The 56519-nt window shown below is 63.5% G+C and carries 57 protein-coding genes and 1 pseudogene (1 of these 58 running past the window's edge); 47 read left to right on the forward strand and 11 right to left on the reverse strand.

Features of this window, described 5'->3' with window-relative positions:
- Positions 1-239: pseudogene (locus tag B5F88_RS04275) on the reverse strand (RluA family pseudouridine synthase); the annotation flags it as partial.
- A 130-nt stretch (positions 240-369) separates the two neighbouring features.
- Between B5F88_RS04275 and hemW the strand changes: the two are divergent.
- The 14 genes from hemW (at position 370) to B5F88_RS04345 (ending at position 19713) form a co-directional block, all read left to right on the forward strand.
- Complete coding sequence (gene hemW / locus B5F88_RS04280) at positions 370-1575, forward strand: radical SAM family heme chaperone HemW (RefSeq protein WP_087342008.1); 1206 nt, start codon at positions 370-372, stop codon at positions 1573-1575.
- 128 nt (positions 1576-1703) lie between these two features.
- Positions 1704-4715 carry a phosphodiester glycosidase family protein gene (locus B5F88_RS04285; RefSeq protein ID WP_087342010.1) on the forward strand — a complete coding sequence of 1004 codons (3012 nt, stop codon included), beginning with the start codon at positions 1704-1706 and terminating at the stop codon, positions 4713-4715.
- Between the two features lie 24 nt (positions 4716-4739).
- Complete coding sequence (locus B5F88_RS04290) at positions 4740-5090, forward strand: arsenate reductase family protein (RefSeq protein WP_087342012.1); 351 nt, start codon at positions 4740-4742, stop codon at positions 5088-5090.
- A 6-nt stretch (positions 5091-5096) separates the two neighbouring features.
- Entirely contained in the window at positions 5097-6083 is a 987-nt protein-coding gene (locus B5F88_RS04295; RefSeq protein ID WP_087342015.1) for a lipoate--protein ligase, read from the forward strand.
- A 300-nt stretch (positions 6084-6383) separates the two neighbouring features.
- Positions 6384-7676 carry a UDP-N-acetylglucosamine 1-carboxyvinyltransferase gene (locus B5F88_RS04300; protein ID WP_087342018.1) on the forward strand — a complete coding sequence of 431 codons (1293 nt, stop codon included), beginning with the start codon at positions 6384-6386 and terminating at the stop codon, positions 7674-7676.
- Between the two features lie 67 nt (positions 7677-7743).
- On the forward strand, positions 7744-8532 hold the full coding sequence (locus B5F88_RS04305; protein WP_087342181.1) for an MBL fold metallo-hydrolase: 789 nt from the start codon (positions 7744-7746) through the stop codon (positions 8530-8532).
- Positions 8529-9017 (forward strand): 23S rRNA (pseudouridine(1915)-N(3))-methyltransferase RlmH, encoded by a 489-nt coding sequence (gene rlmH / locus B5F88_RS04310; protein ID WP_087342021.1) that lies wholly within the window; start codon positions 8529-8531, stop codon positions 9015-9017. Before B5F88_RS04305 ends, rlmH begins: the two co-directional genes overlap by 4 nt.
- Positions 9018-9149: 132 nt before the next feature.
- A complete protein-coding gene (locus B5F88_RS04315; protein ID WP_087342024.1) occupies positions 9150-10877 on the forward strand; it encodes a phospho-sugar mutase in 1728 nt (575 codons plus the stop codon).
- 244 nt (positions 10878-11121) lie between these two features.
- On the forward strand, positions 11122-13089 hold the full coding sequence (locus tag B5F88_RS04320) for an HlyD family efflux transporter periplasmic adaptor subunit (RefSeq protein WP_087342027.1): 1968 nt from the start codon (positions 11122-11124) through the stop codon (positions 13087-13089).
- Between the two features lie 12 nt (positions 13090-13101).
- Positions 13102-13797, forward strand: a complete 696-nt coding sequence (locus tag B5F88_RS04325) for an ABC transporter ATP-binding protein (protein WP_087342029.1) — start codon at positions 13102-13104, stop codon at positions 13795-13797.
- Positions 13794-14996 carry an ABC transporter permease gene (locus B5F88_RS04330; RefSeq protein WP_087342031.1) on the forward strand — a complete coding sequence of 401 codons (1203 nt, stop codon included), beginning with the start codon at positions 13794-13796 and terminating at the stop codon, positions 14994-14996. Before B5F88_RS04325 ends, B5F88_RS04330 begins: the two co-directional genes overlap by 4 nt.
- Before the next feature lie 12 nt (positions 14997-15008).
- A complete protein-coding gene (locus B5F88_RS04335) occupies positions 15009-17396 on the forward strand; it encodes an S-layer homology domain-containing protein (RefSeq protein ID WP_087342036.1) in 2388 nt (795 codons plus the stop codon).
- 176 nt (positions 17397-17572) lie between these two features.
- Positions 17573-18385 carry a histidinol-phosphatase HisJ family protein gene (locus B5F88_RS04340; protein WP_087342039.1) on the forward strand — a complete coding sequence of 271 codons (813 nt, stop codon included), beginning with the start codon at positions 17573-17575 and terminating at the stop codon, positions 18383-18385.
- A gap of 116 nt (positions 18386-18501) precedes the next feature.
- Positions 18502-19713, forward strand: a complete 1212-nt coding sequence (locus B5F88_RS04345) for a phosphotransferase (protein WP_162612108.1) — start codon at positions 18502-18504, stop codon at positions 19711-19713.
- Between the two features lie 51 nt (positions 19714-19764).
- Here the strand turns inward: B5F88_RS04345 and B5F88_RS04350 are convergent, their stop codons facing one another.
- Positions 19765-20583 carry an NlpC/P60 family protein gene (locus tag B5F88_RS04350; RefSeq protein ID WP_087342045.1) on the reverse strand — a complete coding sequence of 273 codons (819 nt, stop codon included), beginning with the start codon at positions 20581-20583 and terminating at the stop codon, positions 19765-19767.
- Positions 20584-20687: 104 nt separating this feature from the next.
- On the opposite strand from B5F88_RS04350, the gene B5F88_RS04355 reads away from it, so the two are divergent.
- A complete protein-coding gene (locus tag B5F88_RS04355; RefSeq protein ID WP_087342048.1) occupies positions 20688-21677 on the forward strand; it encodes a WYL domain-containing protein in 990 nt (329 codons plus the stop codon).
- A gap of 47 nt (positions 21678-21724) precedes the next feature.
- On the opposite strand, the gene B5F88_RS04360 is transcribed toward B5F88_RS04355, so the two are convergent.
- Complete coding sequence (locus B5F88_RS04360; protein ID WP_087342051.1) at positions 21725-22057, reverse strand: arsenate reductase family protein; 333 nt, start codon at positions 22055-22057, stop codon at positions 21725-21727.
- A 337-nt stretch (positions 22058-22394) separates the two neighbouring features.
- Here B5F88_RS04360 and B5F88_RS04365 point away from each other — a divergent pair, with 337 nt between their 5' ends.
- From B5F88_RS04365 to B5F88_RS04465, 21 genes are all read left to right on the forward strand, one after another.
- On the forward strand, positions 22395-24053 hold the full coding sequence (locus B5F88_RS04365; protein WP_087342054.1) for a ribonuclease J: 1659 nt from the start codon (positions 22395-22397) through the stop codon (positions 24051-24053).
- 115 nt (positions 24054-24168) lie between these two features.
- Positions 24169-24474 carry an XRE family transcriptional regulator gene (locus B5F88_RS04370; protein WP_087342057.1) on the forward strand — a complete coding sequence of 102 codons (306 nt, stop codon included), beginning with the start codon at positions 24169-24171 and terminating at the stop codon, positions 24472-24474.
- Positions 24471-25724, forward strand: coding sequence for a PBSX family phage terminase large subunit (locus B5F88_RS04375; protein ID WP_087342060.1), 1254 nt, complete (start codon positions 24471-24473; stop codon positions 25722-25724). The genes B5F88_RS04370 and B5F88_RS04375 overlap by 4 nt, the downstream gene beginning before the upstream one ends.
- A 21-nt stretch (positions 25725-25745) precedes the next feature.
- Positions 25746-26918, forward strand: coding sequence for a phage portal protein (locus tag B5F88_RS04380; RefSeq protein ID WP_087342062.1), 1173 nt, complete (start codon positions 25746-25748; stop codon positions 26916-26918).
- Positions 26915-27799: a hypothetical protein gene (locus tag B5F88_RS04385; protein ID WP_087342065.1), complete on the forward strand. Its 885-nt coding sequence runs from the start codon at positions 26915-26917 to the stop codon at positions 27797-27799. Before B5F88_RS04380 ends, B5F88_RS04385 begins: the two co-directional genes overlap by 4 nt.
- 34 nt (positions 27800-27833) lie before the next feature.
- Positions 27834-28175, forward strand: coding sequence for a hypothetical protein (locus B5F88_RS04390; protein ID WP_087342068.1), 342 nt, complete (start codon positions 27834-27836; stop codon positions 28173-28175).
- Between the two features lie 18 nt (positions 28176-28193).
- Positions 28194-29228, forward strand: coding sequence for a hypothetical protein (locus B5F88_RS04395; RefSeq protein ID WP_087342071.1), 1035 nt, complete (start codon positions 28194-28196; stop codon positions 29226-29228).
- Between the two features lie 17 nt (positions 29229-29245).
- The gene (locus tag B5F88_RS04400) at positions 29246-29587 is read left to right on the forward strand and encodes a hypothetical protein (protein ID WP_242959630.1); all 342 of its coding nucleotides are present in this window, start codon (positions 29246-29248) and stop codon (positions 29585-29587) included.
- Positions 29584-29922, forward strand: coding sequence for a hypothetical protein (locus tag B5F88_RS04405; protein ID WP_087342076.1), 339 nt, complete (start codon positions 29584-29586; stop codon positions 29920-29922). Before B5F88_RS04400 ends, B5F88_RS04405 begins: the two co-directional genes overlap by 4 nt.
- A gap of 18 nt (positions 29923-29940) precedes the next feature.
- Entirely contained in the window at positions 29941-30438 is a 498-nt protein-coding gene (locus tag B5F88_RS04410; protein WP_087342079.1) for a hypothetical protein, read from the forward strand.
- The gene (locus B5F88_RS04415) at positions 30435-31463 is read left to right on the forward strand and encodes a phage tail sheath C-terminal domain-containing protein (protein ID WP_087342081.1); all 1029 of its coding nucleotides are present in this window, start codon (positions 30435-30437) and stop codon (positions 31461-31463) included. The genes B5F88_RS04410 and B5F88_RS04415 overlap by 4 nt, the downstream gene beginning before the upstream one ends.
- A 12-nt stretch (positions 31464-31475) precedes the next feature.
- On the forward strand, positions 31476-31865 hold the full coding sequence (locus tag B5F88_RS04420) for a hypothetical protein (protein WP_087342084.1): 390 nt from the start codon (positions 31476-31478) through the stop codon (positions 31863-31865).
- Between the two features lie 14 nt (positions 31866-31879).
- Positions 31880-32299, forward strand: coding sequence for a hypothetical protein (locus tag B5F88_RS04425; RefSeq protein ID WP_207754458.1), 420 nt, complete (start codon positions 31880-31882; stop codon positions 32297-32299).
- Positions 32296-32505, forward strand: coding sequence for a molybdopterin oxidoreductase (locus B5F88_RS04430; RefSeq protein ID WP_087342086.1), 210 nt, complete (start codon positions 32296-32298; stop codon positions 32503-32505). Before B5F88_RS04425 ends, B5F88_RS04430 begins: the two co-directional genes overlap by 4 nt.
- Complete coding sequence (locus B5F88_RS04435) at positions 32502-33299, forward strand: hypothetical protein (protein WP_087342089.1); 798 nt, start codon at positions 32502-32504, stop codon at positions 33297-33299. The genes B5F88_RS04430 and B5F88_RS04435 overlap by 4 nt, the downstream gene beginning before the upstream one ends.
- Entirely contained in the window at positions 33296-33880 is a 585-nt protein-coding gene (locus tag B5F88_RS04440; RefSeq protein WP_242959631.1) for a LysM peptidoglycan-binding domain-containing protein, read from the forward strand. Before B5F88_RS04435 ends, B5F88_RS04440 begins: the two co-directional genes overlap by 4 nt.
- 1 nt (position 33881) lies before the next feature.
- Positions 33882-34832, forward strand: coding sequence for a hypothetical protein (locus B5F88_RS04445; protein WP_087342095.1), 951 nt, complete (start codon positions 33882-33884; stop codon positions 34830-34832).
- A gap of 13 nt (positions 34833-34845) precedes the next feature.
- On the forward strand, positions 34846-35217 hold the full coding sequence (locus B5F88_RS04450) for a hypothetical protein (protein WP_087342098.1): 372 nt from the start codon (positions 34846-34848) through the stop codon (positions 35215-35217).
- Positions 35218-35221: 4 nt separating this feature from the next.
- Positions 35222-35563 (forward strand): hypothetical protein, encoded by a 342-nt coding sequence (locus B5F88_RS04455; RefSeq protein ID WP_087342100.1) that lies wholly within the window; start codon positions 35222-35224, stop codon positions 35561-35563.
- A gap of 7 nt (positions 35564-35570) precedes the next feature.
- Positions 35571-36632, forward strand: coding sequence for a baseplate J/gp47 family protein (locus tag B5F88_RS04460; protein WP_087342103.1), 1062 nt, complete (start codon positions 35571-35573; stop codon positions 36630-36632).
- The gene (locus tag B5F88_RS04465) at positions 36629-37198 is read left to right on the forward strand and encodes a DUF2313 domain-containing protein (protein WP_087342187.1); all 570 of its coding nucleotides are present in this window, start codon (positions 36629-36631) and stop codon (positions 37196-37198) included. Before B5F88_RS04460 ends, B5F88_RS04465 begins: the two co-directional genes overlap by 4 nt.
- A 38-nt stretch (positions 37199-37236) precedes the next feature.
- On the opposite strand, the gene B5F88_RS04470 is transcribed toward B5F88_RS04465, so the two are convergent.
- The 6 genes from B5F88_RS04470 to B5F88_RS04495 form a co-directional block, all read right to left on the reverse strand.
- Positions 37237-37731 carry an S-layer homology domain-containing protein gene (locus B5F88_RS04470; RefSeq protein WP_087342106.1) on the reverse strand — a complete coding sequence of 165 codons (495 nt, stop codon included), beginning with the start codon at positions 37729-37731 and terminating at the stop codon, positions 37237-37239.
- 61 nt (positions 37732-37792) lie between these two features.
- A complete protein-coding gene (locus B5F88_RS04475) occupies positions 37793-38509 on the reverse strand; it encodes a hypothetical protein (RefSeq protein WP_087342108.1) in 717 nt (238 codons plus the stop codon).
- Positions 38506-39360, reverse strand: coding sequence for a permease prefix domain 1-containing protein (locus tag B5F88_RS04480; RefSeq protein WP_162612109.1), 855 nt, complete (start codon positions 39358-39360; stop codon positions 38506-38508). The genes B5F88_RS04475 and B5F88_RS04480 overlap by 4 nt, the downstream gene beginning before the upstream one ends.
- On the reverse strand, positions 39297-39641 hold the full coding sequence (locus B5F88_RS04485) for a PadR family transcriptional regulator (protein WP_087342113.1): 345 nt from the start codon (positions 39639-39641) through the stop codon (positions 39297-39299). Before B5F88_RS04485 ends, B5F88_RS04480 begins: the two co-directional genes overlap by 64 nt.
- An 80-nt stretch (positions 39642-39721) precedes the next feature.
- Entirely contained in the window at positions 39722-40678 is a 957-nt protein-coding gene (locus tag B5F88_RS04490; protein ID WP_087342116.1) for a D-2-hydroxyacid dehydrogenase, read from the reverse strand.
- Between the two features lie 57 nt (positions 40679-40735).
- Positions 40736-44164, reverse strand: a complete 3429-nt coding sequence (locus tag B5F88_RS04495; RefSeq protein WP_087342119.1) for a pyruvate carboxylase — start codon at positions 44162-44164, stop codon at positions 40736-40738.
- 382 nt (positions 44165-44546) lie between these two features.
- Here B5F88_RS04495 and B5F88_RS04500 point away from each other — a divergent pair, with 382 nt between their 5' ends.
- The 3 genes from B5F88_RS04500 to B5F88_RS04510 are packed head-to-tail and all read left to right on the forward strand — an operon-like array spanning position 44547 to position 48388.
- Positions 44547-45869, forward strand: coding sequence for an MATE family efflux transporter (locus tag B5F88_RS04500; RefSeq protein WP_242959632.1), 1323 nt, complete (start codon positions 44547-44549; stop codon positions 45867-45869).
- A gap of 36 nt (positions 45870-45905) precedes the next feature.
- Positions 45906-47978 carry an ATP-dependent DNA helicase RecG gene (recG, locus tag B5F88_RS04505; RefSeq protein WP_087342121.1) on the forward strand — a complete coding sequence of 691 codons (2073 nt, stop codon included), beginning with the start codon at positions 45906-45908 and terminating at the stop codon, positions 47976-47978.
- Positions 47979-47998: 20 nt separating this feature from the next.
- Positions 47999-48388, forward strand: coding sequence for a C-GCAxxG-C-C family protein (locus tag B5F88_RS04510; protein WP_087342124.1), 390 nt, complete (start codon positions 47999-48001; stop codon positions 48386-48388).
- Between the two features lie 51 nt (positions 48389-48439).
- Here B5F88_RS04510 and B5F88_RS04515 read toward each other — a convergent pair whose 3' ends face one another.
- Positions 48440-49840, reverse strand: coding sequence for a D-alanyl-D-alanine carboxypeptidase family protein (locus B5F88_RS04515; protein ID WP_087342126.1), 1401 nt, complete (start codon positions 49838-49840; stop codon positions 48440-48442).
- 94 nt (positions 49841-49934) lie between these two features.
- Here B5F88_RS04515 and B5F88_RS04520 point away from each other — a divergent pair, with 94 nt between their 5' ends.
- The 8 genes from B5F88_RS04520 to B5F88_RS04555 all read left to right on the forward strand — a co-directional run bounded on the left by B5F88_RS04520 (position 49935) and on the right by B5F88_RS04555 (position 56286).
- Positions 49935-50375 carry a ComEA family DNA-binding protein gene (locus B5F88_RS04520; protein ID WP_087342128.1) on the forward strand — a complete coding sequence of 147 codons (441 nt, stop codon included), beginning with the start codon at positions 49935-49937 and terminating at the stop codon, positions 50373-50375.
- The gene (locus tag B5F88_RS04525) at positions 50372-51058 is read left to right on the forward strand and encodes a response regulator transcription factor (protein WP_087342129.1); all 687 of its coding nucleotides are present in this window, start codon (positions 50372-50374) and stop codon (positions 51056-51058) included. Before B5F88_RS04520 ends, B5F88_RS04525 begins: the two co-directional genes overlap by 4 nt.
- The gene (locus B5F88_RS04530) at positions 51051-52511 is read left to right on the forward strand and encodes a HAMP domain-containing sensor histidine kinase (RefSeq protein ID WP_087342132.1); all 1461 of its coding nucleotides are present in this window, start codon (positions 51051-51053) and stop codon (positions 52509-52511) included. The genes B5F88_RS04525 and B5F88_RS04530 overlap by 8 nt, the downstream gene beginning before the upstream one ends.
- Positions 52508-53008 carry a GerMN domain-containing protein gene (locus B5F88_RS04535; RefSeq protein ID WP_087342135.1) on the forward strand — a complete coding sequence of 167 codons (501 nt, stop codon included), beginning with the start codon at positions 52508-52510 and terminating at the stop codon, positions 53006-53008. Before B5F88_RS04530 ends, B5F88_RS04535 begins: the two co-directional genes overlap by 4 nt.
- Positions 53009-53092: 84 nt before the next feature.
- Entirely contained in the window at positions 53093-54376 is a 1284-nt protein-coding gene (locus B5F88_RS04540) for an O-acetylhomoserine aminocarboxypropyltransferase/cysteine synthase family protein (RefSeq protein ID WP_087342136.1), read from the forward strand.
- A 3-nt stretch (positions 54377-54379) separates the two neighbouring features.
- Positions 54380-54943 (forward strand): prolyl-tRNA synthetase associated domain-containing protein, encoded by a 564-nt coding sequence (locus tag B5F88_RS04545; RefSeq protein ID WP_087342139.1) that lies wholly within the window; start codon positions 54380-54382, stop codon positions 54941-54943.
- 463 nt (positions 54944-55406) lie between these two features.
- Positions 55407-55871, forward strand: coding sequence for a chemotaxis protein CheX (locus B5F88_RS04550; RefSeq protein ID WP_162612110.1), 465 nt, complete (start codon positions 55407-55409; stop codon positions 55869-55871).
- Positions 55872-55920: 49 nt separating this feature from the next.
- Positions 55921-56286 (forward strand): response regulator, encoded by a 366-nt coding sequence (locus tag B5F88_RS04555; protein ID WP_087342145.1) that lies wholly within the window; start codon positions 55921-55923, stop codon positions 56284-56286.
- Between the two features lie 87 nt (positions 56287-56373).
- Here B5F88_RS04555 and csrA read toward each other — a convergent pair whose 3' ends face one another.
- Positions 56374-56519, reverse strand: partial view of a carbon storage regulator CsrA gene (gene csrA / locus B5F88_RS21730; protein ID WP_087342147.1) — the 3' portion only. Its footprint extends 109 nt past the window's final position; only the last 146 of its 255 coding nucleotides appear in the window; its start codon lies off the right edge, out of view; the stop codon is at positions 56374-56376.

A 56519-nucleotide genomic window follows, 5' to 3' on the forward strand; every position in this document is an offset into this window, starting at 1 on the left:
ACCATGTCCCCGGCGGGGTGGGGGTCGGACACCAGCACCGACAGCTCCTGTCCCTCCGCCACCCGCTGGCCGGTGATGGCCCGCACCCCGTCCAGCAGGATGCCGTCCTCCAGCCACTTGACCCGGCGGATCACCGTGCCAGACAGGTGGAGCTCCCTCCGGAGGAGGGTGTCGATCTTTTCCCCGGCCTGGGCCTGCGTCACCCGGAGCGACAGCCGCCGGGGCTCTTGTATGGCCATTGCTATCCCTTCTTTCCTTTTTTCCAGTATAGCATGGCCCGCAACGCTTTTCAAACGGCGGTTTTTGTAGTATAATATCCCTTACACATGGGGGTATCAGACCCCGTCCCTTCAAAAGCGAGGTGCTCCAATGGCGGAAAAACTGGGTATTTACGTCCACATCCCCTTTTGCCGCAGCAAGTGCGACTACTGCGACTTCTACTCCCTGGCGGGACAGGAGAGCCGGATGGACGACTACCAAAAGGCCCTGATTGCCCATATCAAGGAGACCGGGCCGCTGACCCGGGGCTGCCAGGTGGATACGGTGTATTTTGGGGGAGGCACCCCCAGCTATTTCGGAGAAAAACGGCTGCGGGAGCTGCTGCGTACCATCGCCAAGCGATTTGACCTGTCCAAGGACGCGGAGGTCACCGTGGAGTGCAACCCGGACAGCGTGGATCTGAAGATGCTCCAGAGCCTGCGGCGGGCGGGCGTCAACCGGCTCTCTCTGGGGGTCCAGTCCGCCAACCCCTGTGAGCTGAGCAGCCTCCACCGGCCCCACGATTTTGAGCAGGTGAAGGCGGCGGTGCAGGCCGCCCGGAAGGCCAAGTTCAAAAACCTGAGCCTGGACCTGATCTACGGCCTGCCCGGCCAGGATCTGGCCGGCTGGAAGGACACGGTGGAGCAGGTCCTGGCCCTGGAGCCGGAGCATCTGAGCTGCTACGGCCTGAAGGTGGAGCCGGGCACCCTCCTGGACTACCGGGTGAGCCGGGGGGAAAAGCTGCCCGACGACGACGCCCAGGCCGACATGTACCTGTGGATGGTGGAGCGGCTGGGGGAGGCCGGCTACCGGCAGTATGAGATCTCCAACTTCGCCCGGGCCGGATTCCAGTCCAGGCACAACCTGAAATACTGGATGGGCCGGTCCTATGTGGGCTTCGGCCCCGGGGCCCACTCCGATTTCGGCGGGCGGCGGTACTCCTTTGTCCGGGACCTGGAAAAATATATCTCCGGCGTGCTGGGCGGCGGCATGGTCATTGACGAGTCCGAGCTCATCCCCCAGCGGGAGCGGGGCAGCGAATACCTGATGCTCCGGCTGCGCACCACCCGGGGCATTGAGGAGTGGGAGTACCGGCGGGAGTTCTTCATGAACTTCGACCCCCTGGAGCAGAAGCTGGAGGAGTACGAGCGCCAGGGCTGGGCCGAGCGCCACGACCGGCGGTGGAATCTGACCCCCAAAGGCTTTCTGGTATCCAACCAGCTCATCGGCGAGCTGCTGAGCATCCAGGAGGAGGCCACCCTGGAAAAAACCCTGCGCCTCAAGGAGGGCGGACCGGAGCAAAATGGGGAAAATTGACCTGTTTTGTCTGAAATTCCGTATTCCTGACAATTCTGTAAAGCTGGCCCCCGCTTGTTTACAAGCGGGGGCTTTTGTGTTAACATAATGCCCATAGCGACTTTGGATCACGGCATAGGAGGAACATAATGAACAAAACGATTCGGCGGGGCGTGGCGCTGGGGCTGGCCCTGGCAGTCACGGTGACGGCGGCTTCCGCCTCCAACGCCCTGGGCTGGGACCTACATAAGAGCAGCGTGCCCATCTCCCAGGGTACCGCTCTGGGAACAAACATCTTCTGGAGCGACACCTATTCCGACCTGCGTACGGAATATTTTGTCAGCTACACCCCCAACACCAATGTGGTGCCTACGGTGGCCTATGGCGACAAGGTGCTCTCCAAGGCCACCCTGTCCGGCATGGCCCAGTCCCTGGAGAGCCAGGGCAAGCGGGTGGTGTCCGGCCTCAACGGCGACTGGTACGTGATGGCCACCGGCGCCACCACCGGCCTGGTGGTTACCAACGGGGGCGTGCGGGCCACCTCTTACTATAACGACTCCTGGGCCATCGGCTTCAACGCCGACGGCACCGCCTTCATCGGCCAGCCCGGACTGACCACCACGGTGTCCTTCGGGGGGCAGAGCTACCCCCTTACCGGCGCCATCAACAAGATCCGGCAGGCCTATAAAAACGGGGTGGGCGGGATCACCCTCATGACCTCCGACTTCTCCGCCACCACCCAGAACACCAAGCCGGGTGTGGACGTGGTGCTCACCCCCGTGGACGACGGCACCGGGACCAGCCCCCTGCAGCCCACCATCGGCAAGACGGTGCGCTACACCGTGGATCAGGTGCTGGAGTCCACCGGCGCCATCCCCATCCCCGAGGGGAAGGCGGTGCTCACCCTGAACGGGGAGGAGGACGCCAATCTGCTGGCCGCCCTGCGGGCCCTCCAGCCCGGCAGCGAGGTCACCCTCTCCATCACCGCCGCCGACGCCCGGTGGAACAACGTCACCGAGGCCCTGGGCGGCGTGAGTAAAATCGTCACCAACGGCCAGGTGGCCTCCGGCCTGGACCCCTCCCGCACCGCCTGCTCCGCCGTGGGCATCAAGGCCGACGGAACGGTGGTCTTTTACGCCATAGACGGAAAACAGTCCGGCCACAGCGTGGGAGCCACCATCTCTCAGGTGGCCCAGCGGCTGGTGGAGCTGGGCTGCGTGGACGCCATCAGCATGGACGGCGGCGGCTCCACCACCATCGGCGTCACCTACCCGGACCAGAACGGCATGCAGGTGGTGAACAAGCCCTCCGACGGGGCCCAGCGGTCCAACAGCACCGCCATCTTCCTCACCACCACCCTCCAGCCCACCGGCCAGCTGGCCGCCTACTATGTGACCCCCAGCGACAAGATGCTGCTGGCCGGGGCCCAGGTCCAGCTGTCCGCCGCCGGGCTGGACAGCTCCTATTACCTCACCCAGGGCAATCCGGTGGGCTGGTCGGTGACCAGCGGCGGCGGCACCGTCAGCGAGACCGGGCTGTACACCGCCGGAACGGAGAGCGGCTTCTCCCAGGTCACCGCCAGCGACGGCCTGTATACCGGCACCGCCTATCTCACCACCGTAAAGACCCCAGACTCCATCAGCGTCTCCAATGAGTCCACCGGCGCGGCGGTGACCAGCCTCAATCTGGACCCCGGCCAGCAGGTGGACCTGAAGGCCTCCGCCGTCTACCGCAAGCTGGCCCTCACCGCCCAGGACACCTGCTTTACCTGGTCGGTCAGCGGCGGCGTGGGTACGGTGGATCAGAACGGCCTGTTCACCGCCGGAGAGAAGAGCGGCACCGGCACCCTCACCGTCTCGGCGGGAGGAAAAACCACCACCATTCAGGTGAGCGTGGCCGGACACATCAAGACCCTGGAGAACTGTGAGGGAGATTTGAGCACCTTTATCTCCACGCCCTCCCTTACCGCCGCGCCGGAGACCGGGCTGGACTACGTCCACAACGGCAAGCAGAGCGTGAAGCTGGCCTATCAGGCCGGAGCGACCGGCGTGGCCAGCCTGAGCACCAGCCTGAGCATCCCCGCCGGGGAGAGCTGGCTGGGCATGTGGGTCTACGGCGACGGCTCGGGCAACACCCTGATGGCCACCGCCAACGGGCAGGGCGGCCAGCAGTTCCTCCTCACCGCCCTGGACTTTACCGGCTGGCGGTACGTGATGGTGGAGCTGCCCCAGGGTACCGCCTCTATCACCGAGCTGTCGGTGGTCTACGGCGGCGGCGAGGGCAAGCAGAACGGCACCATCTGGCTGGATCAGCTGGTGACCGCCAATGAACAGCTCACCGACACCACCGCCCCCACCATCACCATCCAGGCCAGCGGCACCCAGCTCACCGCCACCGTCAGCGACAACATGGACAAGACCATTCCCCAGGGGAACCTGACCCTGACCTATGACGGCGCGCCCCTGCAGTTTACCTGGAACGAGAGTTCCGGTACCCTGTCCGCTACCCTGCCCGCCGCCGACAACGGCTACCACCGGGTTACCCTGGTGGCCGGGGACGCCAGCGGCAACCTGGCCCGGGCCTCTGCGGATATCTCCCCCGCCACCCAGCGCACCTCCCCCTTCGGCGATATGGCGGGACACTGGGCCGAGCCCTACGCCACCTTCCTCTACGACCAGGGGATCTCCCAGGGGACCGGCGGCGACGTGCCCCAGTATCAGCCCAACCGGAACATCACCCGGGCGGAGTTCTTCGCCATGGTGGCCCACTGGATGGACCTGGACCCCGCCCTGTACAGCGGGGTGGAGCTCCCCTTCGCTGACAAGGACCAGATCCCCGACTGGGCCATCAATGAGGTGAAGGCCATGTACAGCCTGGGCCTCCTCCAGGGGGCGGAGACCGCAGGGGGCGTGATGTGCAACCCCACCGCCACCATTACCCGGGCCGAGGCCATCACCTTGCTGGGCCGCATCCAGGCCAAGGGCTATACCCAGGCTGACCTGAGCGCCTTCACCGACGCCGCGCAGGTGCCCGCCTGGGCCGCGGAGTACACCGGAATCCTGGTGGCCCAGGGCGTGGTGGCCGGCACCAACGACCAGATCCGCCCCAACGGCCTGCTGACCCGGGGCGAGGTGGCCAAGCTGCTCTACGCCATGCTGTAACCAAAAAAGAGGAGGTTTTTACCCATGCTCTTTGTCTGTTACCCCAAGTGCACCACCTGCCAGAAGGCCCTGAAGTGGCTGGAGGCCAGAGGTGTGCAGGTGGAAGTGCGGGACATCAAGACCCAGCGGCCCAATGAGGAGGAGCTGCGGACCTGGTTCCAGGCCAGCGGCCTGCCCCTGAAGAAGTTTTTCAACACCAGCGGCCTGCAGTACAAGGCCCTGGGCCTGAAGGACAAGCTCCCGGGTATGAGCGAGGAGGAACAGATTGCCCTGCTGGCCACTGACGGGATGCTGGTCAAGCGGCCGATCCTGGTGGGAGACGGCTTCGTCCTGGTGGGCTTCAAAGTGGCCCAGTGGGCGGAACAGCTGGGGTAGACCGCCGTGCGCTATCTGGAGAGCGGCAGCACCGACCCCTATTACAACCTGGCCCTGGAGCAGGTGGTCTTTGACGGGCCAGGGCAGGATACGGCCTGCTGTATGCTGTGGCAGAACGACAACACCATCGTGGTGGGCAAACACCAGAACACCCTCCAGGAGGTCAACATGGCCTACGTGCGGGAGCACAATGTCCGGGTGGCCCGGCGGCTCTCCGGCGGCGGGGCGGTGTACCACGACCTGGGCAACGTGAACTTTACCTTCATCGCCCCCCATGAGGGCGGGGGAATGGACTTTTCCGCCTTCTGCCGGCCGGTGGCCGCCGCCCTGGCTGAGCTGGGCGTGACCGCCGAGCTCAGCGGCCGCAACGACATGACCATTGACGGGAAAAAATTCTCTGGCAACTCCCAGTACGTCAAGCGGGGCCGGGTGATGCACCACGGCACCATTCTCTACGACTCCGACCTGAGCGTGGTGGGCCAGGCCCTGCGGGTGCCGGAGGACAAGTTTACCTCCAAGGGACTGACCTCGGTGCGCAGCCGGGTGACCAACGTGCGGCCCTATGTGAAGGAGGACCTGCCCACCGGGCAGTTTCTGGTCCGGCTGCGGCAGGCCCTGATGAACGCTTACGACATGGAGCCGCTGGTCCTCACGGAGGAGCAGCTGGATGAGGTACAGCGGCTGCGGGACACGCTGTACAGCACCTGGGACTGGAATTTCGGCGCTTCGCCCCCCTGCCAGATTGTGAAAAAGCGGCGGGTGGAGGGCTGTGGCCAGCTGGAGCTGCACATGGATGTGGAGCAGGGGAGACTGAATACTCTCCACATTTACGGAGACTTTTTCAGCCTGGACGAGCCGGAGGAGCTGGCCCGGCTGCTGCTGGGCTGTCCGCTGGAGGAGGGCGCCCTGCGGGAGTGGCTCTCCGGCGTGGATCCCGGCCGGTACTGCAGGGGCATGGACCTGGACGCCCTCTGCCGCGCCCTGCTGCAATAGACCGGACAAACACAAAACAAAACGAGCGCGGAGCTCTGCCGGCAGGCGGAGCTCCGCGCTCTGCGGTTATGTATAAAACATGCAGAAAACGGAAAAGCTGTGGTCAAACGGAAACGGAAAAAGGAGCGTGAAATTTTCTTTGATTTTGGCGAGATATATGCTATAATGTATGCGTGAAGGAGCGCACTGAGTTTTCAGATGCCGCCTGTTTTTGTGTTTAACGGGCCGCGGATACGCCGGCCCTTGGATACCCCGGAAGGCGCAAAGCCCTTCCGGCGGAAGGAATAGAGGGTTGTTGCTTTGACGAAATATGTGATTCACGGCGGGAAACCGCTGTTTGGAGAAATTGACATCAGCGGCGCGAAGAACGCCGCTGTCGCTATCATTCCCGCCGCCCTGCTGGTGGACGGCAGCTGCCGCATTGAAAACATTCCCCAGATCAGCGATGTGACCTTGATTCTGAATATCCTCCAGGAGCTGGGCGCCGACGTGCGCACCGTCAACCGCACCACGGTGGACGTGGACTGCTCCCATATCCGCAACGCCAGGGTGCCCGAGGAGCTGGCCCGGAAGATCCGGGCCTCTTACTACCTCATTGGCGCCCTGCTGGGCCGGTTCGGCTCCGCCGAGGTGCCCCCGCCGGGAGGCTGCGACTTCGGCGGCCGGCCCATCGACCAGCACATCAAGGGCTTTGTGGCCATGGGCGCCGAGGTGGACGTGCGGGGCGGCTTTATCCACGCCCGGGCCGAAAAGGGCCGGATGCAGGGCACCCACGTCTATCTGGACATCGTATCCGTGGGGGCCACCATGAACATCATGCTGGCCGCCGTGCTGGCCCAGGGGATGACGGTGATTGAAAACGCCGCCAAGGAGCCCCACATCGTGGACCTGGCCAACTTCCTCAACTCCATGGGCGCCGACATCATGGGCGCCGGTACCGACGTCATCAAGATCCGGGGGGTGGACCGCCTCTCCGGCGGCACCTACTCCATCATTCCCGACCAGATCGAGGCGGGCACCTATATGACCGCCGTGGCCGCCACCGGAGGCGAGGTGCTCATCAAGAACGTTATCCCCAAGCATCTGGAGTGCATCACCGCCAAGCTGCTGGAGATGGGGGTGGAGGTGGAGGAGCGGGACGACGCCGTTCTGGTCCGCCGTACCGGCAAGCTCACCCGCACCAACGTCAAGACCCTGCCCTATCCCGGCTTCCCCACCGACATGCAGCCCCAGATTGCCGCCGTCCTCTGCCTGGCGGAGGGCACCAGCGTGCTCACCGAGGGGGTGTGGGACAACCGCTACCGCTACGTGGACGAGTTCCGCCGCATGGGCGCTCAGATCCAGGTGGACGGCAAGATCGCCGTCATCGAGGGCGTGGACAAGCTCACCGGCGCCCGCATCCAGGCCTGCGACCTGCGGGCCGGCGCCGCCATGGTCATCGCCGGACTGGCCGCCCAGGGCACCACCGAGATCGGCTGCATCCACCACATCGAGCGGGGCTATGAGGACATCGTCCGCAAGCTCTCCGGTGTGGGTGCCGACATCCGGGTGGTGGTTACCCCCGACGAGGACAAGCAGAGCCAGGTGGGCTGACAACTGATATTCCGTCATGCAGGCGGGGGAGGTTCCCCGCCTGTTTTTTGCGAGAAGGAGCGATTTTGTGCTGGAACTTTGTACCCTGGCCAGCGGCTCCAGCGGCAACTGCCTGCTGGTGAGCAGCGGAGACACCCATATTCTGGTGGACGCCGGCATCTCCTGCCGCCGGATCACCACCGCCCTCAAGGCCATGGGGCTGGACCCCAAGGCCCTGTCCGCCGTGCTGGTCACCCATGAGCACTCCGACCACATCGCCGGACTGGCTACCATGACCAAGCAGCTGGCGGTGCCGGTATACGCCAGCCGGGGCACCGGTATGCAGCTGTGCTACCGCATCCCCTTCCTGGAGGAGGTGCTCCATACCTTTACCCCGGGTGAGCGGTTCTCCCTGGGCGGGGTGGACGTGGAGAGCTTCGCCACCCCCCACGACGCCGCCCAGAGCACCGGCTACGCCCTGTCCGCCGGAGGGAAAAAAGCGGCGGTGGTCACCGACCTGGGCCACGTCACCGACGAGGTGGCGGAGGGGATCCGGGGCGCCGAACTCTTGGTGGCCGAGGCCAACCACGACGTGGAATGGCTCCAGTCCGGGCCTTACCCCTATTCCCTCAAAAGCCGGATCCTGGGCGACCGGGGCCACCTGTCCAACGAGGCGGGGGCCCAGCTGGTGTGCCGGGCGGTGGAGGGGGGCGCCCGCACGGTGGTGCTGGCCCACCTGTCCAGAGAAAACAACACCCCCCAGCGGGCCTACGACGTGGTGCGCTCCGCCCTGGAACACAGAGGGGTCCGGGTGGGCCAGGACGTGCGGCTGGAGGTGGCCCCCAGAGACCAGACCGGGGAGAGGTACCGGATATGAAGGGTATCAGCGTTTCTGTCATCTGCGTGGGCAAGCTGAAGGAGAAGTTTTACATAGAGGGGGCGGCGGAGTACGCCAAGCGGCTGGGAGCCTACTGCAAATTCCAGCTCACCGAGCTGCCCGAGGAGCGGCTGCCCGCCAATCCCTCCCAGGCCCAGATCGACGCCGCCCTGGAAAAAGAGGCCCAGGCGGTGAAGAGCAGGCTGCCCAAGGGCGCGGCGGTGGTGGCCCTGTGCGTGGAGGGCGAGCTCCTATCCAGCGAAAAGCTGGCCGCCCGGCTGGAACAGTGGCCGGCGGCGGGCAAGAGCACCCTGGTGTTCCTCATCGGCTCCTCCTACGGGATGCATCCCTCCCTGAAGGAGCTGGCCCAGCTGAGACTGTCCATGTCCCCCATGACCTTCCCCCACCACCTGGCCCGGGTTATGCTGCTGGAACAGCTCTACCGCTGCTTCAAAATCCAGGAGGGCTCGGGGTATCACAAATAGTGACAGGAAAAAATTTGCATTTTATCCTGCGAAATGCCGGAATTCAGGGTAGCGATACCAGAGCGTTTGTGCTATAATAACAAAAGCACAGAGGTGCTGCCATGGAATTTAAAGGTATAGGAGGTTATTCCCATGTCCTATCGTGAGGTATATGAAAAGTGGCTCAACAGCCCCGCCCTCAGCGATGCCGAAAAGGCGGAGCTGCAGTCCATCGCCGGCGACGACAAGGAGATCGAGAGCCGGTTCTTCGCCCCCCTGGAGTTCGGCACCGCCGGCCTGCGGGGTACCATGTGCGTGGGCCTGCACCAGATGAACATTCACGTGATCCGTCACGCCACCCAGGCCTTTGCCGAGGTCATCAAGGCCGAGGGGGCCGAGGCCATGGAGCGGGGCGTGGCGGTGTGCTACGACTGCCGCAACAACTCCGACGCCTTTGCCAGAGAGACCGCCTGCGTCATGGCGGGCAACGGCATCCGGGTGCGGCTCTTTGACGCCATGCGGCCCACCCCCGAGGTGTCCTTCGCCGTGCGGGAGTACCACTGCATTGCCGGCGTCAACGTCACCGCCAGCCACAACCCCAAGGAGTACAACGGCTACAAGGTTTACTGGCAGGATGGCGCCCAGCTGCCCCCCCACCACGCCGCCGCCATCGCCAAGAAGATGGAGGAGCTGGACCTGTTCGACTCCATCCGGCGGATGGACTATGACCAGGCCCTCAAGAGCGGCATGATCACCCTCATGGGGAAGGAGACCGACGAGAAATTCCTGGAAAACGTCATGGGGCAGGTCAACGACAAGGCCGCGGTGGAGCAGGTGGCCGACACCTTCAAGATGGTGTACACCCCCTTCCACGGCACCGGCTACCAGCTCATCCCCGAGGCCCTGCGCCGGCTGGGCATGAAGCACGTCATCTGCGTGCCTGAGCAGATGGTCATTGACGGCAACTTCCCCACCGTGGTCTCCCCCAACCCGGAGAACCCCGAGGGGTTCTACCTGGCGGTGGAGCTGGCCAAGAAGGAGGGCGCCGACTTCATTCTGGGCTCCGACCCTGACGCCGACCGGGTGGGCATCATGGTGCGCGACAACCAGGGCGAATACATTACCATCTCCGGCAACCAGACCGGCGTACTGCTGCTGGACTACCTCATCGGCGCCAAAAAGCGCACCGGCAAGATGCCGGACAAGCCGGTGGCCCTCAAGACCATCGTTACCACCGAGATGGCCCGGAAGGTGGCCGAGACCAACGGCCTGGCCTGCTACGACACCTTTACCGGCTTCAAGTTCCTGGCCGAAAAGAAGGACAAGCTGGAAAACGCCGGGGAGGGCAAGGTGATCTTTGCCTACGAGGAGAGTTACGGCTACATGCTGGGCGACTATGTCCGGGATAAGGACGCCGTCACCGCCGCCCTGGCCCTCACCGAGATGGCCGCCTGGTACGCCGGGCAGGGCATGACCCTGTACGACGCCCTGCAAAAGTGCTATGAGAAGTACGGCTTCTATGGAGAAAAGACCCTGAACCTGGTGATGCCCGGCCTGGACGGGCTGAAGAAGATGGCCGACCTGATGGCCGGGCTGCGCGCCAAGCCCCCGGTGGAGATCGCCGGCGTGGGCGTGCTCCAGCAGAAGGACTACAAGGACGGCTCCGTGGTCACCGTGGCCGACGGCAGCAAGTCCGCCATGGAGCTCTCCGGCTCCAACGTGCTGCGCTACGAGATGGCCGACGGCACCAGCCTCATCGTCCGGCCCTCCGGCACCGAACCCAAGGTCAAGGTCTATATCCTGGCCAACGACCAGACCAAGGCCCAGTGTGAGGAGAAGGTGTCCAAGTACACCGCCTGGGCGGAGTCCCTCAAGGGCTGACAAAGGAATACAACCGCAGCGTTCAGCACCCTGCCCCCGCCGGATCGGCCGGGGCGGGGTGCTGTCTGATTTTGGAGAAAATTTTCCATAAAAAGTTGGAAACCTTTTACTTCCGGCATCGTCTAATGAATGGGACATAAAATTTAAGGTTTCCTTAAGAACTTGTCATTGCTTTGTAATTTCAAGCCAGTCCCGCTGTGGTAGAATTTGTGTGGAAGCAACTGCAAACAAGGAGGATGTCAACATGACGGATCAACAGACGCCCGTGATGGAACAGGCCGTCCAGACCGGCAGCCCGGCGCCGGCCACTCCCAAAGGGCCCAAGAAGAAAAAACGGCGGGGCAAAGGAAAGCTCATCGCGGGAATTGTGGTGGCCGCCGCGGTGGTGGTGGCCGTGGCCGTGATCCTGTGGTACTTTGTGTTCCGGGAGACCGACCAACAGGGTGAAGTCATGACCGGCACCGTGGAATATGGCTCCATCCAGTCGACGGTGGAGGGTTCCGGTACCACCAAAGCCCGCAACTCCGCCAGCGTCACCCCGGGCACGGGCACCATTCTGGAGCTCTATGTCCAGGAGGGCGATCAGGTGGAGGCAGGCCAGCAGCTCTACAAGATGGACGATACCGCCGCCCGGGAGGCAGTTACCGCCGCCCAGGAGAGCGTGGACAACGCCCAGAAGGATCTGCAGGCGGTGTATGACAAGATCGCCGAGCTCACCGTCAAGGCCCCCCACAGCGGCAACCTGCGGGAGGTGGCCGACCTGAAGGTGGGAGACACCGTCAATGAGGGCGACACCATCGCCACCATTGTCAACGACACCAAGCTGCGGCTGTCCCTCTATTACAGCTACGCCTACGAGGACCAGATCAAGGTGGGTCAGACCGCCCAGGTCTCCATTCCCGCCATCATGGACTCCCGCACCGGTACGGTGGAGAAGATCAACAAAGTGCGCTTCGTCTCCCCCGAGGGAGCCACCCACTTCGAGGTGGTGTTCGTGCTGGACAATCCCGGCACCCTTACCGAAGGGATGGAGGCCTCCGCCGGCCTGACGGCCAGCGACGGCACCCCCATCTACCCCTATCAGAACGGCAAGCTGGAGTTCTACGAGACTACCGTGGTGAAGGCCAAGGCCTCCGGCCCGGTGGAGCAGTTCAACCTGATGAACTACGGCGATGTGAAGGCCGGTCAGACGATGGTCCAGCTGGGCGCCAAGAACACCGACGAGGAGATCGCCTCCAAGGAGGAAGCCCTGAAGGCCGCCCAGGAGAAGCTGAAAACCGCCAATGACGAGCTGGCCAAGTACAACGCAACCTCCCCCATCGCAGGCACCGTCCTGTCCTGCAGCCTGCAGGAGGGCGCGGAGGTCCAGAGCGGTCAGGGCATCAGCATTGCCGACACCACCCAGATGGTGGTGGAGATTACCGTGGATGAGCGCAACGCCCGGTATGTCAAGGCCGGTATGATGGTCAACATCGACCAGTACGGCACTCCCTATATGGGCATTGTGGAGAGCGTGTCCATGACCGCTTCCGGAGAGAACGGCGTGGCCTCCGTCCCCGCGGTGGTGACGGTGGACAACTTTGACGGCTCTATGATCCCCGGTACTTATGTCAGCTACTCCTTTGTGGCCAGTGAATCGGACAACTGTCTGGTGGTGCCGATCCAGGCGGTCAAGTACGTCAGCTTTGACAACGTGACCCTGCCCGATACCCTGGATGCCGCCCCCTCCGAAGGCGGAGATATGGGCGGTATGATCGACGGCGAGATGCTGCCTGAGGACGGCATGACGGACGGCGAGATGCTGCCCGAGGACGGCATGATCGAGGGCGAAATGCTGCCCGCAGATGACGGTACCGTCATAAGCGACGGTAGCATGGCGGTGCCCCAGCGCTACAGCGGCGGCGCCTTTGCCAAGCCCCTGATGTCGGTAGCCATACCCGGCGGCGGCGTGGTCGTGGGCGGCGGCTCTATGGACGGGTCCATGGGCGGCACGGGCAGCACGGACAACGCCATTGTCTGGGTCCAGTCCGATGAGCCGCCGGTCAACGCCATTCTGGAGCCCGATCCCTCCTGGGAGCAGCCCAAGGGCTTCTGGGCGGTGCCGGTGACGGTGGGCCTCAACGACAACTCCCAGGTGGAGATCGTCCGGGGCCTGTCCCAGGGACAGGTGATCTTCCTGGGCTATCAGAATCCCGAACAGATGTATTATTAAGAGGGCTATACCATGCTCATTGATGTAAAAAACCTCTTTAAGATCTACCATGAGGGAGAGGAAAGCGAGGTGCGGGCCCTGGACGGGGTCTCCCTGGCCATCGACCGGCGGGAATTTGTGGCCATCATCGGCCAGTCCGGCTCCGGCAAGTCCACCCTGATGAACATTCTGGGCTGCCTGGACATCCCCACCTATGGGGATTACCACCTGGACGGAGTGGACGTCACCGAGCTCAGCGACCGGCAGCTGGCCCACATCCGCAACAAGCAGATCGGCTTCATCTTTCAGGGGTTTAACCTGATCCCCGCCCTCAACGCCTGGGAGAACGTGGAGCTCCCCCTGATCTATCAGGGGGTGCCCGCCTCCAAGCGTACCGACCGGGTAGAGGCCGCCCTGGAGCGGGTGGGCCTGGCCGACCGGGCGGGGCACAGGCCCAGCGAGATGTCCGGCGGCCAGCAGCAGCGGGTGGCCATCGCCCGGGCCATCGCCACCCAGCCCCCCATCATCATGGCCGACGAGCCCACCGGCGCCCTGGACTCCAAGACGGGCAAGCACGTGCTGGAGATCCTCCACAGCCTCCATGAGGAGGGCACCACCATCATCCTCATCACCCACGACAACGGCATCGCCGCCACCGCCGAGCGGGTCATCCGGATCTCCGACGGACACATCCTCTACGACGGGGACAGAGAGGGGGCCTTTTCATGAATCTGACACAGGCCTTCAAAATCGCCATCAAATCCATCGCGGCCAAAAAGGCCCGCTCCGCCCTCACCATGCTGGGCGTGATCATCGGCCTGGCGGCCGTCATCATCCTGGTGTCCTACGCCGAAGGCCAGAACCAGCAGATGCGGGCCTATTACGAGAGCCTGGGCAGCAACGTCATCAACATCAACGCCTATAGCTGGGACAGCAAGGGGATTGCCGACGATCTGTACGACTATTGCATGGAGCTGGATGAGTACATTGTGGGCTTCACTCCGGTGGTGCAGATGTACAACCAGACGGTGATCAAGTATGGCGCCAAGACCCTGGACAATCACAACAGCTCCTGGGAGGAGAGTCCCCAGGTGGTGATGGGCAATCAGGACTTCGCCCTGTGCAACAACTTTACCATTGCCAAGGGCAGGGACATCGCCTATCTGGATGTGGAACGGTACAACCAGGTGTGCGTGCTGGGTTCCAAGATCGCCGAGCTGCTGTTCAACTACATCGATCCGGTGGGCAGGGACATCACCATCAACGGCGTGCCCTTTGAGGTGATCGGGGTCTACGAGGAGAAGGACCCGGACAATATGACAGGTATGGACCGCTACGTGGTTCTGCCCTACACCGCAAACCGGGTGCTGAACAAATCCAACCAGATGGATACCTTCGTGGCCAAGGCCAAAGACGCCCAGTCCACCAAAATGGGCGTGGCCCTGCTCCAGGGATACCTGGACAGCCTGCTGGGACAGGGTACCGGCTACGTGGGCACCCCCAACCAGTGGCAGGAGCAGGGCGACGAGCAGATCAAGCTGCAGCAGCGCTTCCTGGGTGGCATCGCCGCCATCTCCCTGGCGGTGGGCGGCATCGGCATTATGAACATCATGCTGGTCACCGTCACCGAGCGTACCCGGGAAATCGGCATCCGCAAGGCCATCGGCGCCGAGCGCAAGAGCATCATTGCCCAGTTCCTCATTGAGGCCTGCATGATCTGCGGCATCGGCGGCCTCTTCGGCATTGCCGTGGGGTACATCGGAACGCTGATTGTGGGAAAGGCATCCTTCGACCTGATTCTGCTGCCAAGCCCGGGCATCACCGTGGGAGCCTTCCTCATCTCGGTGGCCCTGGGCATCGGCTTCGGCCTGTACCCCGCCATCAAAGCATCCGGCCTCCAGCCGGTGGACGCCCTGCGGGCGGAATAAAGGAGAGAGACTATGAGCGTGAAACGATTGATTTCCGGGCTACTGGCCGCCGCCTTGCTGGCGGGGCTGGTCACCCTCGCCCCCGCCTCCGCCGCGGGGAGCGCCGCCTTTACCGACATTCCCGACTCCACCACCGCCAACGCCGCGGAAACCCTGTGGGCGCTGGGTGTGGTGGACGGTACCGGCGGGACCGCCTACAACCCCAACGGCAAGCTGACCCGGGCGGAATTCTGCAAAATGGCGGTGGAGATCCTGGGCCGGGGCAGCGAGGAGCCCGCCCAGCGCAACCGTACCATCTTTACCGATGTGGGCCCGGACCACTGGGCCAGAGGTTATGTGAACCTGGCCTCCTCCATCCCCGCCAACGGCAGTTCCGGCGGCAGCACCGGCGGAACGGACGGTGAGGGCACCACCGCCAGCACCCGGCTCATTATGGGCGTGGGCGACGGCAGTTTCCAGCCCGACCGGGCCATCACCTACGGCGAGGCCGTGACCATGCTTATGCGGGTACTGGGTTACGGCGACCAGGATGTGGCCACCGGCATCAACTGGTACGACGGCTATGTGGGCCTGGCCACCTCCTCCAGCCTGGCCGACGGCCTGGACATTTCCGGTTCCTCCACCCTCACCAGAGGACAGGCGGCTATCCTGTTCTATAATCTGCTCTTTACCAGCCCCAAGAACAGCACGGATATTTACCTCTCCAGTCTGGGCGGCAGCCTGGAGGACAATGTGATCGTCCTGTCCACCGACGCCACCGCCGAGGATGGCACCGGCGGGTCCGTGCTCACCACCTCCGGTACCTACAAGACCGACCGGGCCGCCTTCGGCAGCGAGCTGTGCGGTACCAGAGGTCAGATCGTGCTGGACAAGAACAAAAAGCTGCTGGCCATCCTTCCCGAGGAGGGCGCCACTTTCCGGGCTGTCACCGTAATGGGCAGCCCCGAGGCCAACGCCATCCCCATTGTGGGAGACGAGAAGATCAAGGTGACGCTGGACACCAAGGTCTATCAAAGCGATACCCAGGAGCCCACCACCTATGAGAAGATCTGGACCAGCCTGCGCACCGGCACCTCCCTGAAGCTCTGCTTCAACGGTTCCGGCAAGCTGGAGTACATCTATCAGACCTCCGCCTCCACCGCGGCGAGCGAGGGCAACGTAATGGTGGCCAAAAACAAGCCCACCGGCAACAGCAATCCCTTCACCATGCTCACCGGCGGCAAGACCCCCCAGATCTACAAAAACGGCGTGCCCGCCCAGGTCAGCGACATCCGGCAGTACGACGTGGGCACCTATGACAAGAACTCCAACACCCTGTTTGTCTCCGACCTGCGGCTGTGCGGCCTGTATGAGGACGCCTCCCCCAACGCCGCCGCCCCCTCCACCATAACGGTCATGGGGGCCACCCTGGAGGTGCTTCCCAGCGCGGTGGCGGATCTGTCCGCCTTTAAAGTGGGCGACAAGGTCACCTTCCTGCTGAGCTCCAGCGGACAGGTGGCGGGAGCGGTTTCCCCCAGCGTGGCCCAGTCCAACGCCATCGGCGTGGCCAAGGTGGATGGCAGCAGCGCCACCGTCCAGCTGCTGGATGGGCAGATCACCCTCACCGGCAAGACCAGCATGAGCGCGGAGGTGGCCCGGCAGTTCAGCGGCTGGCTGGTGAATGTCTCTTCTTACTCCAGAGGGTATCTCTCTCTGAGCAAGGTCAACGGCAGCGGCGCCACCAGAGAACTGGACCTGGTGGCCGGCAAGCTGGGCGACAAGACCCTCTCCCCCGGCGTGCGCTTCTTTGAGCAGGCGGGCAACGGCGCCTTGGCCGAGATCCAGAGGGACGATATCACCATCGACAAGGTGCCCGCCAACAAGGTCACCTATGTGGGCTACGACTGGGCCGGACGGGTGGATAAGCTGGTGCTCAATGACGTCACCGGCGACCGCTATATCTACGGCATGATCTACTACATCCCCAGTGATCAGGAGGATGAAAACGCCACAATCTATGACCATGTGACCGTGGAAAACAGCGGCGGCAGCCAGAGCTTTACGGTGTTCTACCTGGATGGCGTCAAGGGCGGCCAGCTGGGCGGCATTGCCCCCGGCCTGAGTCAGCTGGGCGACGGCACGGAGGCGGTGGGCTATATGTCCCTGCGGACCCTCAACGGCGTGCAGCGCAACCAGTTCGACGTGGACAATATGATGCTGACCACCAATGAGATGGTGATTCCCGTCTCCGACCAGGTGGAGTGCTACAACAAGGCCACCGGCCAGTGGTACAAGGCCGAGGGCGAGGATGGACACCAGGAGGCTTTGAAGCAGATCCTGGCCTTCTCCAACAGCCTGACGGTGTACTATGACCGCGCTCCCGAGCAGGGCGGCAAGGTACGCATTGTGGTGGCCGAGTAAACGGTCAGAAACAAACAGCGGCCCCCGGCACCATGTGCCGGGGGCCGCTGCCTGTTATAAAAGTTTTGCCTGGCTTTTTGAAGAAAAAGTTGTATAATAAATGGGGTCAAATTTCCTTGTTATTGCGCTTACCAGTTCCGGATTCTATGGAACGATGAGAAAGAAGAGGAGTCGTTATGCTGCGTTACCTTTCTGACTACCATACGCACACCTATCTCTCGGGAGACAGCCAATCCACCTTGCTGCAGAATATCAGAGCGGCACACCGGGCGGGTTTGCACGAGCTATGTGCCACAGAGCATTGGAATCTCCTGGATCAGCAGGGCAACCGGCTGCCTGCTGCCTATGATTTTGGGCCGCTGCTGCAGCAATGGCGGCGCCTGCGTAACCGGTGGGCCGGTAAAGTTGAGGTGCGGGTGGGCATTGAGCTGGGCAACAGTACCGTGGATACCCCTGCAGTGGAACAGGGGCTTCAGATTCCTCAGTTGGATTTTGTAATCGGTTCCCTCCACTCTGCCAGCCTGGAACGGGGCGGGATCGGCATTTACACCGCGGCAAAAAAATGCCGCTGCCGCCAGGATGCTGTAGAGCTGTTGGAGGACTATGTGCTCCAGATGGAGGAACTGGTGCAGGCGGGCACCTTTGACGTGCTGGGGCATATCATCTACCCGCTCCGCTATTTGCCCCCGGACTATGAGCTGACTCTGGAACCGTGGGAAGAGCGGCTGACCGCTCTGATGCGCCAAATTGTCCAGGCGGGCAAGGGGATCGAACTGAATACCACCCAGGGTACCACCCTGACCCAGTGGACATGGGTATTGGAACGGTACCGCCAGGCGGGCGGAGAAATTATCACACTGGGGTCTGACGCCCACCAGCCGGGTTACATCGGAGCCGGGTTTCAGCAAGCGCTGGAACTGCTGGAATACCATGGATTTCGTTGGCTGTGTACCTATCGCCGCCGGATCCCCTGTTTCCATCGGCTTTGAATGGAAGCAAAAAAATACGCCAAAGCATCAAATTTCTTTCTTTCCTTTTTGCGCTGTCTCCGTTACACTATAAAGTATCAGTCTGAATGCGGGCCGTTTTTAAAGGGGGCGGAGCAATGCTGATTCTGACCAAACATAATTTACTGTCCTACCTGAAAGACAAGTACCCCCAATTTGATCAGCGCTTGCCGGTGGAGATCCATGCCATTGGAGAACAGGAAGAGGACCCTGCCGGGTTGATCAATTTTATTTTTCGGGTACGCAGCGGCAATGCCTCCATTATTGTCAAGCAGGGCCAGGAGAACATTCGAAGCGCACAGGGGTTTGAGTACCTGCTGCCGCCCTCCCGCAACCATCTGGAGGCCATTTCCCTCCGCCTGCGCAAGGCCATTGTACCGCAGTATGTGCCGGAGCTCTATTTGCTGGATCAGGAAAACAACGTCTTTATTATGGAAGACGTGTCCTATCTTCGGCCATGCCGCCAGGCCCTGGTGCAGGGGGAACAGTTCCCCGGCCTTGGGAGCCGGTGCGGAGAATTTATGGCCGCCACCGCCTTCTACACGTCGGAATTCTACCTGCCCCGTACCACCTTCCGCGCCCTGGCCCAGTGCTTTACCAACAGCGGCATGCGGCGGGTGATGGAGGAGTGGGTCTTTCTCCACCGTTCCCCCTTCCCGCCGCTCCCTGAGACCATGCCTCTGCGGGCGGGGCTGGAGGATCCGGAGCTTTTGGCTCAAACCTATCAGCTGCGCCACCGTTATATGAGTTCTCAGGAAGCCCTGATCCACTCCGACCTTCACACGGGAAACATCTTTGTCAAAGGACAGCAGATGAAGGTCATTGATATGGAGTATACCTTTGCCGGGCCCTGTGCTTACGACCTGGGGTATTTCCTGAACAGTATACTCAGTCTCTACTGCGCCTCCCTGTTCCGCACTATGCCAGGCGGCGGTGAATCGTACCGGCGGTATCTGCTGGAAGTTTTGGCCGAGCTGTTCATCCAGTACCGGCGCACCTTTACGGAGCTGTGGAGCAGAGACGCCAAACCGGATTACCGCGCCTGTATGTCCTACTGCGACGCATTTTTGGATGACCTCCTCCCGGATGCGGTCGGCTATGGTGCGCTGGCAGCCATAACCCTCAGCCTTTCGGGCCCGGATGTACTGGATTTTCAGGCTATTGAGGATAAGGAGAAGCAAATTCAAGCGATCCAGCTGTATTATACCATGGCAAGAACCCTCCTTCTGCTCCGGAGCTCTATAAAGTCGGTTTCTGATTTTTTAAACGTGGTCGTGACCTGCTCCAATCACTATGTAAAGCGGAAATAGCCAGAATAAAGCAGAGGCCCCCGGCACATGGTGCCGGGGGCCTCTGCCGTTTCAGAGAGGAAAGACGCTGCCCGCCGCCAGCAGACCCTCCGCCAGGTCGGGGCGATAATCCGGCGCGGCGGGGTCCAGGTTGTTGCACACCACCCCGTCGCTGCCCGCCTTGGCGGTGGAGTGGATATATCGGCCCTCCCCCAGGTAGAGGGCGATATGGCCGGGGAAATAGAGCAGGTCGGCGGGAGCCAGCCGCTCCACAGGGATGGGATGGGCGGGATAGCCGGAAACCAGCCTGGCGTCCCGGTAAAGGCAGACCCCGCTGAAAAACCAGGACATGAAGGTGAGGCCCGAGCAGTCGATGCCCTGGGGGGACTTGCCCCCCCAGCGGTAGGGTACCCCCAGGTAGGAGCGTGCCGCGGCGGTGACCCGGGCGCGCAGCTCCTCCTCCGGCACAGGCGGCGGGCTCTGGAGCCAGGGGGTCAGCAGACCGGCCTTGAGCCAGCCCCGGAGACCGTCGGGCAGCGCCACCTGCTGCCACCCGTCCCGGGGAGCGTCCAGGGGAGCGGTCAGAGCCCCACGGGGCAGGGTGGCCAGCACCGGCGCTTCCACCTGGGGGGCTGCGGTCACATCGGCAAAGAAGCCCCGGACCACCTGAAGGGGGCGGGAGCGCCAATCGCCCCCGGTGGTCAGCTGGGAGCGGAGGACAAAGCCCTCATAGCCGTAGTGGGTGCGGACCCGGCACCAGAGGTCGGGGCCATCCTCTAGCAAAATGAGGGGCCAGCCGCAGAACACCTCGTCCACCCGCTGGGCATCAGGCCGGGGCTCCTCGTACAGGGGACAGAGCGGAGCGGAGACAATCAGGGTTTCACCGTCCATAGAAAAACCTCGCATTTCCAACAAATTTATGCTATGCTGAAGAAAAGTCCTGTTTATGGTACATTGGAAAGATTATCCTAGTCATAGGAAAGGGGGAATGAGCTGTGCCCAGAAGCACCAATCAGAAGCTCAAGCTGCTCTGCCTGTGCAGGCTGCTGTGGGAGCGTACCGACGAGGACCACCCCATGACGGTGCCTGAGCTGATCCAGGGGCTGGAGGAGTGGGACATCAAGGCCGAGCGCAAGAGCATCTATGACGACATGGAGGCCCTGCGGGTGTTCGGCCTGGACGTGCAGAACCGCAAGGGAAAGGACCCGGGGTGGTTTCTGGGAGAGCGGCCCTTCCAGCTGGCCGAGCTCAAGCTGCTGGTGGACGCGGTGCAGTCCTCCCGGTTTATCTCCCAGCGGAAAAGCGGGGACCTGATCGAAAAGCTGGAGTCCCTGGCCAGCCACCACCAGGCCCGCCAGCTCCAGCGGCAGGTCTACGTGGACCGCCGGGCCAAGACCATGAACGAGAGCGTCTATTACACCATCGACAAGCTCCACTCCGCCATTGCCAACCACAGAAGCGTCAGCTTCAAGTATTTTGAGTACAACGTGCAGAAGGAGCGGGTGTTCCGCCGGGAGGGGAAGCGGTACGACGTGTCCCCGGCGGGGCTCATCTGGGACAACGAAAATTATTATCTGGCGGGATACGACCACCGCCACCGGGAAATGCGCCACTACCGGGTGGACAAGATGGCCGAGCTGGCGGTGACCTGCCTGCCCGTGGAGGGCGTGGCAGCGGACTTCGACATCGCATCCTATGCCCAAAAGCACTTCGGTATGTTCTCCGGCAAGGAGGGGCTGGTGAGCCTGCGGTGCGACAACCGCTTGGTGGGGGTGGTGCTGGACCGGTTCGGCCGGGAGGTGATCCTGGTCCCCGACGGGGAGGCGCACTTCACCGTCACCGTCCAGGCGGTGGTCAGTCCTCAGTTTCTGGGCTGGGTGTTCGGCCTGGGCGCGGGGGTGGAAATCAAAGCCCCCAACTGGGCCAGAGAGATGCTCCGCCGGCAGCTGGAGGCGGTGGCGGAGCACTACAAGGAAAAGACCTAGACCAAAGAGGCGGAGCCAACCGGCGGCTCCGCCTCTTTGCCGTCCGGTCAGCTCCAGCTGTCCCACACCTCCGGAGCGTAGCCCACGGTGGCCTGCTTGCCGTTGCGGACGATGGGGGTCCTGATCAGTTTGGGGTTGTCCAGCAGCTTTTCCACCTTATCGGCGTCATAGGCCAGGTAGTTCAGCAGCGCCGCGTCGGGGTGCTTCTGGTCTACCAGGGCCTCCAGCCCCACGGCGTTCAGCACGCTTTTCAGCTCCCCCGGACTGATGCCGTATTTCACCAGGTCGATGGACTGGAACTTGATCCGGCGCTCCTTGAACCAGCGCTCGGCCTTCTTGGTGTCAAAGCATTTGCTCTTGCCAAAAATCTGGATATTCATGGGCAATCCTCCTGAAAGGAACGTTTTTTCCATTATACCATCGGCGGCGGAGCGACGCAATCGGAGAAGGCCCTTAGAAAATTAAGGTATACTTTTTCCCCCGGTTGTGGTATACTAATACCATTGATTTGGCTTTATGCGCCCACGTGCGCTTGAATAAGGCAGGACATAGCGAGGATAACAGGGTACCGGGCGATGGATGGCCGCCCCCTTTTTCCGGCGAGGCAGGGCCGGAAAGAGCGGAGGCCCACCGCCTTTCTTTTGCGTGCCCACAGAAGGCTCATGTCCGTATATAAACTTACATGTTTCAATGAAAAAGGAGTGTAGCAGTACTTTTATGGCTGAAAAATTGAAAATCATTTCCCTGGGCGGACTCAACGAGATCGGGAAAAACCTGACGGTGTATGAGTATGGCGGCGACATGATCCTGGTGGATGTGGGTATGGGCTTCCCCGATGACGATATGTACGGCATCGACGTGGTGATCCCCGACTTTACCTACCTCATCAAAAACAAGGACCGCATCCGGGGCATCTTCCTTACCCATGGGCACGAGGACCACATCGGGTCCCTTCCCTACCTCCTGCGGGATGTGAACACCCCCATCTACGCCACCCGCATGACCGCCGGACTGGTGAAGCTCAAGCTGGAGGAGCACCGGCTGGTGAACAAGACCAAGCTCATCACCTGCGAGGCGGGGGAGACCGTGAAGGCAGGCAAGTTCTCCGTGGAGTTCATCCACGTGAACCACTCCATCGCCGACGCCTGCGGCTTCGCCATCAAGTGCGCTGTGGGCACCGTGGTCCACACCGGCGACTTCAAGATCGACCCCACCCCCATCCAGGGCGGGATGATCGACCTGGGCCGGCTGGGACAGCTGGGCAAAGAGGGCGTGCTGGCCCTGCTGGCCGACTCCACCAACGTGGAGCGCCCCGGCTTTACCAAGAGCGAGCGCAGCGTGGGCGACTCCTTCGATGCCCTCTTCCGGGGCTGCGAGCAGCGCATTATCGTCACCACCTTCGCCTCCAACGTGGACCGCATCCAGCAGATCATCGACGTGGCCGCCCGGTATGGGCGCAAGGTGGCCGTTACCGGCCGGTCCATGGAGAACGCCATGAAGGTGTCCACCGAGCTGGGGTATATGAACATCCCCGACGGCGTGCTGGTGGACCTGGCCCACATCAAGAGCCTCCCCAAAAACAAGGTGTGCATCATCACCACCGGCAGCCAGGGAGAGACCATGTCCGCCCTCACCCGGATGGCCTTCAACACCCACCGGCAGGTGGACATCCAGGCCGGAGACCGGGTGATCATCTCCGCCTCCGCCATCCCCGGCAACGAGAACTCCATCGGCAACGTCATCAATGAGCTCTACCGCAAGGACGCCGAGGTGGTCAACGAGCGGCTGGGCTCCCTCCACGTGTCGGGCCACGCCTGCCAGGAGGAGCTGAAGATCATCCACGCCCTGGTGAAGCCCAAGTTCTTCATCCCCGTCCACGGCGAGCAGCGGATGCTGAAAACCCACGCCAAGCTGGCCCAGCACATGGGGATGAATCCCAAGAACATCATCATCAGCGACATCGGCAAGGTCATCGAGCTCACCCCCAACTCCGCCAAGATCAACGGCACCGTGCCCGCCGGCCGGGTGTTCGTGGACGGCTACGGCGTGGGCGACGTGGGCAGCGTGGTGCTCCGGGATCGCAAGCACCTGGCCGAGGACGGCATGATCGTGGTGGTGGTGTCCATGTCCGGCGAGGACGGCGCGGTGGTGTCCGGGCCCGACATCATCACCCGGGGCTTCGTATACGTCAAGGAGTCCGAGGGCCTGATGGAGGAGCTGCGGAAGGTGGCGGTCAACGCCCTGGAAAACTGCCAGCGGGATAACATGAACGACTGGGCCGCCATCAAGTCCGAAATCAAAAACGCCATTTCCGGTTTCCTCTACAAAAAGACAAAACGCAATCCCATGATCCTGCCTGTCATCATGGAAGTATAATAGGACCCCGTTTCATCGCCCCCGGCGCAAGCTGCGCCGGGGGCGATTTTTTTGTTTGGTGTACCAAAACGGTCAACCTTTTGGGCAGGGACGCCGGGGGTGAGGAGTGAGGGAATTGAAAAATGAACGGGCACGGCTGCTCAGGCAGATGGAAAAGCTGGCCCAGTGCAAGGTGAACGACGCGGTAAAGCTGGCCTTTTTGGAGAGCGGACATCTGGAGCAGCTGGATGGGCTGGACCTGACCCCCCTGACCGAGTTCAAGCGGAACGACAAAGGGGGGTGCGAGGTCAAGCTGGTGGACCGGGTGGCGGTGCTCAAGCTGCTGGTGGAGCTCTCCGCCGGTCAGGAGGAGCAGCGGGCGGCGGAGTTCTTCCGGGCCTGGGAGGGAAAAGCGGAGGAGCGTGAGCAGGAGGGGACATGAGATTTCGCAGGTTTTCCCCCAGGCAAAAGCAGGTCCTCACCTGGTGGTGCGCCCCCAGGACCAGAGGACGGGAGGCCGTCATCTGCGACGGGGCGGTGCGTAGCGGCAAGACCCTGTGCATGGGCCTGTCCTTCTTCTGCTGGGCCATGCGGACCTACCGGGGGCAGTCCTTCGGGCTGTGCGGCAAGACCGTCACCGCCCTGCGGCGCAATCTGATGGCCTCCCTGCTGCCGGTTTTGAAAGAGCTGGGATTCCAGTGGGAGGAGAAGGTCTCCCAGAACCGGCTCACCGTCCGCTTCGGCGGGTGGGAGAACACCTTCTACCTCTTCGGCGGCAAGGACGAGGGGAGCGCCGCCCTGATCCAGGGCATCACCCTGGCGGGGGTGCTGCTGGATGAGGTGGCCCTCATGCCCCGCTCCTTTGTGGAGCAGGCCTGCGCCCGGTGCTCCGTGGAGGGGAGCCGGCTGTGGTTCTCCTGCAACCCGGAGGGGCCGGAGCATTGGTTCTACAAGGAGTGGATCCAGAAGCAGGAGGAGCGCAACGCCCTCTACCTCCACTTCACCATGGAGGACAACCCCGCCCTCTCCCCCAGAGTCATCCGGCGGTACGCCCGCAGCTTCAGCGGCACCTTCTACCGGCGGTTTGTGCTGGGAGAGTGGGTGGCCGCCGAGGGGCGGGTATACGACTTCTTCGACGAGAGCTACCTCCGCCCTCCACCGGAGGGGGAGATGGAGCTGTGGCGCATCTCCTGCGATTACGGTACCGTAAATCCCGCCTCCTTCGGCCTGTGGGGGAAGCGGGACGGGGTGTGGTACCGGGTAAAGGAGTACTACTACGACTCCAAGGCGCAGCAGCGGCAGAAAACCGACGGCGAGTACGCCGACGACCTGGAACGGCTGGCGGGGGGACGGGACATTCAGAAGATCCTGGTGGACCCCTCCGCCGCCAGCTTCATCGAGCTGCTTCGCCGGAGAGGGTGGACGGTGGAAAAGGCGGACAATGATGTGCTGGCCGGTATCCGCACCACTGCCGAGCTGCTGCGGAAGGGGGAGCTGGTAATCTGCACCCCCTGCGCCGACGCCATCCGGGAATTCTCCCTCTACTGCTGGGACGAAAAGGCGGTGGGAGACCGGGTGAAAAAGGTACACGACCACGCCATGGACGACATCCGCTACTTCGCCGCCTCGGTGGCGGCGGAGGGTGACAGCGGCTTCTTCGGCGGGCTGTGGGTGGAGCGGGGCAAATTCTAACCTACCAAAAGGAGCGTGGATATGGGACTGTTTCAGAAAAAAGAGCCGGGAGGCGGCGGCCTGGCCGTTCAGCTCCGGGAGGGGGGCAGGCATCCCTTCGGAGCGCTGGACGGCTACGTCCCCCTGCGGCACGGGGAAATCGCCATTTACCGGGCCATTCGGGAGGCGGTGCCCATTGTGGACGCCGCCATCTGGAAGCTCATCCGGCTGACCGGCGGGGTGACGGTGACCTGCCGGGAGAAAAATGCCCAGGATGGGCTGGACTGGTTCCTCCAGCATGTGAACACCGGCCGGGGACAGCGGGGGCTCCAGTCCTTCCTGGACTGCTATTTGGACTCCATGCTCACCTGCGGCCGGGCGGTGGGGGAGATCGTCCCTGACCGGCGGCGCACCGATATCGCCGCCCTGCTGTGCGGCAATGTGGCCGACATTGAGATCAAAGAGGGAGACTCCCCCCTGGAGTTTGCCATCTGGGGGAGAGACCTGGGGGGCATGATGCGGCGGCTGCCCCGGCAGGAGCTGCTCCTCTTCACCCCCTTCCAGCCGGAGACCGACAGCCCCTATGGGGTGAGTTTGCTCCGGTCCATGCCCTTTCTCACCGAGATTCTGCTGAAAATCTACCAGGCCACCGGTATGAACTGGGAGCGGATGGGAAATCTCCGGTTCGCCGTGGTGTACAAGCCAGGGGACACCCCCATGGACCAGGCCCTGGTCCAGGAGCGCAGCCGGCAGATCGCCCGGGAGTGGTCCGCCGCCATGCAGGCGGGCAAGGACGGCTCGGTGCGGGACTTCGTGGCGGTGGGAGATGTGGACATCAAGGTTATCGGGGCGGACAACCAGGTGCTGGACAGTGAAGTGCCCGTGCGGCAGATCCTGGAGCAGCTGGTGGCCCGCACCGGTATCCCGCCCTTTTTGCTGGGCCTGACCTGGTCCTCCACCGAGCGGATGAGCACCCAGCAGGCCGACATGATGACCAGCGAGATCACCGCCATCCGCCGCGCCCTGGAGCCGGTGGTGGAAAGAATCTGCGAGCTGTGGCTCAGACTCCACGGATACGACAGCCGGGTGGAGGTGGACTGGCTGGACATCAACCTCCAGGACCTGGTGGAGGAGGCCAGGGCCCAGCTCTACTGGGAGCAGGCCAGAAGTCTGGAGATGGACAACGACGCACGGGAGAAGGGGGAATCCGTATGAACGTAAACAAACAGGCGGGGGTGGACCAGGGGCTGGTCCTGGACGAGGCGGAGGTGGCGGCCATCAACGCCATGAGCCGGAAAACGCTGGAGCCGGAGGAGGTGTACGCTTTCGCGGTGCGGCTGTGCGACAATCAGGTGGACCGGGATGGGGAGCGCTTCCCCCCCGAAACCCTGGAGGAGCTGGCCCCCCTCTTTGTGGGCAAGAGCGGCATCTTTGACCACCAGTGGAGCGCCATGGGGCAGACTGCCCGGATCTACCGCACCGAGGTGGTGCGGGACCAGAGTGTGCTGACGGCGGCGGGGGACCCCCTGTGCTATCTGAAGGGGTACGCCTACATGGTGCGCACCGGGCGCAATCAGGACCTGATCGCCGAGATCGAGGGGGGAATCAAGAAGGAGGTCAGCGTGGGCTGCGCCGTGGCGGAGGCCCGGTGCTCCATCTGCGGGGAGAACATCCGGGACCAGAGCCGCTGCCCCCACGAGAAGGGCAGGGAGTACGACGGCAAGCTGTGCTGGGCCGATCTGGTGGGGGCCACCGACGCCTACGAGTGGTCCTTCGTGGCGGTGCCGGCCCAAAGAGAGGCGGGGGTGATGAAGAGCATGAGACAGAACATGGAGCAGCTGGAGCGGGAGGCCGCCCTGGGGCGGAAGTATCTCCAGCGGCTGCAGGACGAGGTGGTGCGCCTGGGCGGCCTGGCCGAGCTGGGGGTGGAGCGGGAGACCCTGCAGGCCATCGCCAAGCGGCTGGACGAGCCCCAGCTGGAGGAGCTGCGGATGGCCTTCCAGCGGCAGGCAGACAAGACATGGGGCCTGGAGCCCCAGCTGAAAGGCCTGGAGGAGCGGGACTTCGGCCAGCGGGACGGGGCCTTTTTGATCTGAGCACAGCGTGGGGGAAAAAGAAAGGAGCGGGAATATGAGCAAGATTTCGTTTGAGGGGATTGGCGAGACGGTGGCCACCTTCGCCTGCGGCGAGAGCGTGGCGGCCGGCCAGGTGGTCAAGGTATCCGACGGTGGTAAGGTGGATGTCTGCTCCGCCGGAGAGCGGCCCTGCGGCGTGGCCCTGTCCGCGGAGGACGGGTACGCCGCCGTGCAGCTGGGCGGTCTGGCAAGTGTGCCCATCAGCGGCGAGGGCGTGACCGCCGGCTGGTGCAAGCTCTCCGCCGACGGCACCGGCGGAATGAAGCAGGACGCCTCCGGCGGCACCGACTACCTGGTGGTGCAGGTGGAGACCAGCAGCGCCGTGATTTGCCTGTAAGAAAGGGAGGATGGTCAGATGAGCTATCGGTTCGACAATCTCAAGCTGGAAAAGGGTATGTACAACGAGGCGGGACGCACCTTTACCCAGGTGCTGGAGCGGGAGGACCCCTCGGAGCAGTACAAGGGCACCGCCCTGGAAGGGCTGGACGCCTATCAGCGGCAGCTCAAGCGGTTTGACATCAAGGTGAAGGGCGCGGGCAGCGACGCGGTGGAAAAGTTCTTCTCCACCAGCCAGTCCGCCGTCCTCTTCCCCGAGTACATCGCCCGGTCGGTGCGCCAGGGCATGGAGGAGGCCGACCTGCTGCCCCACATCACCGCCGCCGTTACCCGGTTTGACGGCATGGACTACCGCTCCATCACCTCCGTTCCCACCGATGACCAGAAGGCCCTTCGTCGGGTGGAAGAGGGCGCCGAGATCCCCCAGACCCAGGTGAAAACCCAGGACAACCTGGTGAAGCTCCACAAGCGGGGCCGGATGCTGGTGGCCTCCTACGAGGCCATCCGCTACCAGAAGCTGGACCTGTTTTCCGTCACCCTGCGGCAGATCGGCGCCCACATCAACCGGATGCACCTGGAGGACGCCATCGACGTGCTCCTCAACGGGGACGGCAACGGCAACCCCGCCCAGGAGTTCACCGTGGGCGACGGCACCATCGGCGGCTCCGCCGGTACCCTGACCTACGACGAGCTGGTGGACTTCTGGGCCCAGTTTGAGCCCTACGAGATGAACACCCTGCTGGTGTCCGGCGACATGATGCGCCAGATGCTCAAGATGGACGAGTTCCAGAATCCCCTCACCGGCCTCAACTTCCAGGGCACCGGCAAGCTGGCCACCCCCCTGGGGGCCACCCTGCTGCGCACCTCCGCCCTGGAGAGCGGCAAGCTCATCGGCCTGGACAAGCGGTATGCCCTGGAGATGGTGCAGGGCTCCGACGTGCTGGTGGAGTACGACAAGCTCATTGACCGGCAGCTGGAGCGGGCCGCCATCACCAGCATCTCCGGCTTTGCCAAGCTCTTTACGGAGGCAGCCAAGGTGCTGAAGCTGCAGTGACGGAGGAAATTTTAGCCATGGCCCAAAAGCTGGGCCGGATGGGCGAGGAGGAGCTGGAGACGCTGGAGGCCCTGTGCCAGGCGGCGGAGCTGGAGGTGGCCGGGCGGCTGCGGGAAGGCCTTGCGCCGGAGGATTGCGGCCCGGCCTATGTGCTGGGCTGCGCCTGGCTGGCCCTGGCGGGGCTGGCCGGCACCGAGACGGGCCGCACCCCCCTGCGCTTTACCGCCGGTGAGGTCACCATCCAGGAGGAGGGCGGGGACGCCCCCCAGCGGGCCCAGGCCCTCCGGCTGCAGGCGGAGACTGTGCTGGCCCCCTATCTGAAGGACCGGGGCTTTGTCTTTCGGGGGGTGGAGGGATGACCGGCGCCTGGGGCAGGATTTTGGAGAAGTACGGACAGCGGGTGACGGTATGCAAGGAGGGCCAGGAGGAGGGCGTACTCTGCCGGGCCTTCCTCCAGCCCGCCCTGGAGCGGCGGGGGGAGGGTTACCAGACCCTCCCTACTCCCCTGGGCCTGGTGCGCCGGGACCAGTGGATCTATCTGGGCGGGCCGGAGGTCTCCCTGGACGGACTGGGGGACGGACACGTGGCCTGGGGCGGGCACCGGTTTTCTATCCGGGCCGCCCAGCCCATCTATCTGGGGGAGGAGCTGGCCTACTGGTGGGCCCTGCTCAGCGTCCGGGACCCGGAGGAATGAGAGAAACGGAGAGAGCGTATGGACTTTGAGCGGATCCGGGAGCGGATGGCGGAGTATCTGACCGGGCAGGGCATCGACGCGATGTGCGCCTACCCCGACCAAAGACGGCTGCGCAGAACGGGGGCGGTGGCCGCCGTCTCCCTCCGCGCCTGCCAGGGCGGGCCGGGGGGCTTCCAGGACTATCTGGGAGAGCGGTACGACCAGGAGAGCGGCCGCTGGCAGGAGCTGTACGGCAGAAAAATGATGCTGACCTTCGGCCTGGACCTCTACGCCCCCCAGCCGGGAGGCGGGGCGGAAATTCAGACCGCCTTTGACCGGATGGTCCAGGCCCTGCGGCAGGACGGGCCCCCGGGGCTGCGGCTGGTGGAGCTCTCCTGCGGGGAGACGGAATTCGACCAGGAGGCCGGCCTGTACCGGCGGAGCGTGGAGGCTGTCTGCCAGGGCTACCTCTACGCCGTGACCGAGGGGGACGGGGCCTTCCTGGACTTTATTGTGAGAGGAGAGAGGCAGATTTGAGTATTACCACCCATGAGAGACCGGGCGTCTATTCCGATTATGACGCCTCCACGGTGATCAGCACCAGCGGCGGCGGGCAGACGGCGGGCCTTGTGGCCGTCTGCGCCGGCGGCGAGGCGGGTACGCTGTATGTGATCAACCGCTATGAGGAGGCGGTGACCGCCTTCGGTCAGGAGGAAAACCTTACCGAGCTGGCACGGCTGCTGCTGCTCAACGGCGCGGCCCAGGTGCGGGCGGTGCCTGTCACCGATGAGTCGGGCTATGATGCCGCCTTCAGCCTGCTGGCGGCGGAGGAAAACGTGGCATTGGTGGTGTGCGACAGCACCGACGTGACGGTGCAGCAGAAGCTGCGGGACAGTGTGTGCAGCGCCTCCGAGGCCCGGCGGGAGCGCATTGCCGTGGTGTGCGGCGGCACGGAGGAGAGTGTGGAAGACCTGGTCCAGCGGGCCGGACAGCTCAACAGCGAGCGGGTGGTGCTGCTGGCCCCCGGCGACGACGGCTGCCTGCTGGCCGCCGCTGTGGCCGGCGCCATCGCCGGGGAGAGCGACGCCGCCCTGCCCCTGAGCGGGGCAGAGCTGAAGGGGGTCAGCCAGACCCAGGCCCAGTACGACGACAGCGAAATCGACACCCTGGTGCGGGGCGGCGTCACCCCCCTGGAGCGGGTGGGCGGCGTGGTCAGCGTGGTGCGGGGGATCACCACCCGCACCAAAACCGGCGAGGTGTCCGACGCCACCTGGCGGGAGCTGACCACCATCCGCATTGTGGACGACGTGATCCCCACCATCCGCAATGCCCTGCGGGCCAAGTTCCAGCGGAGCAAAAACACCGAGCAGACCCGGGGCGCCATCCGGTCCCAGGTGATTCTGGAGCTGGAGAATAAGCTCAGCCGGGAGATCATTACCGGATACGAAAACGTCACCGTCCAGGCGGACGCGGAAAATCCCACCGTGTGCCTAGTGGAGTTCTCCTTTACGGTGGCCCACGGCCTGAACCAGATCTGGCTCAGCGCCCACATCACGGTGTAAAGGAGGATGGGTATGAAGGTAGCGGGATTTCCCACCAGCAGCGACATCTATCTGGAGATCGACGGGAAAAAGGTGGCGGTGGTGCAGAGCTACTCCGCCAAGTCCACCCGGAGCAGCCAGAACGTGGAGGCCTTCGGCGAGGACGAGCCGGTGGCCACCATCCCCGGCCCCCGCAGCTATGTGCTGGAGCTGACCCGGCTGTACGCCACCGACGAGGCCATCCGGGACGGTATCAACTTCCACGATCTGGCGGACTTCAATCTGGTCATCTGCAAGCCTGACCGGAAGGTGATCTACTCCGGCTGCCAGTGGAGCGCCATCGGAGAGACCGGCGCGCTGGGGGCCATGGTGGTGGAAAAGATCACCGTGGTGGCGGCCAAGCGGCTGGAAACCGCGGTGTGATCGGGAGGATGGCCATGGAGTCGATACTCAGCCGGAAAGACCGGCTGGAACTGGGGGATGGAAGGCAGCTGCGGCTGCTCTCCGCCCAGGAGGTGCTGGAGGCGGGCAGGGAGGCCGGTGAACTGGCCCAGAGCCAGGGAGAGCGGGCCCTGTGCGCCAATGCCTGCCTGCTGGCCCGGGCCCTGGAGCGGCGGGGAAAGCCCCTGTTTTCCTCCGGGCGGGCGGCGCTGGAGGGCATGAGCGCCCGGGAGATCGGGGAGCTGGCCCGGCGGTGGAATGAACTGGACCGGGCGGAAAATCCCTCTCCCGAGGACGGGGAGGAGGCCGCCCAGTCCCTAAAAAAAGCCTGGAGCACGCGCCTTATGAGCGCCTTCGCTGGCGCGTGCTCCGCACGTTTCAGGCCCTGCCCACCGAGGAGCGGGTCCGGAACATGAAGGCACGGGATTACCTGTGGTGCGCCCTCAACCTGATGCTGGACCGGGAGGAGCTGCTGGAGCAGCTGTGCCCCGCCTGCCGCCAAAAGGCGGAGGAGGAGCGCTGCCCGGTGTGCGGCGCCCCCGCCGGGACGGTGAGCGGAGGGCACAACGCCTCCTTTGATCAGGACCGCTATGAACGGCTGAAGAAAGGAGAAACGGTATGACGGACTATATCCGGCTGCTGCTGGAGGAGCAGGAGGATGGAGAGAGCGGACCGCGTGAGGAAGAATCCTGGCGTCCGAAGGAGGAAGGGCTTGCCCTTCCTCTTTCAGACGTTGGGGAGAAAGAGGCTTCGCACCCGGCCTGGAGAGAGGGGTACGAGCGCTCGGAAAACCAGAAGAGGCCGGGAGAGACGGCGGAAGATACCCGGCGGACTGGGGAGGCGGTCTTTGCTGTGGCCGATGGGGATTCCCCTGTGGAAAAAGGGGATTTTACAGAGGAAAACCCGCTCTGGCATAGAGAGACCGGCTTCCGGACAGAGGAAAGGGAGGCCCGTGGGGAAGTGCCGGACGCCCTGCGGCAGCTGTGGACGGCCCGGTGGCTGGAGGTGGGCACCGAAGAGGCGTCCGTTGGAGCTGAGCCGGATGGGCTTGATGAGATAGTCCGAAGCGCATCCGGCGGGCCGGAAGCGGATGAGACGGGGGAGGATTGGCTGGGGACGGATTGGCCGGAAGCAGATGGGCGAGCGGCGGAGTGGAGAGAGCTGGAGGCGCGGCCCGTCTCGTTGAAAGCCGTGGAGCCCGGCGGCGGCCAGACCGGAGGGACGGCGGCGGAATGGACCTACCAGGCCCTGCGGGCCAGCCTGGCCCAGCTGCCTGCTCCGCCCCGGGAGACCAGGGTGGTGACTCTGCAGAAGCCCGCCGGGACCACAGATTCCGGCGGGCTGGATCCGGAGGGACTGGACCGGCTGCTCCGCCGGGACGCCAGAAGATTTGACGGGGGGTTTCAGCTGCTGTGAGACTGGCATCCATGCGATATAAGGACTATGTATGGCCCCACAACCCCAGAATCTACTCCATCGGATTCCAGCGGGTGATGGGAGCGGCCAAGGTGCCCTTTGGCCGTTACCTGCTCCAGGACCTGGGGCCGGGCCAGCGGGTGATGGAGGGCGAGGGAGAGTTTGTGGGGGAGGACGCCTACGCCCAGTTCAAAAAGCTGGCCACGGTGTTTTACTCCGATGGGCCGGGATTGCTGGTCCATCCCGTATGGCAGACCTCCAATGCCTACTTTGTGGAGCTCTCCCTCACCCAGCAGCCCAGGTCCGACTATGTGAAGTACAGCTTTACCTTCTGGGAGGGGTATGACGGGCACAATACCGGGCTGATGGTCTCCGGCGGCACGGAGAGCGGGCAGAGTGGGCAGACCGGTACCTCCTCCGCGCCTACCGGTCAGGAGCAGTGGTATACGGTGGTGCGGGGGGATACCATGTGGGCCATTGCCCGGCGGTATGGCATGAGCCTGTCCGCCCTTGTGGCCCTCAACCCCCAGATCAAAAATCCCAACCTGATCCTGGTGGGGCAGAAAGTGCGGGTGGCCTGAGATGGAGGGACGGCTGACCTGCTGGGACGGACGGGAGATCGCCCTGCCCGATGTGACGGAATGGGAATTCCGCTACGGACGGGGCACCCCCTGCGACAGTTTTCTGCTCACCTGTTTGTGGGAGCCCCAGGGAGAGGATCCGCTGGCGGAGGCGGTGACCTTTACCGCGGTGGAGAACGGCGAGACCGTATTTACCGGCGTGGTGGACGAGTGCGAGCGGGGGTGGAATGGACAGGGATGCTTTTTGACGGTGTCCGGTCGGAGTATGGCCGCCCGGCTGCTGGACAACGAAGCCCTGGGTATGGAGTACCAGGTGGCCACCTGGGCGGATATCCTGCGAGACCACGTAACGCCCTACGGTATCCAGGCGCTGCCGGGGGCCAGCCTGCCGGCGGTACCCGGCTTTGTGGTGGAGACCGGCAGCAGCGAGTGGCAGGTGGTCTATGAGTTCTGCCGGTATTACGGCGGGGTCACACCTCGGTTTGACCGGCTGGGCCGGCTGACAGCCGCCCCCTGGCCGGAGGAAAAAAGCCTCAGGCTGAAGGAAAACGCCGCCATCACTGCCCTTACCCTGCGGGATCAGCGGTATGGGGTGCTGTCGCAGGTACTGGTACGGGACAGAACCACCCAAGCGGTGCAGACAGTGGAAAACAGCGGGTTTCTCCAGCGGGGCGGCCTGTGCCGCCGGGTGCTCACCATGCCGGGAAAGAGCAGCTATCAGGCCATGCGATACTCCGGCGCGTATCAGCTGGCCAGGTCTGCCGAGGAGCTGCGGCAGCTGGAGCTGGAGCTGCCGGGCTCCTTCCTGGCCTGGCCGGGAGAACTGGTGGAGCTGGTCACCCCAAAGGGGACGGCAAACGGCCTCTGGCGGGTGGCGGAGGCGGTGTGTGGACTGAATGGAAAAGGGCGCTATACCAGGCTGCTCCTGGGTGAGCCGGATGCGTTGAGATAGGAGGAAGGGAAAAATGTGGATTTCACAGCGGGGAGAGAAGGCGCAGAGACATACCGGAGGCGGGGCGGAGATGGGCCGGGTAACTCTGGCGGGAAATCCGGTGGGGGTTTATCTGGACGGGGAGAGGCGGGAACTGCCCATGTTTGGGCCGGGCGGATACGCCTGGCGGCCAAGCCTGGATCAGCAGGTACTGGTGATTAAGGCGGGCACACAGGAGGAGGCCCCCTGTGTAGTGGGGGGCCTGTGCCGTACGGACCTGGCGCTGGGAGAGGGTGAAGTGATGATTTATAGCCCTAAAGCCTCCATCCATGTGGGTGCGGACGGAGTGGTCAATGTGAGCGGGGGGCTGACGGTAAACGGAAAACCGGTATTGACGGCGGAGTGAGCCTATGGAACTGATGATACGAGACGGAGACTATGTGTCCGACGAGCAGGGCGGTTTCCAGCGGGTAGAGGGCAGCCGGGAACTGCTGCAGCGGGTGCTGTGGAAGCTGTCCATCCCCCGGGGGAGCTTTCCGCCCCTGCCGGAGCTGGGCAGCGAGCTGTACAGGCTGGGCCGGTGGAAGCCCTCCCAGCGGGAGAGCATCGCCAAGCAATACGCCGTTCAGGCCCTGGCCGACGAGCCGGAGCTGACGGTGACGGAAGTCCGGCTGGCACAGGACGGCAGGCTTCAGGTTCAGCTGGAGTGGCGGGGGGAGACGCTGACGCTGACCATGGAGCTGGGAGGGTAGAGGACAGATGACGATAGACGAAATTTATGAGCAGATGACACAGGCCTTTCAGCGGGAGACCGGGATTGCCCTCAGGGGAGACGGGGACATGGCGGTGCGGCTGTACGCCGTGGCCAGTCAGATCTACGGCCTGTATGTGCAGGCCGACTGGGTGAACCGCCAGTGTTTCCCCCAGACCGCCGGAGAGGATTATCTGGAGCTCCACGCCCAGCTGCGGGGGATCCAGCGGCGGGCAGCCACGGCGGCCCAGGGCATTCTCCGCTTTGAGAGCGACGGCCCTGCCGGAACCGACCTGGTGATCGCCAAGGGGACGGTGTGTATGACGGCGGGGGGCGTGCGCTTTGAGACCACCCAGGAGGGGGTGCTCTCCGCCGGAGCGGAATCTGTGGAGATACCCGCCCAGGCGGTGGAGCCGGGCGTGTCTGGCAACGCGGCGGCGGGGGCCATCCGGGCTATGGCGGTGGCTCCGGTGGGAGTGAGCCGCTGCACCAATCCCCAGGCATTTTCCGGCGGTACTGACGCGGAAAGCGACGAGGAGCTGCGTGAGCGGGTGCTGGATACCTACCAGAGGATGCCCAACGGGGCCAACGCCGCTTTTTATCAGCAGGGCGCCATGTCCTTTCCCCAGGTGGCGGCGGCTACGGTGATCCCCCGACCCAGGGGCATCGGTACGGTGGACATTGTGGTGGCCACCCCCACAGGGGAGCCCGACGAGGAGCTGCTGGAGCAGCTGCAGGCCTATTTTGAGGAGCGGCGGGAGATAGCCGTGGATTTGCAGGTGCGGGCCCCGGAGAAAAAGCAGGTTTCGGTAACCATCCGGGTACAGGCGGAGGAGAACCGGGATGCCGCGGCGGTCCGCCAGGAGGTGGAGCAGGCCATCCGCAGCTGGTTTGACGGGCGGCAGCTGGGGCAGGATGTGCTGCGGGCCAAGCTGGGGGAACTTACTTTTGACGTGCCGGGGGTCAAAAATTATGTGATTGACGCCCCCGCCGCCGATATCACCATATCCAGCGATGTGCTGCCCTGGCTGGAGGGCCTTACCATTTCAGAATGGGGGGCGGGAGCATGAGCGTCCATGGCGATTCCCTGCGGCAGCTTCTCCGGCCGCTGCGGGTCTACGAGCTGGAGGGCAGCGTCAACGGCGCTGAGCTGGACGCCCAGGGGGAGACGCTGGACCTGGTAGAGGGTGTGCTGGAGGAGATCCAGCGGGAGATGCTGGTGTGTACCGCGGAAGACCGGGGACTGGAGGCCATTGAAAGCCTGCTGGCCCGCCGCCCGGTGACCGACCGGCTGGAGGAGCGCCGGGCCGCTCTGGCCGCCCTGCTGCGCATTGGCGGGGACAGCTTTACCCTGAAGGCCATCAACGACAACCTGAAGGGCTGCGGCATCAACGCCGTGGCGGGCGAGACCGATACGCCGGGCAAGGTGACGGTCCATTTTCCCAATGTGCCGGGAATTCCGGATGGCATAGAGGAAATGAAGGCCATCATCGAGAGTATCCTGCCCGCCCATGTGCTGATCGAGTATGTCTATTGGTACGTGACCTGGGCCCTGATGGAGGAGAAATTCGATACCTGGGGCGATATTGAGGCCATAGGACCCACCTGGGAGGAACTGGAGAAGATGGTTATATGAAAAGGCGGCTCGCCGAGGCGAGCCGCCTTTTTGCGGTGTTATTGGGAAAAGCGGGTCAGAATAGCGTCCAGTTGGGCCTGGGTCAGGGTGCCCTGAGGGTCCAGCCGGCCGCCCTCCGACCAGCCGATCAGACCAGTGCCGGTGGCCCAGTAGAGGGAGTCGTCCGCCCAAGGGGAGATGTCCTCAAAGTCGTTGCAGCGGGCGATCTCCGGGAAGGACACGTCCCGGCCCAGCCGGGCGGCATACCGCCGCAGCAGGATGGCCGCCTCCTCCCGGGTGATGGGGCGATCGGGGGTGAAGAGCAGGCCGCCGGTGCCGCGGACCAGCCCCTCCCCGGCAGCCCAGCACAGAGCGGAGAGCCAGGGGGCGGTTTGGGGGACATCGGAGAAAGGCTGCCCTCCGGCGCAGGGAGGTGACCCCGCCCAGCTCCACAGGGCGGAGACGAACTGGGCCCGGGTCACAGGCACCTCCACCGCAGCGGCGGCAGGCACCAGCAGGGTGAGCAGCAGCAGGGCGGGAATCAACTGTCGCATGGCATATCCTCCTTTACGGAGAGCATACCATAAACTGGGAAACTATGCTGTCGAAGAAGGGCTACGCCGTAGGATCATAGGAACAGACCAGATTGCCGCCGGCATCATAGCCCCGGAGCCAGATGGAGCGGGTGCCGCTGCTGCTGCCGTCTGGTTCGGTGGGCAGAGCGCTAAGCACAGGCTCCCCCACCCATACGCCGTTCCCGGCGGGCGACCAGGAGATGGACACCCCCCGCTGGGCCAGGGCTTCCTGGGGGTCCTCTGAGAACCCCAGCCACAGGACCTCCCCCTCCAGCCGCACCACCGAGGGGTTGGTGCAAATGGCCAGAGGAATGATTTCCCAGTCGATTTGCGGCTCAAAGTACGGGCCTCCCCAGCTGTCGGTGCCTTCACGGTAGGAATAATAGGGGAAAGAACCGGTGGGACAGGGGAAGAGCTGCTGCCCATCCTCCAGGGAGAACAGGTCCAGACTGAACTGTGGTACGGTCCACAGCACACCGGCGGTTCGTTTGAGGTTTGTCATGGCGTATTGGTCCCCGGAGCGGAGCACCGCCCAGGCGTCGGCGTCCGGCTCGGCGTAATTGAGGCGGATGGGGCCGGAGGCGATCACCTCCCCGCCGGTAAAACAGTTGGCGGGGCCAGCCTGGCGGCAGGCCAGGGCAATGGAGGGCAAGGGCCGTTCCAGAGAGAGCCACAGCAGAAATAGAGCCGCCAGCAGAGCCAGGGCACTGAGGGCCAGCAGCAGCCGGGGGAGGATCACGTAACGGAATCGGCTCACAGCGGGGGCACCTCCTCCTGTAAGGTGATGTAGATGGTGACGGTCTCCTCTGTGGAACTGAGGGTGACGGTAAACTGACGGGCACCGGGGGTGGGGTCAACAATACACAGCCAGGCGGTGGAACCAAACAGGGCATCCTCATCGTGGGAGGAGAAAGAGGCATCTCCCGAGCCGCCGGTATTGTCTGTCCAGGCGGCGTCTGCCTGATCACCTATTATAGGCAGGCGCCAGGGCTGGTTGTGAATGGTCACCGGGCATTGGAGCTGATATTCCCACTCCTGTACTCCTTCCGGGTATTCCCAGGACACCAGCACCAGCCCGGCCTGGCCGGAGGGGGTGAGGGTGTAGCCCGCCAGTTTTCCGCCGCCGGTGGCAGCGCCGGAGATCTCCAGGGTGCCGTCACCGTCATAGGGCAGGGTAGCGGCCTGAGGAAACAGGCCGGTCAGGGCAAAAAGGCCGGTGTGGTTCCGGAACCCGATGATGAGGCTGAGGAGCAGAGCGGCCAGAGCCAGCAGGGCAAAGACCCGGGACAGCCGGGGGACCAGCGGGCTGTGGCAGCGGTCCAGCTGATGGCCCAGCTCATAGGGGTCTCCCATGGCCTCCACCGCCTGGGCGGCGGCTTCCTCAGGCGGGATGTCCCGCTCCTCCAGAGCGGCGGCGTGGTCCTCCAGATGGGCGGACAGCTCCCGCCAGGCCGCCTCCCGGGCAGGCTTCCAGCGGATCACCGAGCACACTTGGCTGCAGAACCGGCCTATGGTGAGCCGGGTGGGACTGCCGGGGGCGTCCATCAGGCCAGGGCCGGGGCGGACCCGGCCAGCACCGCGTTCACCGCCTGGGAGAAAGCGGTCCACTCCTCCTTTTTCTCCCCCAGCAGCCGCAGGCCCTTTTTGGTGATGTGGTAGTACTTCCGCTTGCGGCCGGTGGGCGCCTCCTTCTCATAGGACTCCACTGACCCGGTGTTCTCCAGCGTGTGGAGAATGGGGTAGAGGGTGCCCTCCTTCATGGAAAAAGTGTGGTCGCTCTGCTCCTCCAGCTCAGCGATCATCTGATAGCCGTACTTGTCGCCGGCGGAGAGCAGAGAGAGCACCAGCAGGGTGGCGCTGCCGTTGAGCAGGGATTTGTCCGCTTTCATGGAAGGACCTCCTTTCCAAAAAATATACCTCGGATCTCTAGGTATAGTATACCTAGAGATCCGAGGTATGTCAAGGGATGTTATTTCATCCGGCTGCGGAGGGGCTGACCCGTCCGCCAGCGATTCAGGTTGTCCAGAAACAGGCCAGCCAGGTTGTCCAGGGTGAGGGCCATGTGGTCATAGCCCCCGGCGGTGTGGGGAGTGATCAGCGCCCGGGGAGCCTCCCACAGGGGATGCTCCGGAGGCAGGGGCTCCGGGTCGGTGACGTCCATCCCGGCCCCCAGCAGATGGCCGCCGGAGAGCACCTCCGCCAGAGCAACGCAGTCCACGGCGGAGCCCCGTCCGGCATTGAGGAGGACGGCGTCAGGCTTCATCAGCAGCAGGCGGCGGCGGTCCAGCAGGCCGGCGGTGTCGGCGTTGTGGGGAAATACCAGGGCCACCACGTCGGCCTGGGGGAGCAGCTGGTCGATGGCGGACAGGGGATAGGTCTGATCAAAGCCCTCCACCGGCGCGTCCGAGCGGTGGAGCCCCACCACCCGGGCGGCGCCCAGAGCCCGGCACAGGTTGGCAAAGTGACGGCCGATATCCCCGGTGCCCCCAATCAGCACGGTCTTGCCGTGGAGGGACTGGACCGGCCCCAGGTCCTTCCACCGGTGATCCTTCTGCCCGTCCCGGTAGTCGGGCAGTCGTTTATAGATGGCCAGTAGTATGGCCAGCATGTGCTCGGACACGGCGGGGCCGTAGGCCCCGGCGGCACAGGTCAGCACAACCCCCTCCGGCAGCACGCCGGGGACCAGGTAGGGGTCCACCCCGGCGTTCCAGCTCTGGACCCATTTCAGATTTGGGAAGGTCTTGAGGTCGGAAGGGGGCACAAAGCCCATCAGGATGGTGATCCGCTGCCGCCAGTCCGGGGGGATATCGGTAGCTCCCAGCCGGTCGTGGGTGGGGAGAAAGAGGTGCTCCGCCTCCGGCGCGGCGGAGCGGAAGGCCGCCTGCTGGTCCGGGGTCAGGGGGAGCAGGTGGAGTATGGTTTCCATGGCACAACCGCCTTTCCGTAAAATACGGGGGCCGGTCTCGGACCGGCCCCCGCTTTTTTATTTGATGGTAATGAGCAGCTCGCCGGCCTTCACCGCGCCGCCCTCTTTGATGAGCACCTGGTCCACGGTGCCCTTCATCCGGGCCACCACGGAGGTCTCCATCTTCATGGCCTCGATCACGGCCAGAACCTGGTTCTCCTCCACGGTGTCGCCGGGCTTCACGTTCACCTTGGACACCATGCCGGGGATGGAGGCGCCCACCTGGCTCTTGTCGGAGGGATCGGCCAGGTTGACCTTCCGCACCTGGGCGGTGGCGCTCTTGTCGGGCACCGCCACCTCACGGCGCATACCGTTGAGCTCGAACTGCACGTTGCGGGTGCCGTCCTCGTTCAGGTCGCCCAGGCCCAGGTACTTGATGACCAGGGTCTTGCCGTCCTCGATGTTGATTTTGTTGGTCTCGCCCAGGGCCATGCCGTTGAAGAACACATGGCTGCCCATGCGCATGATATAGCCGTACTCCTGCCGGTGGCGGTAGAAGTCCTCCACCACTTTGGGATAGAGGCACCAGGAGAGCACATTGTGGTCGGAGGCGTCGTCGTAGAACTTGCGGACCTCCTCCCGGGCCTTCTCGAAGTCCACCGGAGGCAGCAGCTCGCCGGGGCGGCAGGTGATGGGCTCCTCGCCCTTCAGCACCACCCGCTGGAGATCCTCGGGGAAGCCCCAGGCGGGCTGGCCCATCATGCCCTTGAAGTAGCTCACCACCGAGTCGGGGAAGGTGAGGGCCTCACCCCGCTCCACAATGTTCTCGGGGGTCAGGTCGTTCTGCACCATGAAGATGGCCAGGTCGCCCACCATCTTGGAGGAGGGGGTCACCTTCACGATGTCCCCCAGCATGTGGTTGACGGTGGTGTACATCTCCTTCACCGCCTCAAACTGGTGGCCCAGGCCGATGCTCTCCACCTGGCTCTTCAGGTTGGTGTACTGGCCGCCAGGCATCTCGTAGCGGTAGATGTCGGTGGAGGGATTCTTAATGCCCGCTTCAAACTTGGCGTAGCGCAGCCGCACGTCGGCCCAGTAGTCGGACAGAGCCTGCAGCTTGTCAGGGTTCAGGCCGGTGTCCCGCTCCTGCCCCTGCAGGGCGGTGACCACCGCGTTCATGGAGGGCTGGCTGGTCATGGAGGACATGGAGTCGATGGCGCAGTCCACAATGTCCACCTTGGCCTCGGCGGCCATCAGATAGGCGGCCACCTGGTTGCCAGAGGTGTCGTGGGTGTGCAGGTGGATGGGAATGCCGATCTCCTGCTTCAGGGTGGATACCAGCTTCTTGGCGGCGTAGGGCTTCAGCAGGCCGGACATGTCCTTGATGCACAGCAGATGGGCCCCACGCTTTTCCAGCTCCTTGGCCATGTTGACATAATACTCCAGGGTGTACTTGTCCCGCTTGGGGTCCAGGATGTCGCCGGTGTAGCAGATGGTGGCCTCGCACAGCTTGCCTTGGTTGAGCACTTCGTCCATGGCGATCTCCATGCCGGGGATCCAGTTCAGGGAGTCGAAGATGCGGAACACGTCGATGCCCGACTTGGCGGCCTCCTTGACAAAGGCCCGGATCAGGTTGTCGGGGTAGTTGGTGTAGCCCACGGCGTTGGCGCCCCGGAAGAGCATCTGGAAGGGGATGTTGGGGATCTTCTCCCGCAGCAGCCGCAGCCGCTCCCAGGGGGACTCGTGGAGGAACCGGTAGGCCACGTCGAAGGTGGCGCCGCCCCACATCTCCAGGGAGAAGCAGTCGTTGAGGATTTCCGCGGTGCCCTCGGCGCACTTGAGCATATCCCGGGTACGCACCCGGGTGGACAGCAGGGACTGGTGGGCGTCCCGCATGGTGGTGTCGGTGATGAGCAGCTTTTTCTGGTTCAGCACCCAGTCCCGCACCGCCTCGGGGCCCTTCTCATCCAGCAGCTGTTTCAGGCCGGTACACTTGGGGGGTGTATTCTCATAGGGGGGGAACCGGGGGATATCCAGCTGCAGCCGCTCGGCGGAGGGGGAGTCCACCTGGATCTGGGCGATATACTTGAGTACCTTGGTGGCCCGGTCCCGGCCGGTGTCGATGTCGAAGAGCTCGGGGGTCTCGTCGATAAACTTGGTGTGGCACTTGCCCGCCTGGAAGGTGGGGTGGGCCAGAATGTTGGTGACGAAGGGGATGTTGGTCTTGACGCCCCGGACGTGCTCCTCGCTGATGGCCCGCATGGCCTTGCGGCACACCCCCTCGAAGGTGTTGTCCCAGGAGGTGACCTTTACCAGCAGGGAGTCGTAGTAGGGGGAGATCTCGGCGCCGGTGTAGGCGTTGCCGCCGTCCAGACGGACGCCGAAGCCGCCGCCGGAGCGGTAGGCGGTGATCTTGCCGGTGTCGGGGGCGAAGTTGTTGGCCGGGTCCTCGGTGGTCACCCGGCACTGGAGGGCGTAGCCGTTCATGTGGACGGCCTCCTGGGAGGGGATGCCGATGGCGGGGGTGGACAGGGGGTGGCCCTCGGCGATGAGGATCTGGGCCCGTACCAGGTCGATGCCGGTGACCATCTCGGTGACGGTGTGCTCCACCTGGATGCGGGGGTTCATCTCAATAAAGTAGTGGCTGCCGTCCTTGTCCACCAGGAACTCCACCGTGCCGGCGGAGACGTAGCCCACGTGCTTTGCCACCTTTACCGCGTCCTCGTACAGCTTCTGGCGGGTGGCCTCGGGCACGCTGAAAGCGGGGGCGAACTCCACCACCTTCTGGTACCGCCGCTGGAGGGAGCAGTCACGCTCATAGAGGTGGACCACATTGCCGTACTTGTCGCCCAGGATCTGCACCTCGATGTGCTTGGGCTCCACCAGGTACTTTTCAATAAAGATGTCCTCGTTGCCGAAGGCCTTCTTGGCCTCGCTCTTCACCAGGTTGAAGGCGGGAATGACCTCCTCCGGGGTGTCGCAGCGGCGCATGCCCCGGCCGCCGCCGCCGCCGGCCGCCTTCAGGATGATGGGGAAGCCGTAGCTCTTGGCCTTCTCCAGGGCCTCCTCCCCGTCCTTCAGTGGCTCGGTGGAGCCGGGAATGGTGGGCACGTTGCAGGCCTTGGCGATGGCCTTGGCGGTGAGCTTGTCTCCCATCTGCCCCAGGATCTTGGAGGAGGGGCCGATGAAGGTGATCCCCGCCTCCTCACAGGCCCGGGCGAAGTCGGCGTTCTCGCTCAGAAAGCCATAGCCGGGGTGGATGGCGTCCACATTCCGGCGCTTGGCCAGGTCGATGATGGAGGGGATGTCCAGGTAGGCTCCCAGGGGGGACTTGTTCTCGCCGATGAGGTAGGCCTCGTCCGCCTTGGTGCGGAACAGGGCGAAGGTGTCCTCGTTGGAGTACATGGCTACCGTATGCAGCCCCAGGTCGTAGCAGGCCCGGAATACCCGGATGGCGATTTCGCCCCGGTTGGCAACCAGGACCTTGTTAAACTTGCACTCTGCCAATGCTGTCCTTCCTTTCTGAATAAATTTTGTCATAATCTGTCAAAAAAATCACAAAGATGCCGGCGGTCACATTCCGCCGCCTGTGCCGTGCAACGCCCGTGCCGCACAGCAAATACCAGTTATATACCGATTAAAAATATTATATCTGTACGGTGAAGTTTTTGCAATCATTTTTCATGTAAATTGCAAAAGTTGGCGGGTAGCACAGGAAACCGACAGATGGCCAGAGGCCTTTGTTGCGCTTTCACAGGGGACGGCCTTCATTGACTTTTCCCGGCGCACGTGTTATATATAGGGAACATATAGGATAGCCCGCCGGGGCTTTTATTGTGCAGTAGGCCTGTGTTGTACAACACAGGCCTAAATTTTTGCAGGTGATTTTGTGAGAGATAAGGGCTGTTTTCATAACTTTGTCAAGTATGCGTCCCTGAATGTGCTGGGGATGCTGGGGCTGTCCTGCTACATCCTGGCCGACACCTTTTTCATTGCCAACGCGCTGGGCAGCAGGGGACTGACCGCCCTCAATCTGGCCATCCCCATATACAGCTTTGTCCATGGCTGCGGATTGATGATCGGCATGGGCGGCGGGATCCGGTTTGCCATCCGGAAGTACCAGGGGGAGCGGAGAGAGTCCGACATGATCTTCAGCCACGCGGTTGGCCTGGCGGTGGGGTTTGCGGCGTGCTTTCTGCTGGCGGGCCTGCTGCTGTCCGGCCGGATCGTGGCCCTGCTGGGGGCGGACCGGAGCATCTTTGATATGACCCGGATCTATGTCCGCATGGTGCTGCTGTTCTCCCCTCTGTTTCTGCTCAACAACGTGCTGCTGGCCTTTGTCCGCAACGACGGGGCGCCCCAGCGGTCCATGGCCGCCATGGTGGGGGGCAGCCTGTCCAATGTGGTGCTGGACTATGTGTTTCTCTTTCCGTGCCGCATGGGCATGTTTGGCGCGGTGCTGGCCACGGGGCTGGCGCCGGTGGTCAGTATGCTGATCCTGTCCCCCCATATGCTCCGGAGGCGGAATACCTTCCATCTGGTGCGGTGCCGGTGGAGCCGGACGGTGACCGCCGGAATCTTCTCGGGCGGCGTGCCCTCTCTGATCACGGAGGTGTCCGCCGGGGTGGTGATCCTGGTGTTCAACGGGATTCTGCTGGCTATGCAGGGGAACGTGGGGGTGGCGGCCTATGGGGTGATTGCCAACCTTTCCCTGGTGGTGACGGCCATCTATACCGGCATCGGACAGGGGATCCAGCCCATCCTCAGCAGCAGCTTCGGCGCGGGCAACCGGGAGGATGTGCGAAAGTTGCTGCGGTATGCCCTGACCGCCATGCTGCTGCTGTCGGCGGTTCTGTACGGGGCGGTCTGGTTCGGGGCCTCCCCCATCGCCGCCGCCTTCAACAGCGAGGGCGACCGCCTGCTGCAGGCCTTTGCCGAGGAGGGGCTGAAACTCTATTTTATCGCCTGCCCCTTTGCGGGCTTCAATATCATCCTGGCGGTCTATTTCGCCGCCACGGAATACGCCCATCCCGCCCGGATCATCTCCCTGCTGCGGGGATTTGTCCTGATCCTTCCCATGGCCTTCGCCCTGTCTGCCGGATTTGGCATGACCGGGGTGTGGTGCGCCGTCCCCGTTACCGAGGCCCTTGTGGCCGGGGTGGGAGCGCTGTATTGGAGCAGAGGAGACCGGCAGATGCTTGTACGGACATAGGAAATATGCTACACTGAGCCAAAAGGGGGGAGAGACATGCCGCTGCGCTTGACCGACAGCCTGCGGACCCTGCCGGGGGTGGGCCCGGCCCGGGCCGGGAGCCTGGAGAAGCTGGGCCTGCAGACGGTGGAGGACCTGCTGGGCTATTATCCCCGCGGCTATGAGGATCGGCGGCTGGCGGCCACCATCGCCTCCGCCCCGGCGGATGTGCCGGTGTGCCTCACCCTGATGGTGGCGGAGGAGCCCCGGCTCTCCCGTATCCGCAAGGGGCTGGAGCTGGTGAAGGTGCGCCTGGTGGACGACACCGGCAGTCTTACCGCCACCTTTTTCAACCAGAGCTATCTGAAAAACGCCCTGCGGGAGGGGGAGAGCTACGTCTGCTTCGGCCGGGTGGAGGGGACGTCCAACCGCAAGCAGATGACCAACCCGGTGTGCGAGCGGGCGGACCGGGTGAAGTACAACGGGCGGATCCTGCCGGTGTACCACCTGACCCACGGTATCTCCAACAACTTTCTGGCGGGGCTGGCCCTGCAGTGTGTGGAGGACTGCGCCGGCCAGGTGGAGGAGGCCCTGCCCCACGAGCTGCGGCAGGCCCACGCCCTGGCCACGGTGGAATTTGCCTGCCGGAACATCCACTTTCCCAAGGATGAGACCGCCCTGGAGGTGGCCCGCCGCCGGCTGATCTTTGAGGAGCTGTTCTCCCTCACCTGCGGCATGGCCCTGCTCCGCCACCGGCGGGACCGGGCGGCGGGGCGCACCTTCCTTATTCCGGATGTGGAGGACTTTCTGGCCCTGCTGCCCTTCCACCTCACCGGGGCCCAGCGGCGGGTGATGGAGGAGATGGCCGCCGACCTGTCCTCCGGCGTGCCCATGAACCGGCTGGTCCAGGGGGATGTGGGCTCGGGCAAGACCATGCTGGCGGCCTACGGCGCCTGGGTGACGGCGAAAAACGGCTGCCAGTGCGCCCTGATGGCCCCCACAGAGCTGCTGGCCGAGCAGCACTACCGCTCCCTGGTCCCCCTGCTGGGGCAGGCGGGGCTGCGGGTGGGCCTGCTCACCGGGGCGGTGAAGGGAAAGGCCCGGAAGGAGCTGTACGCCGCCCTGGAGGAGGGGACCATGGACCTGGTGATCGGCACCCACGCCCTCATCAGCGAGGGGGTGGCCTTTGCCAACCTGGGGCTGGTGGTCACCGACGAGCAGCACCGCTTCGGCGTGGCCCAGCGGGCGGCCCTGGCCGCCAAAGCGGCAGTGCCCCCCCATGTGCTGGTCATGTCGGCCACCCCCATTCCCCGCACCCTGTCCCTGGTGATCTACGGGGACCTGGAGGTGTCGGTGGTGGACGAGCTGCCCCCCGGCCGCAGTCCGGTGGCCACCTACGTGGTGGGGGAGGACAAGCGGCAGCGGATGTACAACTTTGTCCGCAAGCTGGTGGGAGAGGGCCGGCAGGCCTACATGGTCTGCCCCGCCGTGGAGGAGGGGGAGGATGGTGAGGACGGCCAGGGCCTGGACCTGAAGGCCGCCGTATCTTACGCCCACACCCTCCAGACCCAGGTGTTTCCCGACCTGCGGGTGGGTCTGGTCCACGGGAAGATGAAGAGCAGGGAGAAGGAGGCGGTGATGACCGCCTTTGCCGCCGGGGACCTGGACGTGCTGGTGTCCACCACCGTCATCGAGGTGGGGGTGGACGTGCCCAACGCAGCCCTGATGGTGGTGGAAAACGCCGACCGGTTTGGCCTCAGCCAGCTCCACCAGCTCCGGGGCCGGGTGGGCCGGGGGAAGCATCAGTCCTACTGCGTGCTGGTCACCGCCACCCGCAACCCCGACAGCCGGGAGCGGCTGCGGGTCTTGTCAAAAACCAACGACGGGTTTAAAATAGCCGAGGAAGATCTGCGCCTCCGGGGTCCCGGCGACTTTTTCGGGGAGCGGCAGCACGGTCTGCCCCAGCTGTCCATCGCTGATCTGACGGGGGACATGCGGGTGCTGAAGCAGGCCCAGGGGGCGGCGGAGGAGCTGCTGCGCTCCGACCCGGACCTGAGCCGGCCGGAGCACGCCGGACTGCTGGAGCGGGTGCGCAGGCTCTTTGCCGACCACGGCGATATGTTTAACTGACAAAGGAATGAGACAAGACCATGGACAGAATGGAAGAGACCAAGGCCCTGCGGGCCAGGACGGATGTGCATTACAACTGCTGCCAGTCGGTGCTGGTGCCCTTTTGCAAAGAATGCGGCCTGAGCCATGAGCAGGCCTACCAGCTGGGGGCCCATTTTGGCTCCGGCATGCGGCACGGCTCCACCTGCGGGGCGGTGACCGGGGCCCTGATGGTGCTGGGCCTGGCCGGCCAGGGGCAGGAGGCCTCCAACCTCCTGCTGCGGAAGTTCCGGGAGAAGAATCAGGTGCTGGACTGTGCCGGGCTGCTGGCCCTGGCCAAGGAGCGGGGAGAGGTGCGCAAGCCCCACTGCGACCGGATGGTATATGACGCGGTGGAGCTGCTGGAGGAGCTGCTGCCCGACCGGATGTGAGCAATGAAAGCGCCCCCCGCGCCGTTGGCGCGGGGGGCGCTTTTGTACAGGTTATCTGTGGCGGCGGGAGCCGGTGTACCGGGAGCGGCGGCCGCCTCCGCTGTGGGAGCCGTAGCGGCCCCGCCGGCTTCCGAAGAGCAGCCGGCGCACCACCAGGAAAGCCACCGCTACCAGGATCACCACCAGCAGCACCTTCACCCACAGCTGGCCGAAGAACTTTTCCAGCCGGTCCAGCCGGTAGAGCCAGGGGTCCCGCTCCACCGACATGCTGGCCACCAGAGGCAGGGTGCCGTAGGTCTGATCGTTGAAGGAGACCGAGATGGTGCCCAGCTGCTGGCCCTGCTCCACCGGGGCCTCCACGCTCTGGGCGTTGAGGGTGTAGTTGTATTCCAGATCCTCTGTGGAGACGTCATTGGGCAGCAGGGCGGAGATCTCCCCCTGAGGGGCTAGGGTGACGTAGTTGGTGTCCTTGCCCAGGGTGACCTCCACCTCCGGGATGTCCCGCTTGGTGGCGTCCAGCATAACTTGCCGGGAAAAGTTCTTGAAGCCCCAATCCAGCAGGCGGCTGGACTCGCTGAAGTAGGTGTACCCGGCGCTGCCGGTGGCCCCCTCCTCCCGCTCACAGCCCATGACCACCGAGATCAGGTTCCGGTCCTCCTTGGTGGCCGAGGCCGCCAGGCAGTAGCCCGCCTCCGGGGTGGAGCCGGTCTTGATGCCGGTGGCGTAGGAATAGAGGTAGCCCAGGTAGCGGAAGTTGGAGATGAGGGCGTTGGTGGTGCGGATCTCCCGCTCCTCCGGGTGCAGATTGGTGGCGGGCATGATGTAGCTCTTGGAGGCGACGATGGTGCGGAAGGTCTCGTGCTTCATGGCCTCCTTGCTCATCAGGTATACGTCGTAGGCGGTGGTGTAGTGGTTGTCGTCGTGGTAGCCGTGGGTGTTGGCAAAGTGGGTGCCCGTCATGCCCAGCTCGGCCGCCCGCTGGTTCATCAGCTCCACAAAGCTGGCCACATCCCCGCTCACCGCCTCCGCCATCACATTGCAGGCCTCGTTGGCCGAGGGCAGCAGGGCGGCGTACAGCAGGTCGATGATCCGGATTTCCTCCCCCTCCTTGATGTCGGCGGTGGAGGCGTTGTCCCCAATGCCGGTGTGGATGGCGGGACCGGCGGTGACGGTCTGCTCCAGGGTGAGCTTGCCGGCGTCCACCGCCTCCAGGGTGAGCATACAGGTCATCACCTTGGTGATGGAGGCGGGGTACATCTTCTCGTGGGCGTTGAGCTCATAGAGAATTTCGTCGGTGTCCGGGTCCACCAGGACGGCGGCCTTGGCGTCCACCACCATGCTGTCCAGGATGTCGCTGCCGCTGCTCTCCCCGGCGGCCAGGGCGAAGGGCGAGACCAGGGAGAGGGCCAGAAGAAGGGTGAGAAGGAGAGAGAGCAGTCTGGATTTTTTCATAGGAAACTCCATTTAAGTATGATATAATAAGGTTGTGTATTTGATTATACCAGACCCCACACTGGGACGCAACGGGGGAGAAGGTTACAAAATCATGAAGATTTCAAAAGTGGAATTTGCCGCGGTTCTCCTGGCGGCGGTTTTTCTGGCCTTTACCGGCGGCTGGTTTCTCCGTGGGGCTACCCAGGCCCAGCCGGTATGGGTGGAGACCGAGCGCACCCTGGCCCAGGAGACGCCCATCGTGTTTACGCCGGCGCCCACAGAGACGGCAGCGGCGCCGACGGATACACCGGCCGCTCCGTCCGCCGCCGGTGCCAACACGGGGAAGGTGGACCTGAACACCGCCACGGCGGAGGAGCTGATGACCCTGCCGGGCATCGGGGAGAAGCGGGCGGCGGATATCATCGCCTACCGGGAGGCCAACGGCCCCTTCCGCATCCCGGAGGATCTGACCCGGGTCAGCGGTATCGGGGAGGGGATTCTGGCCGGGCTGATCGACCAGGTAACGGTTTCACAAGAGGAGGAAACACCTTGAAAATATTGGTAGTGGATGACGAGCGGGTGCTGGTCAAGGGCATCAAATTCAACCTGGAGAGCGAGGGCTACCAGGTGGAGGCGGGGTACGACGGGGAGCAGGCGGTGGAGCTGGCCCGGGGCGGCGGCTTTGACCTGATCATCCTGGACCTGATGATGCCCAAGATTGACGGGCTTCAGGCCTGTATGCGCATCCGGGAGTTTTCCAACGTGCCCATCATCATGCTCACCGCCCGCAGCGAGGACGCCGACAAGATCATCGGCTTTGAGTGCGGGGCGGACGACTATATCACCAAGCCCTTCAACATTTTGGAGCTGAAGGCCCGGGTGCGGGCCCTGCTCCGCCGGGCGGGGATGGCGGCCCAGCAGAGCGGCGCGGGGAGCAAGCTGACCATGGGCCACATCGTGCTGGATCCGGACGCCCGGGCCGCCTGGAAGGACGGTAAGAGCGTGGATCTGACCGCCAAGGAATTCGACCTGATGGAGCTGCTCATGCGCAACCCCGGCCGGGTGTACAGCCGGGAGAACCTGCTCAACGTGGTGTGGGGCTACGAGTACGCCGGGGATTACCGGACAGTGGACGTCCATGTCCGCCGCCTGCGGGAGAAGCTGGAGCTGGACCCCGCCAATCCGGAGTATATCCTCACCAAGTGGGGTGTGGGCTACTATCTGAAACATGGATAAGCGGGAGAGCCAGGGACGGCGGGTGCCCTTCTGGCGCTCCCTGCAGACCAAGTACGCCCTGACCTATGTGGTGATTGTGGCGGCGGTGGTGGTGCTGCTGAATACCTACCCGGCGGTGGTGTCCCAGAATCTGGCCTACCGCTCCAAGCGGACCTCCATGCAGAATCAGGCCTCGGTGCTGGCCTCCGCCCTGGCCACCGGGCCGGAGGCCCTGACCGCCGACAGCGCCACCCGGACGGTCAACCTGCTGCTGGGCAGCCTGGGGGTGAACCGGGTGGTGGTGACCGACCCCGCCGGCCGGGTGCTGTGCGACGTGCGGGATGGGGTCCAGCAGACCGATACCGTGGGGCAGTACGCCCTGTTCTGGGAGGCGGTCACCGCCCTGAAGGGCAACAACGTGTTCCGGGGGGACTACGCCGACGGGGTCTTTTACAGCTGGGCGGCGGTGCCTGTCACCTACCGCTCCATGACCCAGGGGGCGGTCTATCTCTATGAGTATGACGCTGAGCAGGGGGCCATGCTCCAGGGCATCCAGAACAACCTGCGCACCATCTCCATTGTCATTGCCCTGGTGACCCTGGTGATGGGCGTGGTGTTCTCCAAGGCCCTCACCCGGCGGATCGCCCAGCTGCTCAGCGCCATCCACACCGTACGGCAGGGGGAGTACAGCCACCGGGTGGACATGCGGGGAGGCGACGAGCTCAGCCGCCTGGCCGACGAGTTCAACGAGCTCACCGGCCGGCTCCAGACCACCGAGGAGGTGCGCCGCCGGTTTGTGTCCGACGCCTCCCATGAGCTCAAAACCCCGCTGGCCTCCATCCGCCTGCTCACTGATTCCATCCTCCAGGCCGACCATATGGACAGCGACACCGCCCGGGAGTTCTTGATCGACATTGGCGAGGAGGCCGAGCGGCTCACCCGCATCACCGAAAAGCTGCTCACCCTCACCCGGCTGGACACCGCCCATGAGGTCCAGACCGTGCCGGTGGACGTGGGGACGGTGGTGCGCCGGGTGGAGCACATGCTCACCCCCCTGGCCCAGGCGGCGGAGGTGAAGCTGGAGCTCTCCCTCCAGCCCGGCTGCGTGATCCGGGCCACCGAGGACGATCTGTACCAGGTGGCCTTCAACCTGATGGAAAACGCGGTGAAGTACAACCTGCCCGGCGGGACGGTTATCGTCACCCTGTTTACCGAGGGGAACACGGTATGCCTGCGGGTGGAGGACACCGGCGTGGGCATTCCGGAGGCCGACCTGCCCAAGATCTTTGACCGGTTCTACCGGGTGGACAAGGCCCGCTCCCGTGCGGCGGGAGGTACCGGGCTGGGGCTGTCCATTGTCCGGGACACCGTGCGGCAGCACGGCGGTACCATCACCGCCCGCCGCCGGGAGCCGGAGGGCACCTGCTTTGAGGCGCGCTTTGCCCGCTGGCGGGAGGAGGGGGAGAAGGAATGAGAAAACGGGTGCTTTCTTCTCTTGCCCTCTGCCTGCTGGTGGTGGGCCTGTGTGGCTGCTCCCAGCGAAGCGGCGGAGGCAAGGCGGGAGATTATCAGATTTATTATTCAGCCCTGCCCAACCAGAACGCTCCCCTGGCGGTGGGGTGTGAGACCTGGACCCCGGAGACAGGGGAGCAGATCATCCCGGGCCTGCTGGAGGCTTTGCTGGCCGGTCCGGAGGACCCGGAGCTGGCCTCCCCCTTTCCCGACGGCACCCGCCTGCTGGGATGGACGCTGGAGGAGGGGTGTCTCCGGTTGGACCTGTCGGAGCAGTACGGCGACCTGACGGGGATCGACCTGACGGTGGCCGACTGCTGTCTGTCCCTCACCCTCTGCCAGGCGGAGGGGGTGGAGTCGGTGTATGTGACGGTGGAGGGAAGTGAAATCCCCTACCGCCCCATCCAGAAGCTGACCGAGGCGGACATCCTGACAGCCGTCTATGAGGCTGGGACCTGACCTCCTCCTTGACAAAGGCGGGCCGCCGGGTGTAACATACATCATTATTGCATAGATATCCACACAGAAAGGAAGTTCAGACCCATGAGCCAACACCGCATCAGTACCCAGTGCCTCCACGCGGGCTACACGCCCGGCAACGGAGAGCCCCGCAACATCCCCATCATCCAGTCCACCACCTTCCGCTACACCACCGGGGAGGCCATGGGCGCCCTCTTTGACCTGGAGGCCAGCGGTTATTTCTATACCCGCCTGCAGAACCCCACCAACGACCACGTGGCGGCCAAGATCTGCGCTCTGGAGGGGGGCTCCGCCGCCATGCTCACCTCCTCCGGCCAGGCGGCCTCCTTCTATGCCATCTTCAACATTGTCTCCTGCGGGGAGCATGTGGTGTGCTCCTCCTCCATCTATGGCGGCACCTATAACCTGTTTGCCGTCACCATGAAGCGGATGGGCATTTCCTTCACCTTCGTGGATCCCGACTGCTCCGAGGCTGAGCTGGAGGCCGCCTTCCGGCCTGAGACCCGGGCGGTGTTCGGGGAGACCATCGCCAACCCGGCTTTGACGGTGCTGGATATCGAGAAGTTTGCCAAGGCGGCCCACGCCCATGGCGTGCCCCTGATCGTGGACAACACCTTTGCCACTCCGGTGAACTGCAACCCCTTCCGGTGGGGGGCCGATATCATTACCCACTCCACCACCAAGTACATGGACGGCCACGCCAACGCGGTGGGAGGGGCCATTGTGGACTCCGGCAAATTTGACTGGACCGCCCACGCCGACAAGTTCCCCGGCCTGACCACCCCTGACGAGAGCTATCACGGCATCACCTACACCGAGCGCTTCGGCCTGGAGGGGGCGTATATCACCAAGGCCACCGCTCAGCTCATGCGGGATCTGGGAGCCATCCCCTCTCCCCAGAACTGCTACTATCTGAACATCGGCCTGGAGACCCTGCCCCTGCGGGTGGCCCGCCACTGTGAGAACGGTCTGGCGGTAGCCAAGTTCCTCAAGGACCACCCCAAGGTGGCCTGGGTACGCTATCCCGGCCTGGAGGGGGACCCCTATTACGAGCGGGCCCAAAAGTATCTGCCCAACGGCACCTGCGGCGTGGTGTCCTTCGGCGTGAAGGGCGGCCGGGAGGCGGCCTCCAAATTCATGGCCGGGCTGAAGCTGGCCTCCATCGCCACCCACGTGGCCGACGCTAAGACCTGCACCCTCCATCCCGCCTCCACCACCCACCGGCAGATGACCGACGAGGAACTGGCCGCCGCCGGGGTGTCCCCGGATCTGGTGCGCCTCAGCGTGGGCATTGAGGATATCCACGATATCCTGGAGGATGTGGACCAGGCGCTGGCCGGGGTGTGAGCCATGTATGTGAATCCTGAAGTTTATACGGGCCCTCCGGCGGAGAGCCGGGACCCCAACGAAATGGCGGTGTACGCCTTTTTGGACCAGCTGGGGATTGCCTATCTCCGGTGCGACCACGATTACGCCAACACCATGGAGGACTGCAAGGCGGTGGAGGCGGTTCTGGGAGTACCCATCTGCAAGAATCTGCTGCTGACCAACCGACAGCAGACCGACTTCTATCTGCTGCTGATGCCGGGGGACAAGCCCTTCAAGACCAAGGATCTGACCAAGCAGCTGGGCTGCGCCCGGCTGTCCTTTGCCACTCCGGAGCAGATGAAACAGCTGCTGGGCGCCGCTCCCGGCTCGGCCAGCGCCTTTGAGCTGATGCACGACAAAGAGGGTAGGGTCCGTCTGGTGATCGACCGGGAGCTGCTGGCGGGGGAATGGCTCAGCGGCCACCCCTGTTTTTCCACCTCCACCATCCGGCTGAAGCTGACGGATTTTCTGGAGCGGTTTCTGCCCGCCGTGGATCATACTCCCACTGTGGTGGACCTGCCCTGGCCGGAGGTGGAGAACCTATAGTAGAAACAAAACCGGCGCGGAGATAAACCCGCGCCGGTTTTTCTTGCATTTATTTATTATATAAACTAAAATGGAAATATATAACCCGTCACATGCGAAAAACTAGAAAAAAAGTATGGATTAGTTCCATATAATTGAGGGTTATACGGAGTTTTTATGAAAATTTATTTAATTAATTGGAAAAGTAGGCGATATAAGTAATGAGGGAAAAAGTCCGCGGCTGTTGGAGTGTATGACCGCTCTGGCGGCGGGATAGAAATGGAATGTTTGCAAAGGCAGAGAAATGTGCCTGTCCCATCACAGGAGGAGCACAGCCTGTACCGTCCGGCAAGGGAAGGGCCGGATGTGGTTGTGTGGATCGGATGCGGCACGTATTGCGTCAAGACAGGTGGAGCGGAACTGCATCATCGACATGGCGGATGGTTTCACCGCCCATCTGAATCGGGAGAAAGGAGGATGTACCTTGAACTCGCTTACCCAGAAGGAGATTCAGGATATTTTAAACTGCGCCATGCAGGATATTACCAACCGCATGACCAGCATTTCCCCCTGCGAGCATGATGCCGCGTTCTCCGGCGACATCTGTACGGTCCACACGACCTTTGAAGGGGGACACCATGCCACCTTGACGCTGTATATGGACATGGCGCTGCTGCAGCGTTTGACACAGAGAGTCATGCAGCAGAATCAGGTCGAGCTACAGGACGTAGAAGACTTTACCAAGGAGTATTTCAATGTAATCTGTGGGCAAGTGGCATCCAAACTGTTTCAGACAGCGCACATCAGATCCCGCTTCTGCATACCAAGATTTTGCCGGGGCCGCTATGTGCCCAAAGATGAGGGAGACTGCCGGTGTGTGCTCAATTACGTCAGTAATTGCAAAGAAGGCGTACAGTTGATACATCAAATCTTGCCTATTTCCTCATAATAAGATATAATAGAGGGCAAGCTGGATCGTTGAGAAGGAGCGATACAATATGGGGAAGAAAATTATGGTAGTGGATGATTCCCGAATTGTCCAGTTGCAACTGCAGAGAATCTTGTCTGATACAGATTATGAAGTGGTAGCCTGCTGCCAGAGCGGAGAAGAAGCTCTGAGCCTGTACGAGCAGGTGCATCCGGACCTGGTGACGATGGATATTCTGATGCCCGGTATGGATGGGCTGGAGACGGCCCGGACCATCCTGCAAAAGCACCCGGAGGCCCGGATCCTGATGGTATCCTCCTTGGCTTATGACGATACCATCAATGAGGCCAAGGATATCGGCGCCAAGGGCTTTGTCTATAAACCCTTTGATCCGGAGCAGATTGTCATGTCCATGCAGAAGGCTTTTTCAGAATAACCGCACCGGAGGAATATGTACATCCGAACCGTAAAAAATACCCGTCATCTGGAAGCAAGAGCTGCTTCAGATGACGGGTATTTTTTCTCAGGAAGAGGCAGAACCGTTTCCACGGTGGAGAAGGGCCGACTTCAACTCGTTGACCAGGGCCGGCGGCGCGGCGTCAGCGGCGTCCTGGTTGGTGCTGACAGCCTTCTGCAGCTCACTGCGGAGCACCAGAACCTCCTTGGGGG

It is taken from the genome of Flavonifractor sp. An306 (assembly GCF_002159455.1).
Lineage (GTDB): Bacteria > Bacillota > Clostridia > Oscillospirales > Oscillospiraceae > Flavonifractor.

Excerpts from the sequence above, each read along its gene's own strand:
- hemW (WP_087342008.1), top strand. The coding sequence starts at position 370 with ATGGCGGAAAAACTGGGTATTTACGTCCACATCCCCTTTTGCCGCAGC.
- B5F88_RS04285 (WP_087342010.1), top strand. The coding sequence starts at position 1,704 with ATGAACAAAACGATTCGGCGGGGCGTGGCGCTGGGGCTGGCCCTGGCA.
- B5F88_RS04290 (WP_087342012.1), top strand. The coding sequence starts at position 4,740 with ATGCTCTTTGTCTGTTACCCCAAGTGCACCACCTGCCAGAAGGCCCTG.
- rlmH (WP_087342021.1), top strand. The coding sequence starts at position 8,529 with ATGAAGGGTATCAGCGTTTCTGTCATCTGCGTGGGCAAGCTGAAGGAG.
- B5F88_RS04315 (WP_087342024.1), top strand. The coding sequence starts at position 9,150 with ATGTCCTATCGTGAGGTATATGAAAAGTGGCTCAACAGCCCCGCCCTC.
- B5F88_RS04320 (WP_087342027.1), top strand. The coding sequence starts at position 11,122 with ATGACGGATCAACAGACGCCCGTGATGGAACAGGCCGTCCAGACCGGC.
- B5F88_RS04325 (WP_087342029.1), top strand. The coding sequence starts at position 13,102 with ATGCTCATTGATGTAAAAAACCTCTTTAAGATCTACCATGAGGGAGAG.
- B5F88_RS04330 (WP_087342031.1), top strand. The coding sequence starts at position 13,794 with ATGAATCTGACACAGGCCTTCAAAATCGCCATCAAATCCATCGCGGCC.
- B5F88_RS04335 (WP_087342036.1), top strand. The coding sequence starts at position 15,009 with ATGAGCGTGAAACGATTGATTTCCGGGCTACTGGCCGCCGCCTTGCTG.
- B5F88_RS04340 (WP_087342039.1), top strand. The coding sequence starts at position 17,573 with ATGCTGCGTTACCTTTCTGACTACCATACGCACACCTATCTCTCGGGA.
- B5F88_RS04345 (WP_162612108.1), top strand. The coding sequence starts at position 18,502 with ATGCTGATTCTGACCAAACATAATTTACTGTCCTACCTGAAAGACAAG.
- B5F88_RS04350 (WP_087342045.1), bottom strand. The coding sequence starts at position 20,583 with ATGGACGGTGAAACCCTGATTGTCTCCGCTCCGCTCTGTCCCCTGTAC.
- B5F88_RS04360 (WP_087342051.1), bottom strand. The coding sequence starts at position 22,057 with ATGAATATCCAGATTTTTGGCAAGAGCAAATGCTTTGACACCAAGAAG.
- B5F88_RS04365 (WP_087342054.1), top strand. The coding sequence starts at position 22,395 with ATGGCTGAAAAATTGAAAATCATTTCCCTGGGCGGACTCAACGAGATC.
- B5F88_RS04375 (WP_087342060.1), top strand. The coding sequence starts at position 24,471 with ATGAGATTTCGCAGGTTTTCCCCCAGGCAAAAGCAGGTCCTCACCTGG.
- B5F88_RS04380 (WP_087342062.1), top strand. The coding sequence starts at position 25,746 with ATGGGACTGTTTCAGAAAAAAGAGCCGGGAGGCGGCGGCCTGGCCGTT.
- B5F88_RS04385 (WP_087342065.1), top strand. The coding sequence starts at position 26,915 with ATGAACGTAAACAAACAGGCGGGGGTGGACCAGGGGCTGGTCCTGGAC.
- B5F88_RS04390 (WP_087342068.1), top strand. The coding sequence starts at position 27,834 with ATGAGCAAGATTTCGTTTGAGGGGATTGGCGAGACGGTGGCCACCTTC.
- B5F88_RS04395 (WP_087342071.1), top strand. The coding sequence starts at position 28,194 with ATGAGCTATCGGTTCGACAATCTCAAGCTGGAAAAGGGTATGTACAAC.
- B5F88_RS04400 (WP_242959630.1), top strand. The coding sequence starts at position 29,246 with ATGGCCCAAAAGCTGGGCCGGATGGGCGAGGAGGAGCTGGAGACGCTG.
- B5F88_RS04405 (WP_087342076.1), top strand. The coding sequence starts at position 29,584 with ATGACCGGCGCCTGGGGCAGGATTTTGGAGAAGTACGGACAGCGGGTG.
- B5F88_RS04410 (WP_087342079.1), top strand. The coding sequence starts at position 29,941 with ATGGACTTTGAGCGGATCCGGGAGCGGATGGCGGAGTATCTGACCGGG.
- B5F88_RS04420 (WP_087342084.1), top strand. The coding sequence starts at position 31,476 with ATGAAGGTAGCGGGATTTCCCACCAGCAGCGACATCTATCTGGAGATC.
- B5F88_RS04425 (WP_207754458.1), top strand. The coding sequence starts at position 31,880 with ATGGAGTCGATACTCAGCCGGAAAGACCGGCTGGAACTGGGGGATGGA.
- B5F88_RS04430 (WP_087342086.1), top strand. The coding sequence starts at position 32,296 with ATGAAGGCACGGGATTACCTGTGGTGCGCCCTCAACCTGATGCTGGAC.
- B5F88_RS04435 (WP_087342089.1), top strand. The coding sequence starts at position 32,502 with ATGACGGACTATATCCGGCTGCTGCTGGAGGAGCAGGAGGATGGAGAG.
- B5F88_RS04445 (WP_087342095.1), top strand. The coding sequence starts at position 33,882 with ATGGAGGGACGGCTGACCTGCTGGGACGGACGGGAGATCGCCCTGCCC.
- B5F88_RS04450 (WP_087342098.1), top strand. The coding sequence starts at position 34,846 with ATGTGGATTTCACAGCGGGGAGAGAAGGCGCAGAGACATACCGGAGGC.
- B5F88_RS04455 (WP_087342100.1), top strand. The coding sequence starts at position 35,222 with ATGGAACTGATGATACGAGACGGAGACTATGTGTCCGACGAGCAGGGC.
- B5F88_RS04460 (WP_087342103.1), top strand. The coding sequence starts at position 35,571 with ATGACGATAGACGAAATTTATGAGCAGATGACACAGGCCTTTCAGCGG.
- B5F88_RS04465 (WP_087342187.1), top strand. The coding sequence starts at position 36,629 with ATGAGCGTCCATGGCGATTCCCTGCGGCAGCTTCTCCGGCCGCTGCGG.
- B5F88_RS04470 (WP_087342106.1), bottom strand. The coding sequence starts at position 37,731 with ATGCGACAGTTGATTCCCGCCCTGCTGCTGCTCACCCTGCTGGTGCCT.
- B5F88_RS04485 (WP_087342113.1), bottom strand. The coding sequence starts at position 39,641 with ATGAAAGCGGACAAATCCCTGCTCAACGGCAGCGCCACCCTGCTGGTG.
- B5F88_RS04490 (WP_087342116.1), bottom strand. The coding sequence starts at position 40,678 with ATGGAAACCATACTCCACCTGCTCCCCCTGACCCCGGACCAGCAGGCG.
- recG (WP_087342121.1), top strand. The coding sequence starts at position 45,906 with ATGCCGCTGCGCTTGACCGACAGCCTGCGGACCCTGCCGGGGGTGGGC.
- B5F88_RS04510 (WP_087342124.1), top strand. The coding sequence starts at position 47,999 with ATGGACAGAATGGAAGAGACCAAGGCCCTGCGGGCCAGGACGGATGTG.
- B5F88_RS04515 (WP_087342126.1), bottom strand. The coding sequence starts at position 49,840 with ATGAAAAAATCCAGACTGCTCTCTCTCCTTCTCACCCTTCTTCTGGCC.
- B5F88_RS04520 (WP_087342128.1), top strand. The coding sequence starts at position 49,935 with ATGAAGATTTCAAAAGTGGAATTTGCCGCGGTTCTCCTGGCGGCGGTT.
- B5F88_RS04530 (WP_087342132.1), top strand. The coding sequence starts at position 51,051 with ATGGATAAGCGGGAGAGCCAGGGACGGCGGGTGCCCTTCTGGCGCTCC.
- B5F88_RS04535 (WP_087342135.1), top strand. The coding sequence starts at position 52,508 with ATGAGAAAACGGGTGCTTTCTTCTCTTGCCCTCTGCCTGCTGGTGGTG.
- B5F88_RS04540 (WP_087342136.1), top strand. The coding sequence starts at position 53,093 with ATGAGCCAACACCGCATCAGTACCCAGTGCCTCCACGCGGGCTACACG.
- B5F88_RS04545 (WP_087342139.1), top strand. The coding sequence starts at position 54,380 with ATGTATGTGAATCCTGAAGTTTATACGGGCCCTCCGGCGGAGAGCCGG.
- B5F88_RS04555 (WP_087342145.1), top strand. The coding sequence starts at position 55,921 with ATGGGGAAGAAAATTATGGTAGTGGATGATTCCCGAATTGTCCAGTTG.